Below are 57,671 nucleotides of genomic sequence, written 5' to 3'. Positions count from 1 at the left end.
TGGGTGAACGTCCCCGTCTACGTCGAAGGCGAAATCACGGACGAGGTCGTACCCATGCAGCGAGTCTCCATAACCCCCTATCTCGACAGCCAGGATGCCATCCGGGTCTCGGCCTCGCCGCTCAACGACTCTACCTACGACCCTGCGACCGGCACGTTCTACCTCTACTACCGTTACCAGCTCGCCACCGAAAGCGGGAATACCTGGCACGAAGTACGCGAGACGATGACCCGCTCCCAATACTAATCCTTATCGCAACGAACCATGAAAAGAAATATCATAGCATTCTGCATATTCTGCCTGTGTACGGGCTCCCTGGCCGCGTGCAACGACTTCGACAACCCGGCGATCCCCGACGACGAGGCGCCTGAAGTTACCCCGGCCCCCGTTCCGCCCGCCATCGACCCGTCGTGGAATTTGGTACAGATGCCCGACGAGGGAGGGCAGAATCCCCGCGTCTTCGTCTACAAGGACAAGAAATACGATGCCCTCTTCACCCGTACGCTGGGCTGGAACGGCGGCGACGGCGTGCTCACCACGGCACTGCCCGGCGGCCATGTCTTCTGGTCGTTCAACGACAGTTTCTACGGCGTGGTGGACGGCAAGACCCGCGCCCGGGGCAGTTGCAGCTTCCCGCGCAACAGCCTGATGATCCAGAAAGGGGCGACGATCGCCTCCGGACAGGAGAGCGACGACGACCTGGTATGGCTGGCCGACTACGTGCAGACGGACAACCCCTCGGGCGAACGCTACTACCAGGCCCGCACCCACATCCGTCATCCGAAAGCCTCCCTCTCCGATGCCGAGATCCAGAAAGGCGAAATCGACCAGGACTACTGCTACTGGGCCGGCGATGCCGTCGTATATGACGACCCCGCGCACGGAAAGATCCTGCAAATGCTCTGGACGGGCGTGGAACCCGGGTCGCTGAAAAACATCGACGGATGCCTGCGCGAGTACAGCCTCGAAGGCGAGCCGGGCGACGGGCAATACATGTCGGTGCTTTCGACCGACTACAATTTCAAATCCGACGGCCTGGGTTACGGCTCGACCATGTTCGAAGACACCGAAGGGGGACATATCTACCTCTATACGACCAAACAGGTGAACCTCGTTTCGCGCGTGCTGGTGGCCCGCACCGAGACGCTCGACCTGGGCAGCCCGTGGTCGTACTACATCCGCGACCTGAGCGGCGACTACCATTGGCAGAGCTCCGTGCCGAGCAACGAGGAGATGGAACGTTCCTACATCACGGCCGAATCGGGTTCGATGCCGTGGGTCTTCGAAAAAGACGGCGTCTACTACATGTGCATGGAGGCCTTCCCCTTCGGCCGCGACATCTACCTCTTCCGCAGCCAGACGCCTTACGGCCCCTTCACCGACCGGACGCTGCTCTTCACGCTGCCCGCGACGCTCGACAAGCTGGGCAGTCCCTACCACCAGCGCTGGTACATGATCAACCTCCACCCGGCGCTTTCGCGCCAGGGCGAGCTGGTATTCTCGACCAACAGCGATCCGGCCAACTTCTGGGACAATTTCAACCGCGTCGGCAGCGCCGATTTCTACCGGCCCTACTTCTTCCGCGTATATAACTGGGAACACGTTTACGACTCGGACGACGATTCCGGCACGGGAACGGAGGAATAGCGATCCGCGCGCACTCCGTTCCCCCGCCGGAGCGGAGTGCACACCCTCCCCCTTCCGAAAAAAACGCACGCCATGATGAAACGAATTTTCGCACTCTGCCTTTCGCTGCTCGCCGCCGGCGTCAGCGCACAGGAACGCATCCCGCTCGACAGCCGCAGCAGACATATCCGTTGGGAGGTACGGCCGTCGGAAGGCGACGCCCTGCCCTCCGTCCCGGCCATCGTGCCCGGCTGCGTCTTCGCGTCGTACGTTGCGGCCGGCGTGGAAGCAGACCCCAATTTCGGCGACAACGCCTACCGCACGGACAAGAGCCGCTACGACCGCAATTTCCGCTACACGGGGCTCTTCCCAACGCCCCCGGTCGGCGAAGGCCGCACCCTGTGGCTCCGCTTCGAAGGGGTGAACCGCAAGGGTACCGTCCGCCTCAACGGCCATCAGTTGGGGCACCTCGACGGCTTCATGCAGCCGGGGGACTACGACATCACCCGGCTCGTGGCACCCGATGGGGAGAACCGCCTCGAAGTCGAGGTCGAATGGGTAGGATACCCCGTGCCCAATTTCCGCAGCCCGACCTATATCTCCAGCGCCGGGTGGGACTGGATGCCCTATGCCCCCGGGTTGCTAAGCGGCATCACCGACGATGTCTACCTGTCTCTCTCGGGCGACGTACGCCTCGTCGAACCGTGGGTGCGCACGAAGGTTCCCGACCGCGAACATGCGAAGGTCGAACTCCTTACCGACGTGGAGAACCGCTCTGACAAGGCCTGCGAGGGCGTGCTGCGGGGCGAGATCCGTCCCGGAGGCATCGCCTTCTCGCACCCCGTCCGCCTCGAAGCGGGCGAGCGGCGGACGATCCGGCTCACGGAGCGCGAGGTTCCCGGCCTGGCCGTAGAGCATCCGCAGCTCTGGTGGCCCAACGGCATGGGCGACCCCGCGTTGTACACCTGCCGCCTGGTGTTCGAAACCGACGGGCGGCAATCGGACGCACGGACAGTAACGTTCGGCATCCGCGAATACGGCTACGAGTGGCACGACGGCATCTTCCGCCTGAAGATCAACGGCGAACCGGTCTATGTCAAGGGTGGCAACTGGGGCATGAGCGAATGGCTGCTCCGCTGCCGCGGCGAGGAGTACGACACCCGCGTCGCACTCCACCGGCACATGCATTTCAACATGATCCGCAACTGGATCGGCTCGACGACCGACGAAGAGTTCTACGATGCCTGCGACCGCCACGGCATCATGGTATGGGACGACTTCTGGCTCAACTCGCACCCCAACCTGCCGCACGACCTGGGGGCCTTCCAGCAGAACGCCGTGGAGAAGATCAAGCGACTGCGCAACCATCCTTCGATCGCCGTCTGGTGCGGCGACAACGAAGGCGTACCGCAGGCCCCGCTCGACGACTGGCTGCGCGGCGACGTCGCCCACTACGACGGCGGCGACCGCCTCTACCAGTCCATATCCAATGCGCAGGGACTTTCGGGAAGCGGGCCGTGGGCCAATTTCCACCCCGGCTGGTACTTCGCTGCCTACCCGATGCCCTACGGTTACAAAGGCCGCCCGGCATGGGGTTTCCGCACCGAAATCGGCACGGCGGTATTCACGACCCTCGAGAGTTTTCGCAAATTCATGCCCGAGGAGTCGTGGTGGCCCCGCAACGACATGTGGGACAAACATTTCTTCGGCAAGTCGGCGGCCAACGCCGCCCCGGACAAATATTTCGAGACCGTGGCCGAAAACTACGGCGAGGCAGACGGGATCGAGGATTTCTGCCGCAAGGCGCAGCTGCTCAACCTGGAGGTCAACAAAGCCATGTACGAGGGCTGGCAGCATCACATGTGGGACGACGCCACGGGCATCATGACCTGGATGAGCCAGCCGGCCTACCCGTCGCTCGTATGGCAGACCTACGACTATTACCTCGACCCGACGGGTGCCTACTGGGGCATACGCAAGGCGTGCGAACCGGTGCATATCCAGTGGAGCCATGCCGACAATTCGGTCAAGGCGGTCAATACGACGCGCGAACCGCTCGAAGCGACGGCCACAGCACGGGTCTACGACCTCGACGGGCGGCTCCTGCCGCAATTCACGCAGCAGCTCAGGGTCTCGCTCGCGGCCAATACGGCCCGCAGCCTGTTCGACCTGAATTTCTCGGAGGGCAACCTGGCCCGCAACCGGCCCGTGAAAGCATCCTCCTCATCGCCCGACGGCGCAGGTGCCGGGGCTCTCACCGACGGCAACGATTCGAGCCGCTGGGCGAGCGAGTACAGCGACGACCAGTGGATCGAGGTCGACCTGGGCGAGCGCCGCGCCTTCACCGAAGTCGTGCTCCGCTGGGAGGACGCCCACGCCGCAGCCTACAAACTGCAACTCTCGGACGACGGCCGCACGTGGCGCGACGTCTATGAAACGCAGGACGCGCAGGGCGGCGAACAGACGATCCCGCTGCCGTTGCAGCAGGCCCGCTACGTCAGAATGCTCGGACTCCGGCGTGCCACGCAATGGGGCTACTCGCTCTATGAAATGGAAGTCTACCGCCGCGACGCGAAAGCGCCGAAACTCTCGCCCGTGCATTTCATCCGGCTGGAGCTCACCGACCGCGACGGGCGCCTGCTCTCGGACAACTTCTACTGGCGTGCGACCCGCCGCGGCGACTACACGGCGCTCAACACGCTCGCCCCTGCCAAGCTGCAGGTACGTTCGCAGCTGACCGCCGCAGGCGGCCGCAAGGTCATCCGCACGACAGTCAGGAACGTCGGACGTTCGGTGGCCTTCGCCGTGCACGTGCAGCCCTACCGCCGATCCGACGGCGAGCGCATCCTGCCCTACGTGGCCGACGACAACTACTTCACGCTCCTGCAGGGCGAAAGCCGGCAGATAGACTTCGAATTCGATGCCGGCCTGCTTCCCGACGACCGCTACACGGTTCGGGCCGAGGCTTACAACCGCTGAAAACGACAGCGCAAAATTTCGAACCCATGAAAAGAACCCTGCTATACCTGCTCCTGCTGCCCGGGCTCCTTTCCGGCACCTGCCTCCTGGCGGCCGGTCCGGCCGGCAATGCCGGGCACGGCGCAAAGCCCTGCCTGCGGCGGCTGACCTGCGAAGGGCTGACCGATCCGCTCGCCATCGACACGGCGACACCCCGCTTCGGGTGGCAGCTCCGCTCCGGGCGCCAGGACGATGCCCAGCGCAGCTACCGGATCGAGGTTGCCTCGGACAGCCTGCGGCTGCTGGCCGGGGACGCCGACTTGTGGGACTCGGGCTGGGTACGGTCGAAGCGTTCGGTGGGAGTCGCCTACGAGGGGCTTCCGCTGACGGCCCGGACGCAATGCTGGTGGCGCGTCACCGCCCGCACCGAAAAGGGCAACCGGAAAGCCGTCTCCCCCGTCGCCCGCTTCGGCATCGGCCTGACCGACCCGGCATCCGTCTCGGGTGAATTCATCGGCTGCGCGGAATCGGGCGCCACGGCCGTGCTCCTGCGCCGGGCATTCACCCTCCCGGCATGCGGAGACGAAGCGTTGCTGCACGTCAATTCGCTGGGATACCACGAAATATGGGTCAACGGCCGCAAAGTCGGCGACGCCTGCCTCGCCCCCGCCCTCTCGCAGCTCGACAAACGCTCGCTGTGGGTGACCTACGATGTCCGTCCCTACCTGCTCGAAGGCGACAACGAGCTGGTGATCTGGCTCGGGCAGGGTTGGTACAAGCGCGGCACGTTCGGACGCTGGCAGCCCGACGAACCCTACACCGAACCGCTTGTGCGGGCACAACTGGACATAGGCACCGCAAACACCTGGCAGACCGTCTGCCGCACGGACACCGCATGGCGTGCCGCGCTGAGCGGCTACCGCGACACGGGGTCGTGGAACGCCCTCGACTTCGGAGGCGAAGAGATCGACGCCCGGCGCAACCCGCGCTCGATGTCCCCCTCCGACCTGGACGCGCTGGCATGGCAGCCGGTAATCACGGCCCGGAAGCCCGGGCACCGGGCGACGCCGCAAATGGTCGAGCCCGACCGCATCCAGGAGCGGCTGACCGCCCGCGTGCTGGACGAGGCGGCACCCGGCGTATGGCGGATCGACTTCGGCAAGGTCGTCACCGGCTGGCTGGAGGCTCATTTCTCGGGACTTCCGGACGGGGCGCGCGTCGAGATCGAATACAGCGACGAGACGGACGGCGACGGCAACCTCATCGACCAGCGGCAGCGCGACACCTACATCGCCCGCGGCGACGGCCGGGAGCGGTTCTGCAACAAGTTCAACCACCATGCTTTCCGTTACGCCGAGGTGCGCGGACTGGCGCAGAGGCCCCGCCGGGAGGATTTCCGGGCGCTCGCCATCCACACCGACTACCGGCCCGAAGCGACGTTCACTTCGTCGGATAGCGACCTGAACGCCATCCACGACATGATCGCGCACACGCTGCGCTGCCTGGCCTACAACGGGTACATGGTCGACTGCCCCCACCTCGAACGCGCCGGATACGGCGGCGACGGTAACTCTTCCACCGAGATCCTGCAAACCCTCTGCGGTGCGGCCCCGCTCTACCGCAACTGGGTGCAGGCATGGGACGACGCCATGCGCCCCGGGGGCAGCCTGCCGCACGTAGCCCCCAACGCCGGTGCGGGAGGCGGCGGCCCCTACTGGTGCGGGTTCATCGTCATGGCCCCCTGGCAAACGTGGCTCAACTACGGCGACCGGACGCTGGTCGACCGCCACTACCCTGCCATGCGGGAATGGATGGGCTATGTCGAACGGTACATGAAAGACGGCTTGCTGACCCGCTGGCCCGACACGCCTTACCGGGAGTGGTTCCTCGGCGACTGGCTCGCCCCGCACGGGGTCGACACAGGCAGCGAGGCTTCGGTGTCGCTGGTAAACAACTGCTTTGTCAGCGACTGCTACGCCAGGATGGCACAGATGGCCCGGCTCACGGGGCACGACGACGAGGCGGCCGCATTCGAAGCGCGGCGCGAGGCGCTCAACCGCACGATCCACGCCCGGTTCTACGACCCGGCGACGCAAACTTACGCCACCGGCTCGCAGCTCGACATGACCTACCCGATGCTGGTGGGCGCCACGCCCGATTCGCTCCGCGCCGGCGTGGAACAACGGCTTTTCCGATCGACGCACGACGTGATGAAGGATCATATCGGCGGCGGACTGGTCGGCGTACCGGTCATCACCCGCTGGGCGGTCAGATCGCACAACCCCGAATTCATCTACCGGATGCTCAAGCAGCGCGGCTACCCGGGCTACCTGCATATGATCGACCACGGTGCGACGGCCACCTGGGAGTATTGGAGCGGCGAACGCAGTCGCGTGCACAACTGCTACAACGGCATCGGCACGTGGTTCTACCAGGCCCTCGGCGGCCTGCGCACGGACAGCAGCCACCCCGGCTACGAGCATGTATTCATCGACCCCCAGATTCCCGAAGGGGTTGAGTGGTGCCGGATCGGCAAGGAAACCCCCTATGGCCGGATCGACCTGGGCTGGGAGATCGCGGACGGCGAACTCCGGATCGACGTCACCCTGCCCCCGGGCGTCACGGCCACGGCGATCACACCCGCCGGCGCCTGCCGGGGGCGGCTCGACGGCCGCAGGCTGGCCCCGCAATCGCCCGGGACGAAGATCGCAAGCGGCCGCCACCGGCTGGTCTTCGACCTCGCCCCGCAAAACGAAGGGCGATGACCGAAAAAAACACGTACGGACGAAAACCAGCCGACGATACGAAAAACCGCCACCGACCCATAAACGAACCCTAAAAACCGCTTTTGCCTATGACGCAATGAACAGACACCGGAATTCCCCCGTTGCACACCGGATCGGCCCGCCGACCCGAAACATCCGATTCAACCGAACAGCTAATAAACCCATCATTTTATGAAAAAATACGCAATCATCCTTACCGCCGCGCTCTTCGTGTGCGCATTCTCCGGATGCGACGAAGAGACAACCCTCCCCTACATCCCGGTCGAAAAGCCGGACGACAACACGCCGCCCGAAGGAGACGACCCCGACACCTACACCGTCGCCTACCGGCTCGACAAGGTGCTGCTGTGCGCGCCCGAGAATCCGAACGGCACCGACATCTACGGCAAACTGGACTATTTCCCTTCGCTGCGCATGACGCTCAACGTGTCGCCGCTCGCAACCACCGTCACGTTCGACAACGGCGACATCCCTTTCGTACCGTTCCCCGAAGCGCTGTCCGAAGGCCCCATCCAGTGTGTGCTGGACAGCAACGTCATCCCCAACGTGCTGCGGGTCAAAGGTTCGGACACGGTCATCGCCACCTTCGACGCGGACGGCTTTACGACCCAGTTCCAACTGGACAGCAAACTCCTGACATACAAATACAAATTCAAGAGCCTCTAAAATTCCCCGACCATGAAAAAACTCAACAAACATAAAATACTCTCCGCGGCGTGCATCGCCGCGCTGCCGCTGCTCGTAGTCGCCTGCCTCGAATTCGACGGCATCATCCAGCCGGGCCGGGCCCTGACCGACTCGGAAATCGAAGTGACGGCCCAGCTCCGGGTCTCGCCGGGCGAAGACGGCTCGGGAAAGGTCGTATTCGCCGTATTGGCCCCCAAGGCATGGAACCTCCGCGACAATGCCACGCTCTATTTGACCACCAAGGACTACAACGCGATCCAGCACCAGCCCGAAGTCGTGAACGAACAACTCACCCTGATGCCCGCAGAGGAGAAAGACCCCAAGAACGGTCTTTCGTGGGCGGACTCCTTCATGAGCGTCATCGGCCGCGGCGGCAACGACCCCCAAACGGCAATGGAGTGGGTCGTATGGCGTTCGTCGACCACCTTCATATTCGACGACAAGATCGAAGTGGACGGACAGGAGGTCGAGACCGCCGACGTACATGCCGACGTCAGGATCAAAATGAAGACCGGCGCCGTTCCCCTGACCTGCGAACTGGGTTACTCGTATTGCTACGACACGTTCGGCCTCAAACGCGACGAACAGCGTTTCGCCGAGGCATTCAAGCCCATCGAAACCTACAACCAGGTGTTTACCACCACGCCCTCGGTATTCCGCTACGGCGACGTCTTCGGCATCACCTTCTCGCACGGAGGCACGGCACTAAAAGACGCCGGGGAGGTATATCTCTGCGGCACGGCAATCCATGACGGCGGGCAGAAAGCCGAGGTCTCGGCCGCAGTCCCGCGCAACCGCATGGAACTGATCAGCTCCCGTTTCGAGAAATACCTCTACCCGAAGGATTTCTTCGGCCTTCCGTCCGACGCCGTGATCGAAGAACTCTACTTCTATTTCATCAATGCCGACGGCAGCATCGTCGTCAAGGACGATGAAAACGGCGGGCAGGAGTTCTTCGTCGAACAGTCCGACGAATAACCGCCCGCACCGGGATACCGCCCGAAGGGACGCGAAGCCTGTGCCGCACCTTGCGACACAGGCTTCGCCCGTTTCCGGCCCTGCAAAACGGCGGCGGAATCCCCCGTCCCCGCCCCCGAGGGCTGCCCTGCCGGGGCAAAAAAATCCCCGGGCGGCGATGCCACCCGGGGAAAATCATGCGGCACGAGCGGCCGCCCGTCGCAAATTACTTGCGGTAGACCTTCGTGTAACCGTAGATCGCCTCGTCACCGAGCTCCTCCTCGATGCGCAGCAGCTGGTTGTACTTGGCCATACGATCCGAACGCGATGCCGAACCGGTCTTGATCTGACCCGAGTTGGTTGCCACGGCGATGTCTGCGATCGTCGAATCCTCGGTCTCGCCCGAACGGTGCGACGTAACCGACGTGTAACCTGCACGGTGGGCCATCTCGATGGCGTCGAGCGTCTCGGTCAGCGTACCGATCTGGTTTACCTTGATCAGGATCGAGTTGGCGCAGCCGGTCTCGATACCCTTCTTCAGGAAATCTACGTTGGTCACGAACAGGTCGTCGCCCACGAGCTGGCATTTGTCGCCGATCTCGGCGGTCAGCAGCTGCCAGCCTTCCCAGTCGTTCTCCGACATACCGTCCTCGATCGAGTCGATGGGGTATTTCGCTACGAGCGACTTGAGGTACTCTACCTGCTCCTTCGAGCTGCGCTTGGCACCCTTCTCGCCTTCGAACTTGGTGTAGTCGTACACGCCGTCGGCGTAGAACTCCGACGAAGCGCAGTCTATGCCGATCGACACGTCACCGCCTTCGCATTTGCGGCCGGGCTTGTAACCGGCCATCTTGATTGCCTCGAGGATCGACTCGATAGCGTCCTCCGTACCGTTCAGCGCGGGAGCGAAACCGCCCTCGTCACCGACCGCCGTCGAAAGGTTGCGCTTGTGGAGCACCTTCTTCAGGTTGTGGAATACCTCGGCGCCCATGCGGATAGCCTCCTTGAACGTGGGGGCACCCACGGGACGGATCATGAACTCCTGGAATGCGATCGGGGCGTCCGAGTGCGAACCGCCGTTGATGATGTTCATCATCGGGACGGGCAGCGTCTTGGCGTTCGCGCCGCCGATATAGCGGTAGAGCGGCATGCCGAAATAGTCGGCAGCGGCACGTGCAACGGCCAGCGACACGCCGAGGATGGCGTTTGCGCCGAGCTTCGACTTGGTAGGCGTACCGTCGAGCGCGATCATGGCCTTGTCGATACCCACCTGGTCGGCAACGTTCATGCCGATGATGGCCGGGGCGATCACCTCGTTGACATTCTTGACGGCGTTCAGTACGCCCTTGCCCAGGTAACGGCCCTTGTCGCCGTCGCGGAGCTCGAGCGCTTCGTGCTCGCCCGTCGATGCGCCGCTCGGAACGGCTGCGCGTCCGAATGCACCCGAAACGGTGCGAACTTCGACCTCGATGGTCGGATTGCCTCGCGAGTCGAGGATTTCCCTTGCGTGAATCTCTACAATCTGCATAGTTGTAAACGTTTGAATTTATGGTTTGAAATAATGACTTCCTTTTTTGCACCGCAAAGGTACAAAATAATTGTGAATTGAGGTTTCCTAATTGTTATTTTTTTCACGAACGGTGCCTCGGGTTTCGGGGGAATCCCATAAATTATTATCTTTGCCCCCGAATGCACCCCATATACCCCTAAACAACTATCAATTAATGCGAAAAGTCCTCTCCTTCTCCTTGTTCCTGATGCTGGGACTCGTCATCTCCCAACTCCTCCCGGGGGCGCTCGGTGCAGGATACGCAAGCTTCAAAGCCTGCTCCGACACCCTGCTTTACGTCTGCCTGGGGTTCATCATGATCAACGTGGGGCGCGAATTCGAGATCGACAAATCCCGCTGGCGCTCCTACACGGCCGACTACTTCATCGCCATGGCCACCGCGGCGCTGCCCTGGATACTCATCGTACTCTACTATATTTTCGTCCTGCTGCCGCCCCCGCTGTGGGGCAGCGGCGAAGCCTGGAAGGAAAACCTGCTGCTGAGCCGTTTCGCAGCCCCGACCTCGGCCGGCATCCTCTTCACGATGCTCGCGGCGCTGAGCCTCAAAAAAAGCTGGATATACAAAAAGATACAGGTGCTGGCGATTTTCGACGACCTGGACACCATCCTGCTGATGATCCCCCTGCAAATCCTGATGATCGGCCTCAAATGGCAGATGTTCGCCATCATCGCCATCGTCGTCGTGCTGCTGGCCGCCGGCTGGCGCTGGCAGGCGCGGTGGAACGTACGGCAGGACTGGAAAACCATCCTCGGGCTGGCCGTCGTGGTCTGCGCCCTGACGCAGGCGGTCTACATCGCCACGGCGAAGCTCTACGGCCCCGAAAACAGCATCCATATCGAAGTGCTGCTCCCGGCTTTCGTCGTGGGCATGCTCATGAAACACAAGCACATCGACACACCTGCGGAGCAACGCGTCTCCACCGGCATATCGTTTCTCTTCATGCTGCTGGTAGGCCTCAGCATGCCGCTCGTCACGGGCGCCCCGGCCGACACCGCGGCCGCCGCTTCGGTCACGGGATCGCAGCCCATGATGCCGTGGGGCACCCTCCTCCTGCATGTCGTGGCGGTATCCGTGCTTTCGAACCTGGGCAAGCTTGTGCCGCTCTTCTTCTACCGCGACCGCAAGGTCAGCGAGCGCCTGGCGCTCTCGATCGGCATGTTCACCCGCGGCGAAGTGGGCGCAGGCGTAATCTTCATCGCCCTCGGATACAGCCTCGGCGGCCCGGCGCTCATCATCTCGGTGCTCACGCTGGTGCTGAACCTCATCCTCACGGGCGGCTTCGTGGTCTGGGTCAAGAAACTCGCCCTGCGCAGCTACACCCCCGAACCGGAAGCATAACACGCCCTCCGGGGAGGCTCCCGAAAATACTACGGACTAAAAACGACGACGACTTTGATCGAAATTACAGACACGGCCCTGCAGGCGGCTGCCGCCGAAGGGATGGACGCATTCCTCCGGGCCTTTACCGACAAATACCGCGAGGCTCTCGGCGGCGACCCCACGGCCGAGACGATCTCCCGGCTCAACGGCGAACAGCATTCGCTGCTTGCCTACCGGATCTTCCGCGACGAAGTGACCGAAGGCGGGTTCTGCCAGCTTATCCAGAACGGTTACGGGGCCTACATCTTCGGCAACCCGTTCGCCAGGGTAATGCGCCTGTGGGGCGCGGAACGGTTCTCGAAACTGGTATACGCCGCGAAAAAAATCTACGACGCCCACCGCGAAGACCTCGAAAGGGAGCGCACCGACGAGGAGTTCATGGCCATGTACGAGCAGTACGAAGCGTTCGACGAACTGGAGGAGGAGTTCGGCGAAATGGAAGAGGAGGTGACCGAAACGCTCGCCCGCTATGTCGACGCACACCTGGAACTGTTCGCCCGGCTCGGGGCACATTAAAAAACCGCTCGATATGTAAATATCACATATCGAGCGATTTCTGTCGGACGGTTGCCCGCACGAAAGATTCCACGCTTTAGTTTTTATCTTTTTCGGGCTGCCTGAAAATATCCAACGATTCGTCATAGACAGGGCTGTCGATCCCGAGGAACGACAGGACGCTGTGAAAGACATGGTACTGCCCGACCTTTTTCTCCGGATCTATTTCCAGCGCTTCATCCGATGTCCACACGATGAACGGGATCTCGATCTGTTCCTTCGGCGCGACAAGTATGGGCACGCCGTGCATATACAGATTCCCTTCGCCGAGGGACTCTCCGTGGTCGGATACGAAGATCACGCAACTGCGCCTTTGGGGAATCCCGCGAAGAATTTCTATTACGGAATGAATGAGATAATCCGTGTAGACGATGGTGTTGTCGTAGGCATTCATCAGCTCCTTCGGATCCGCTTTGGACATCTCCACCGTAGTGCATACGGGGCTGAACACCTCGAACTCCGGCGGGTATTTCTTATAGTACGTGGGGCCGTGGCTCGTGCTGGTATGGAGTACGACGAGCATCTTGTCCTTGCTCCCGGAGAGTATCTCTTCGCGGAGGCCTGCGAGCAGAATGCCGTCGTACCTGTCGTCGGCTTCCGGGTGCAATGATTTGATATCCTTTATCTTGTAGAATTTGTCGATGTGTACGGGAGGCTCTCCCCAATTGTTGCTGCGCCATACCACATCCACGCCGCTGCGGTTGAGATAGTTCGGAAGGATTTCGTAAAGTTTGTTGGACGGCTTATGGTCGAGAATGGCCTTCACGCCTGCCGTGGTATAGGTCGCAGCCGCATCTGCAATCAGTGCGGTCACACTGTCTTTCTCCAGAAGCGGATTGGTCGGCTTGCCGTATCCGTATAATGAGAAATTCTCCCTTCTGGCGGATTCTCCTATTATCAGCACGCATACATCCTTGCTGTCGGAAACGATCTTCGCGTCGGGCAGGGGAATCTCTTTCCGGTTCTGCTTCTTTACGGAATTATAGTAGCGTACGGAATTGACCGTATACGACCACGGCATGACCAGACTGCCGAGCTTGGGCGCGTTGCGGTCGATCCACGGCCAGTTTTGCATATTGATCAGCGCTATGGCCAAAGAAACCGCCAATGCGATGCCCGTGCGGGCGAAAAAACGCTTCCAGCTTCCGTAGTCGAACCGCCTTGCAAAAATGTAGATGCATGGAACCACCCCCAAGAAGAGGAGATACCATACGGCAGACCATGAGAAGAATCCGGAAGCCTCCGAATACCGGGTGTTGAATACGTTCCCCATCATCTTGTCCGTGATGAGCACCTGGTATGTATTTATGAAATAGAGGCTTATGGCATTGCCTATGAATGTGAAGGCAAGGATGCACTTTCCGACGAAGCGCCCGAGAAAGAGCACGAGGTAATAGACGAGAAAATTGAGCGCGAACATCAGCACGCCCAGCCCTCCGGTGATCAATACGCCATTGAAGCCCCCTTCGATGTTGCCGAGCACCAGCCGGAAGAACGGCCAGTGGAACGCCACGAGCGTAAACAGGCTGAGTACCGAAGATATGCGGGTGAGGTTGGTCTTTTCTTTCAGAGGCTTTACCATTTGATAACTGTTTTATAAAATGTAAGGATCACTCCCGCGCACAGGACAAGAAGCATAAAGTTGAAAAGGATTGTCAACGGGATGTTCACCGTATGCGACGGAACCGTATACGGGGTTTCCATTTCGGAAGCATCGTATCGTGCGAACGGATTGGTGTAGATCACCTCGCCGTCGGGGAAATAGGCGGTAATGCGTGCATAGGGGTCGTCGCCGGTCATGGTATAGCTGGCCTCGGACGAGTTTCGGGCCAGCGACAGGGTGGTGTGATCCTGCCCCGTCACCTTGATACTGTCCGCCTGGCGCGACAAGGCGATGTAGATCGTTTCGCCGTCGAGGCCGATCTTCTCTACCGACGGCAGTTCCCTGTTTTTGGCGTATTTCACCTCCCAGTCCCCATGTCCGTAGTCGGGAACGCGCATCGCATAATAGCACCCTCCGAGAAGCGTTTCCTTTATGTCTTCATACCTCGCCGACGGACAACATAGGAAATTGCACCTTACGGCGATACGGCTGGACTTATCGGGATAGTGCAGGTCGTCGTTGGCCAGCCCGAAACTGTAATGCCCGGCACTGAGGGCCCAGTCCCAATATTCGTTTTCGGTGCTCTTTCCGCTGTCGAGTTCCATGATCCTGTAACCGCCGAGTTTCTGCATGTGGCTTTTCGACGTGCCCGTCGTTCTCAGGGGATGGTTCATCTGGATGAAATCGGACTCTTCCCCGAGCATATCCAACTGGAATTGTTTTTGGGAAGCGAAAAGCGGAATCAAATGGTCGAAGCGGTTGACTTCATCGCATCCGAACACCAGTTTGTGATACTTGAACAGATTGATGCCGTGCTCATAGACATTGACCTGCAACAAGGAGTCGTACGGATGTACGGTCAGTTCATTGTGATTCGAGAATGTTACGATGTCATATCCGAATTTCCGGTAGGCTTCATCGGTTTGGGCGGGCCAATACTCGCATTCGTTCAGGATGCCCTTCACACGCGTATGCGTGTGGAAGTTGGCCCTTTTCCAACAAAATGCCGAGTCTTCCCCAGCCCGCTTGTAGGGATTGAAAATGTCAGGGCCGCTGAATGGTTTGGGTTCGCTGAAATCGTATATGGGGCTTACACTTGTCACAAAGACTGCCAAAAGAGCGATCAGTATGAGTGCAACGACGGTTTTGCCCAATGCGGCCAAGATCTTTCGCAGCAAGGAAATCAGGGTTCGTTCATTGGGACGCAAGGCTTTTTTCATAAATAATCAATGTTGAAAATAACTTCTGCAAAGGTAGTAAAAATGCAAAAAAAGAGAACATGTATCTGCCGATATTACCGAAATAAAGGGAAACGGATGAACAGCCATATTCTTGTTGGCGCCGGGAATCGGATGCCGCCTTTCATTATGCGGATAGAAGTGTGGCCGAACCGACGTATCGCCGCATGAGGCGCTATTGTCCAATCCTTTTGCAGACATCCACCCACTCCGCACACCGGGAATACCGCTCCAGCTCCGCGACCGTGAGTTCGATGGCGCTGTTGCTGCTCCCGCATGCCGGGAAAACGGTTCCGAACCTCCGGAGGGATTCGTCCAGATAGACCGCCACCCCGTCGTTCACCCCGAACGGGCAGACTCCGCCCACGGCATGGCCGATATGCTCCTCCACCTCCGGCGGGGTCAGCATCCGGGCCTTGGCATGGAATTTCGCCTTGTATTTCGCGTTGTCGATCTTACAGTCGCCGGCCGTCACGATCACGATATACCCCTCCCCGACGCCGAACGACAGGGATTTGGCGATCCGGCCGGGTTCGCACCCCAGTGCCTTCGCCGCCAGCTCGACCGTGGCGCTCGACACGCCGAACTCCAGCACCCTGTCCGCAGCGCCGTATTGTTCCAGATAAGCCCTGACCCGTTCTATTGCCATATGATTCTCCGATTTGCTGTTTTCGTATATCCGTCCGCCCCTGTCCTGCACCCGTCCCGTCAGCGCATCAGCACCGACGAGTCGCCGTAGCTCAGGAAACGGAAATCATGCGAGAGCGCATAGTCGTAAATGCGCCGCCAGTCTTCGCCCGCGAATGCCGAGACCAGCAGCAGCAGCGTCGACTTCGGCTGGTGGAAATTGGTGATGATGTTGCGCACGATGCGGAACTCGTACCCCAGCGGCGCGATCATGATTTGCGTCGCGGCCTTGATCCGGTCGAGCCCCCTCGCATCCATATAAGCGAGCAGCTCCTCCAGCGCATCGCGCCCCGTGTAATCCGCCGGAATGTCGTACAACTCCCACTGCCCCACGGGGCCCGGGCCGTCGATCGGAACCCCCGTGTGGATACGCCACGCCAGCGCCGGAAGCGATTCGAGCGTCCGCACCGAGGTCGTCCCCACGGCCGTGACCGCGCCCGGCTTGGCAAGCAGCGCCACGATGGTCGCACGCCGCACCTCGAAATGCTCGGTGTGCATCGGATGCTTCGCAGCGTCCTCGTCCTTCACGGGCAGGAACGTCCCCGCCCCGACGTGCAGCGTCACCTCCTCGAACCCGAAGCCGCGCGCCTTCATCCCCTCGATCAGCTCCGGGGTAAAGTGCAGCCCCGCCGTAGGCGCCGCCACCGACCCTTCGAATTTCGAATAGACGGTCTGGTAGCGCGTATAGTCGATCAGCTCGCTCTCGCGGTTCAGGTAGGGCGGGATCGGGATCCGGCCGAGGTACTCGAGCAGCTGTCCGAAGGTCATCGCCGCCGACCATTCGAAACGCACGGTGTGTTCGCGGCCGCGGTTCTCTGCAATCCATGCCCGCAGGTGCTCCGGACGGCCTTCATGCTCGAAATTGATCTCCACATAGCCCTCCTTCCATTTCTTGAGGTTGCCCACGATGCACGACCATTGGCAGGTTCCCGTGACGGCGAACGCCCGCTCGTAGTCGGCCGGGTCGTGGGGCTCGAGGCAGAAAACCTCGATCCGCGCCCCCGAAGGCTTGTGCATGATGATCCGCGCCCGGATCACCTTCGTGTTGTTGAATACCAGCAGCTGGCCGGCGGGCAGCACGTCGCCCATGTCGGCGAAATGCGCCTCCGAGATCTCCCCGCCACGGTACACGAGCAGCTTCGAAGAGCTCCGCTCCGCAAGCGGGAATTTGGCGATCCGCCCGTCGGGCAGGTCGTAGTCGAATCGGTTTATGTCGATATGTCGTTCAATCATGGGCACAAATGTACGTTTTTTTTAAATCGGACGGACACCTGCGCCCGAAAAACCGCCCTTGCAAAACGACAGGAACCGTACGAAAATACCGCACGGCCCCTGCCGAAACTTATCCAAACGCCCGGGCTATCCGTCCTGCCGGCCACCCGGGCAACGCCCCGAAGGCCGCACAGGTACGCCCCGAATGTCCCGGACACTGCGGCGGGCACCCGCCGCGATTATTCCACCACGATTTCGTCCACAAACAGGAATCCCTTGCTGCCGGCGCCCGGGTGCCAGGCCGGGATCGCAGCGGCATTCTGCGCGACCACCTTCAGGTAACGGGCCGACGTTTCGGGGAACTGCATCCGGTAACGCCCGATGCCGTCGGCATCCCCGGCTTTCGCTTCGGGCACCGTGACCGAGGCCACCTCGGTAAAATCCGTCCCGTTGTCCGAAACCCACACCGTAACCGACGAGGGCGGGAATATCCAGTCGCCCTTCTCGGCGAGCGTCTCCAGCTCCACCGACCGATAGGACTGCTCCCCGCCCATGTCGATGGTCACGTCGAGCGGCTCGTCCAGATACCCCAGCCAGGCACCGCTCGTAAAGACCGGGCGGCTGTGGTAACCGTCGACCAGCAGCGAAGCCCCTTCGAAGGTATAGCTGTCGTTGGGCTTGGTATTGAGCACCGCAGGGCGCCCCGTCGACTTGCTGAATGCGAACTCCCGCGAATAGGAAGCGTTCTCGCCGCCCTCGCGCAATGCCGTCGCCCTGAAGCGGGCGCTCTTGCCGATCTCGACCGGCCCCGTGTAACGCGGGCTGGCGGCCGTGGGTTCCGAGCCGTCGAGCGTATAGTGGATCGGAGCGTCGCCCTGCGTGGTGAGGGTCATCACCACGGCGCCCTTCTGCGGGTCTACGGCATACGATCCCTTGATCCCGAAGATATGTTTGGCGAATGCGTACCCCATCTGCGAATAAATCCTGTCCATGCGGAACCCGTCGCGGAAACGCACCCAGTCCTTCACCCCGGGCTGGCACCACTGCACCTCGCTCAGCGCCGCCAGACGGGGCAGGAGCATGTATTCCAGGTGGTCGTCAGAAGCGATGTACTCCGTCCAGAGGTTTGCCTGCACGCCGAGGATATGCGCCTGCTGCCCGGGTGTCAGATCGGCCATCGGGTCGAACGAATAGACTTTGTCGATGGTCACGCAGCCCCCGATCCCGAAGGGTTCGGCATCGGCGTCGGGCGACTGGTAGTAGTCGAAATAAAAATGCGAATTGGGGGTCATGATCACGTCGTGGCCGAGCTTCGCGGCCTTGATGCCGCCCGCGCTGCCGCGCCACGACATGACGATGGCGTCCGACGGCGCCTGTCCTTCGAGTATCTCGTCCCAGCCGATGATGCGCCGGCCGCGTTCGGCCAGGTATTTCCCGATGCGGTCGGTCACGTACCCCTGCAGGTAGTGTTCGGCCGTATAGCCGTCCTTGTCCCTGAGCCCCAACTGGCGGATACGCGCCTGGCAGCGGGGGCATTTCTCCCAGCGCACCTTCGGGCACTCGTCGCCGCCGATATGGATCAGCTCCGACGGGAACAGGCCGACCACCTCGTCCAACACGTCCTCCAGGAATTCGAAGGTCTTCTCCTGCCCGGGGCACAGCACGTCGTCGGCCACGCCCCAACGGCCCCACACCTCATACGGGCCGCCCGTACAGCCTAACTCGGGGTAAGCGGTCAGCGCCGAAAGCATATGGCCCGGCAGGTCTATCTCGGGGATCACCGTAATGGCGCGGTCGGCCGCATACGCCACGATGTCGCGGATCTCGTCCTGCGTATAATAACCGCCGTAGGGCGTATTGTCGTAGTTGTCCCACTCCTTGCGGATCATGGTTTTCTTGCGGATGCTGCCCACGGTCGTCAGCTCGGGGTACTTTTTGATCTCGATGCGCCACCCCTGGTCGTCGGTCAGGTGCCAGTGGAAGCGGTTGAGCTTGTGGATCGACATCACGTCGAGGTAGCGTTTCACCTCTTCGACCGAAAAGAAATGGCGCGCCACGTCGAGGTGCATGCCCCGGTAAGCGAAACGCGGGGCATCCTCGATGCTCACACACGGCAGCACCCACTCCTCGCCGGGCGCAGGCTCCGTCCCGTAAACCGCCGCGGGCAGCATCTGCCGCAGGCTCTGCACGGCGTAGAAAAAGCCGGGGAAACGCGACGCACGGACTTCGACGCCCTTCGGGGTGACATCGAGCCGGTACCCCTCTTCCGGCAGCGTTTGGTCGAGGACGAAGCGGATGCCCGAGGCGGGAAGCTCGTCGGCGACGGTCACGGGGTTCTCCCCGCCGGAGGTTTTCGCCAGCTGCGCGGCGAATTCCGCCACGGCGCGCTGCGTCCGCTCGTCGGCACGGCTGTCGCACACGACGCCTTCGCCCTTGACGGCGAACGTCCCGTGCCCGGGTTCGAGGTGGTTGGGATAAGGTACGATCGAGATTTTTGGATCGTGGGTGGCGCAGGCGGACAGACACACGCCTGCGGCAAAGGCCAGTAGCAATTTTTTCATAGAATAATCAGGGTTGTATCGTGACAAAAGTAGGAAAAAATCCGGATATGGCCCGCTGCGGAGGGAAATATAGCCGACAGAAACGGGCATCCACAGCGGATCGCCCTGTTTTTGCACAGGTTTTTCCCGGCGGAAGGCCCGATTACCGGGCATTTTTTATAACTTTGCGTCGCATAATTGCTCACAAAACTATGAAAACCGACTTTCTGGTTATCGGTTCCGGCGCAGCGGGCCTTTCGTTCGCGCTCAAGGCCGCGGCCCACGGGCATGTCACGATCGTCACGAAGGGCGAAATGAACGAGTGCAATACCAACTTTGCACAAGGCGGCATCTGCTCGGTGACCTACGCCCCGGACACATTCGAAAAACATATCCATGACACCTTGGTCTGCGGAGCCGGCAAATGCGACGAAAAGGCCGTCGGACTGGTCGTGCGCCGGGCCCCGGAGCTGATCCGCGACCTGATCGAATGGGGCACGCGCTTCGACAGGACTCCCGACGGACGTTTCGAGTTGAACCGCGAGGGCGGGCATACCGAACCCCGCATCCTCCACCACGAAGACCTCACGGGCGCCGAGATCGAACGGGCGCTGGTCGAGTCGGTTCGCCGGCACCCCGGCATCACGGTGCTGGAACACCATTTCGCCATCGACCTCTTGACGCAGCACCACCTGGGCGAATTCGTCACGCGCCATACGCGCGGGCTGGCCTGCTTCGGCGCCTATGTGCTCAACCTCGCTACCAACGAGATCGAGACCATGCTCGCCAAGTTCACCGTCGTCGCCACGGGCGGCTGCGGCAATATCTACTCCACGACCTCCAACCCGGTCGTCGCCACGGGCGACGGCATCGCCATGTGCCACCGCGCCAAGGCCATCACCGAGAACATGGAGTTCATCCAGTTCCACCCCACGACGCTCTACAACCCCGGCGAGAAACCCAACTTCCTCATTACGGAAGCCATGCGCGGTTTCGGTGCCATCCTGCGCCTGCCTTCCGGCGAGGAGTTCATGGACAAATACCACCCGATGAAATCGCTGGCGCCGCGCGACGTGGTGGCCCGCGCCATCTACCGCGAAATGACCAAGCGGGGCTCGGACTTCGTCTACCTCGACGTCACGCACAAAGACCCCGGAGCCATCCGCAGCCACTTCCCCAACATCTACGAAAAATGCCTTTCGATCGGCATCGACATCACCCGCGACTGGATTCCCGTGACGCCCGCGGCGCACTACTGCTGCGGCGGGGTGAAGGTCGACACCAACGGCGAGACCTCGATCAGGCACCTCTACGCGCTGGGCGAAACCTCCTGCACGGGGCTGCACGGAGCCAACCGCCTCGCTTCCAACTCGCTGATCGAAGCGGTGGTCTATGCCGACCAGGCCGCACGCCACGCTGCGTCGCTGCTCCCCAAGGTCGACATCCAGGAGGGCATCCCCGACTGGGACTTCGAAGGCACGCAGCACACCGAGGAGATGCTGATGATCATCCAGTCCAAGCGCGAGATGCAGACCATCCTGTCCAACTACGTGGGCATCGTCCGCTCGAACCTCTCGCTCAAACGCGCCATGCGCCGCCTCGAGATACTCTGGCAGGAGACCGAGGAGCTCTATAACAAGACCAAGCCCAACCGCGAATTGTGCGAGCTGCGCAACATGATCGCCGTAGCCTACCTGGTAATCAAACAGGGCCGCGAGATCAAGGAGTCGGTCGGCTGCCACTACAACGCCGACTACCCGAAAGAATAACAAAGGTTTAAAATTACCGAGATATTCCGGCCGCATGCGACAAGCCTCTCCCCCGGGAGGGATTTGGGGCGGGCCAGGCTTGCAAACACGGCCCGAAGCCGTGGCAACAGCAGTCGCCGGCACCGGCTGCGCCGGATCCCGGCAGAAACATTCGAACAAATACATGACATTACAGGAAGAAATCACACGCCGCCGCACCTTCGCGGTCATCGCCCACCCCGACGCGGGTAAAACCACCCTCACCGAGAAGCTGCTGCTCTTCGGCGGTGCCATCCACGTCGCCGGGGCGGTCAAAAGCAACAAGATCAAGAAAGGCGCCACGTCGGACTTCATGGAGATCGAGCGCCAGCGCGGCATCTCGGTCGCCACGGCCGTGATGGGCTTCGAATACAAGGGCACCAAGATCAACATCCTCGACACCCCGGGCCACGAGGACTTCGCCGAAGACACCTACCGCACGCTGACGGCCGTCGATTCGGTCATCATCGTCATCGACGGCGCCAAGGGCGTCGAGTCGCAAACCCGCAAACTGATGGAGGTGTGCCGTATGCGTTCGACGCCGGTGATCGTCTTCATCAACAAACTCGACCGCCCCTCCAAGGAGCCTTTCGACCTGCTGGACGAGGTGGAAAAGGAACTGCGCATCCGCGTGCGGCCGCTGGCCTTCCCCATTTCGAACGGCCCCACGTTCCGCGGGGTCTACAACCTCTACGAAAAGAACCTCTCGCTTTTCACGTCGGACGAAAAACTCACCGCCGACGCCCAGACCGCCGAGATTTCCGACCTCGCGTCGCCGGAGCTGGACAGCTACATCGGAGCGAAATTCGCCGAACAGCTGCGCTCGGACGTCGAGCTGGTCGAAGGCGTCTACGACGAGTTCGACCGCGAGGCCTACCTGCGCGGCGAGCTGGCCCCCGTGTTCTTCGGCTCGGCGGTCAACAACTTCGGCGTGCGCGAACTGCTCGAATGCTTCGTCCGCATCGCCCCCTCGCCGCGCCCGGCGCCCACCGCGACCCGCACCGTGGAGCCCGCCGAGCCGAAGATGACGGGCTTCGTGTTCAAGATCCACGCCAACATGGATCCCAACCACCGCGACCGCATCGCCTTCCTGAAAATCTGCTCCGGGACGTTCGAGCGCAACCATAACTACCTGCACGTGCGCAGCGGCAAGCAGCTCAAGTTCTCCTCGCCGACGGCCTTCATGGCCGAAAAGAAATCGGTCATCGACTTCGCCTACCCGGGCGACATCGTCGGCCTGCACGACACGGGCAACTTCAAGATCGGCGACACCTTCACCGAGGGCGAGAAGCTCAAATTCACGGGCATCCCGTCGTTCGCCCCCGAGCAGTTCCGCTACATCGAGAACGCCGACCCGCTGAAATTCAAGCAGCTCGCCAAGGGCGTCGACCAACTGATGGACGAAGGCGTGGCGCAGCTGTTCGTATCCTCGCTCAACGGCCGCAAGATCATCGGCACGGTCGGGGCGCTCCAGTTCGAAGTCATCCAGTACCGACTCGAACACGAATACAACGCCGCCTGCCGCTGGGAGCCGATCTCGATCTACAAAGCCTGCTGGATCGAGAGCGACAACGCCGCGCAGCTGGCCGATTTCAAGCGCCGCAAGCACACCAACATGGCCGTCGACAAGCACGGCCGCGACGTCTTCCTCGCCGACACGAGCTACGGGCTGGCGCTGGCGCAGGAGAATTTCAAGGACATCCGCTTCCACTTCACCTCGGAGTTCTGATCCGGGGGGGGCTGTCCGATCCGTAAAAATCCCGGCGGGAACCCATGTGGGATCCCGCCGGGATTCTCTCTTCCTGCCGGCAATACGCCTGCCCCGGCCGCGTCAACCGCGATGCCGCAGGCAGGTCGCAGGTACGGACGGCGCAGACAGGTCACAGGCATGGACGCCGCACGCACGGACATCGCACGGCCTGCCAGCCGGGCTACTCGAAAACGGGAGCTTCGGCACTCCGGGCGGGTACGTGCCCGCGCACCTCGGGCCACCCGTCATTCCATTCGATCCGGTCGAGAATCAGGTAACGCGGCCCGCCCACCTCGAGCCGGGTATGGTACAGCATCCAGTCCTGCCCCTTGTCGTCGGTAACGAATTCCGCATTGTGCCCCGGGGCGACAAACCCGTTGCCGTTGCCCACGACCAGTTCGTGGTGCACGCCGAGCATGTCGCGTCCCGCACGATCGACATAAGGCCCCATCAGCGACCGGCTGCGGCCGACGACCACATGGTAATCCTTCATGAAATCGCCCGTCGAGACGATCAGGTAATAGTATCCGTCCCGCTTGTGGATGTAGGTGCCCTCGTACTGGTCGCCGGCGATCTTACGCTTCCCGGCCCCGGGTTTGAGCGATAACCCGTCGTCCGCAAGTTCAATCGCCCAGATGCCCCGGAAACTTCCCCAGAACATGTACTTGTGTCCGTCCTCCTCGATGTAGAACTGGTCGATCGAAATATCGACCCCGATCTCGTCGCTGCCGATCAGTTTCCCGTGGTCGGTAAAGGGCCCGACAGGCGAGGGGCCCGACGCCACGCCGATGGCGTGCTTGTTGTTCTCCCCCGGCTGGGAATAATACAGCACATACCTGTCGCCGATCTTGTTGATGTCCGGCGCCCAGAGGTTGGCCCCGGCCTTGTCGGTTATCTGCGGATGGTTCTCCGCCGTAAAGACCTCGCCGACCTTCGTCCAGTTCACCAGGTCGGACGAGCGCAGGATGGGGATGTTGTTCTTTCCGCTCTCGGTCGCATAGAGGTAGAAATTCCCGTCCTCGGCGCGTATTACCGTGGGGTCGGCCACGAGGAATTCCCTGAAAACCGGGTTCTTGTAGCTCTTTGCCCCGGGGTTCCCGGGCAGGGGATCCCCGTCCCCGCTGCGGGCGGGTTCGGGCGTGCCGCAGGCACAGGCCACAGGCAGTAACACCGCCATGAAGGCGAGTGCGACGAAATAATTTTTCATAGCGTATCTCATTTACGAATTCAACGATATTTTACCGGAACCGGCAAACAAAGATACGAAAAATACACAGTCTTCGGCCGGGCGGAAGGGGATTTCCGTTTCCGCCCGGCCGGTGCGGCACGGCGGCAATAAAAAAAGCCTGCTGGAAACCAGCAGGCTTTCACCTATATATCCGCCCGTTACCGCATCGGCACCTCGATCACGAGCACCTGTGCGTCGGCCGAAGCCTCGATGCGGAACCCGTCGGTATCCCAGACCCCCATGCCGTCGCGGCGGCCGAGCACTTCGCCGTCCACCTCGACCAGCCCTTCGATCACGAAGACATAGGCCCCGTTCCCGGGCGTATGCATCCGGTATTCAACGTCATGCCCCTTGTCCAGGTCGAGCGTCGAGAACCAGGCATCCTGATGGAGCCAGCCCGTGTTTTCGCCACCGCGGCCTTCGGGGGCCACGATCGTCCTCAATTCGTTACGCTTTGCCGGCGCCAGCCGGATCTGGTTGTAACGCGGCGTATGGTTCTCCGCATCGGTCAACACCCATATCTGCAGGAATTTCACGGGCTCCGTGTCGCTGGCGTTCATTTCGCTGTGCGTAATGCCCGTCCCGGCCGACATGACTTGGATCTCGCCCGGGCGCAGCTCCTGCATGTTCCCCATGCTGTCGCCGTGCCGAAGCGCACCTTCGAGCGCAATCGACACGATCTCCATGTTATCGTGGGGATGCGTCCCGAATCCTTCGCCCGGGGCGACCGTATCGTCGTTGAGCACCCGCAGGGCGCCGAAATGGATTCGCCGGGGGTCGTAATATCCGGCAAAACTGAACGTATGGTAGGTATCGAGCCAACCATGGTTGGCGTGTCCGCGCGTCTGTGCGCGGTGAATCGTCTTATTCATAGCAATGATTTTTTATTATACAATCGGTTGGGCGTGAAGCAAACTCCGCGCCAGCCGCGCCTGCGCGCAGCACCTGACGGAATCCGCAGGCTACACCTTCAGAAAGACGTTCTTTCTGTAAAGGAAATAGAGAAACAGCCAGCAGACGGCCACATAGCCGGCACTGTCGACCACGGCGGCAAGCGCCTCCGGGCATTTCGACGCCACGCCCCCGAGGAAGAAATCGGATATGCGCCCGAAGCCCACGATACGCTGGGCCAGATAGATCGTGATCGAATTGAGTCCCACGACGCGGAAGAAGAGCGTCCAGCGGCGCCATCCCCTGACGTCGATCAGGTAGTAGAACAGGGCGAACATCGCCAGCGAATAGGCAGCCACGACACATACGAACGTGCTCGACCACAGCGATTTGTTCACAGGCACCACCCCGTTGAAAGCCAGCCCTGCGACCAGCAGCGCCACGGCCGCCGCAATCATCCACGACGCCTTGCGGCCGCCCGACAAGTCCTGCCGCCGCACGAATTCCCCCGTAAACATGCCCAGCATGGCCGTCACCACGGCGGGCACCGTACTCAGCAGCCCCTCGGGGTCGAATGTCTTGCCGTACAACTTACCCGGCAACAGCAGCCGGTCGACATACCCTGCCAGGCAACCCTCCCGGGTCAATGGCCCTGCGCCCGCGACGTCGGGTGCCGCCACCAGCGCCGACAACAGGCCGTAACCGACCAGTATGGCTGCAGCGATCGCAATGCGCGCCTTCACCCCGAAATTGAGGTACAGCACCGCGGCTATGCCCCATGCAAGGCCGATACGCCCCAGTACGCTGGCAATACGCAGGTTTTCGAAATCGAGCCTGAACAACCCGTTGTAAACCACCCCCAACAACACCAGCGTCAGCGCGCGGCGGACGATCTTTGCATAGATCGTCCCGGTCGGCAACCCCAGCGAACGCTGCTTGGAAAGCGAAAAGGGGAAGCTCACCCCGGCAATGAAGAGGAACAGCGGAAAGATCGTATCGTGGTGGGTGAAGCCGTCCCAGCTGGCATGCCCCATCTGGCTGGCAATGCTGTCGGTCACAGCGTTGGGCCACAAGCCGCACACGGCGACGACGAGCGAGGCGAACCCCATGATAAAGAGCATGTCGAACCCCCTCAGGGCATCGAGCGACTGCAATCGTTCGGACGGTTTCATAATTCGGGTGCTGTTCTTCCGGCCCGATCCTTGTCAGTGATCCTTCTTCGACCGGCCCTGTTATACTTTACACAAAGATAATAAGAATTTCTGATATATCCAAATATATCGGGGCCCGGCGGAGCGCATCCGGCCGGGCCCCTGCTTTTTCCACCGGCAACTACTCCAGCTCCAGATTGCTCACCCGGTCGGTCACCCCGAACGGGAAGTCGGGGTAGACGTACAGCCCGAAACGCGGCTCGGTCTGACCGTGCGTGTAACCCCAGATGCTGGCGTAATCCTCCGCGTCCTCGCCCATCTTCTCCAACTGGCGCAGATAGGCCGCCACCGACTTGTTCTCCACGATGTAGATCTCGCCCATACGGTCGATGATCGGGCTGTGGCGGCGCGTACGGTCGTGGTCGAAACGCAGGATACGCTTCCCCTCGGCCGTGATGCCCACCAGCCGGAAGGTCATGCTCTTGCCGATGGCCGGCAGGTTCAGCACACTGCGGTCGGTGGCCAGGAACGGCAGCCGGTGTTTCTTCATGAAGCGGCGGATGCGCCCGGCCGTGTCGCCCTCGCCGGTCAGCGCCGCATCCAGTTCCGCGGTCTGCTCAGCGGTCATCCGCCCGAAGAGCTTCTCTTCCTGCTGCTCCTGCATCGAGCGGCTGTTGGGCGTGAAGACGGTGTAGTTTTCGCCGAAGCCCTTCACCGAGAAGGTATAGTAACAGACCACGCCCAGCGAGTTGAGCACCTGCCTCAGCCGGGTGGTATGCCCGCGGCGCGATGCCGCGACGGTATATACCAGCTGGTTGGTGATGAGCCACCCGGCGGAAAGTATCTTCCGGATAGCCTCCCGCGCCTCGGGCGTCACCTCCAGCGGCGACTGGAAATGCGTCTGGATGACGAACTGCTTCACGCCGACGGCCGAGGCCTTCTCCCGGAACTCCTTCAGCACCTCCACCAGCTGGTCGTCGATGCGCATCGGCAGGTAAGCCGGCAGGCGCGACCCCAGCCGCACGCGCTGCAACTCGGCATATTTTTCACCGTCGGGACGCGCCTGGTTGGCCTTGCGCTTGCGGCAGGCCATGCGGTAGACCGCCTCGAGGATATTGCGCAGCGTCTTGTTCTGGCTCATCAGGGCGTCGCCGCCCGTGATGAGGATGTCGCGCAGCTGCGTGTCCTCCTCGAAATAAGCCATCAGGCGGCGCAGTTTGTGATCCCAGCTCTCCTTGGGGCGCAGGCTCTCGAACTCGAAATTGAGCCGTTCGCTCTGAAAGTCGTACATCCGCTGGCACGAGGCGCACAACCCGCCGCAGGCACGCCCCATCGTATCGGGGATCAGGATCGCCACTTCGGGATAACGGCGGTGGATATTGTGCCCGTCGGGCAGCAGCCACCCGGCCGCATTGGGTTTTCCGGCCTCGACAACGTCCTCCTTCTCCCAGGCGCGGATATTCCCGTAGGTCTCGACCAGCTGCGGCGAATAGAGGATATAGCTGCGGATCGCCTCGTCGTCGTACGCTTTGCCGGTGATGTCCAGCAGCGAGAGGTAATAGGGCGTGGCGAAGAACGGCATCCCCTTTTTGCGGGCCTTCGACAGCAGGTACATGGTCTCCGCCGAGAGCGAGTTGCCCAGAAACCGGTTCAACTCCGAAGGGCTCTTCACGGCCATCGCCAGGTGGAACCGGAAATCGCCCCACCAGACGCCTACCTGACGGTATTTATCCTCGTAGGTCATCCCCTCCTCGAAACGGAACCGCGAAGGGGTCGACTTGCGGTTCTCGATCTTCTGCACCAAGAGGTGGAGCATACGCTCCCTGTTCTGGGCGCGCACCTCCGCCACCTCGGGATCGAGCCCCGTTGGCCAGCGATCGCTGCGGATACGGACGCGCTGCGGCGTGAGCGGCTGCAACTCCAGCCCCTCAAGGCGCTTGAACTGGAAAAACAGGTCGATGAACAGGTCGCAACGCATCTCCGGGTTCTCCAGCCGCCCCGTGAGGAACTGCCACAGCAATTCCAGCGTCCGCACGGGCATCTGCTCACCGGTCGAAAGTTCGCTCACCTCCCGCCCGTCGTAGCCGATCAGCAGGCGGATCTGTTCCGCCGCCTCGCCCTGCGCCGCCGCATGCCGGGCGACGAACTCTTCGAGCCGGGCCCGGAACTCCCCGGCATCGCGGCTCGCATCGGCCTGGGCAACAAGTCCCGGCAGCTCCTGGCGGAAAAACAGCCCGAGCTGGTAAAGCGTGAATGAAAGCATTTTCCTTTGTTTCATAAGCACTATCGTTTATTTTTTCGTTATAATTTTCGGATGCGGGCGGCAATGTCCCCGGTACGGTCGTCAGCGTACGATAAAAAGGGCACGGCGCAATAAAATCACAGATACACCCGGAACCGCAGGCTCCCCTGCAAATTCCTCCGCATTCGGACGATATTCCCGGGAAAAGGGCATTCCTCCGGGCAAATATCAAAAACTGCCGCCCACAGGCGAGCCGGCAAGAATCGGCGGCCTCACAGCAAAAAAACGACGGCCGCCATACGGAATCCGTCACAAAGATAGTAAAAAAATTGACATTTCCCGTCTGCGGTCAGCCGGGGTTCCCGCACCGCCCGCATCTTCCGCCCTTGTATATAAGAACGTATTTTCCCCGCAGAATCGTATTCCCCCGCCCGCACAGCCCTACCCGTACGAACAGATACAAAAACAAGAAAGCCTCGACAATCATCAGATTATCAAGGCTTTTCGAAAAGTCGGGGTGACAAGATTCGAACTTGCGACCACGCGCCCCCCAGAGGAGAAATTTATTTTTTCCGATAAAAGTAATTAACTTTATTTTAGTATATTTACATCACGTACAGAGAATTGCGATTTTGCCTTATTGTCATCTATTGCGATTTTTCTTGTACCACTTTTGTACCACCATCTATTTTACATCGGAAAATGGCCTACTCTGTTCGCATCGTTTTACGGAAATACAAACCCAATTCAATGGGGTATCACATTCTCCAATTATGCGTCACTAAAAACAGCAGTCGCAAGCGCATCAGTCTGAAATTATACGTCGATCCGGCCTATTGGGACAATTCGGCCGAACGACTTACCATCGAACGGAATCTGAAAGGCGAAAAGCAGCGGGAGGCCAATAAGAAACGAATTCAGGACAATGCTTTTTTGGACAAAGTCAAAGCCCGCGCCCGCGAGATTATCGAGAAATTCGAGATAGACGGCATCGACTGGACACTGAACCAATTTGAGGAAACATTTTTGAACCCCTCCAAGCAGGGAAAATTCTGCGCATACCTCGAAAATCACATCCAAACATTAAGGGATACCGGACATACGGGCAACGCCAAATGCTATTTCGAAACGCTTCGACTGCTCAAATATTACGACGGCAAACTGAGTCAACGGCTGTTTTCCGACATCGACCTGCGTTACGTGCGCAATTTCGATACGTTCCTGCAAAAGCGGGGTTGCAAGGGCAATACCCGCAAATATTATTTCAAGGCATTGCGGGCTATATTGAATCAAGCGAAACGAGAAGGTGTCGGTTCGGAAGCGACCTATCCTTTCGTCAAAGGCGGCTTCGAGATTGCCAAGTTGGAAGAAGCGACCGAGAAACGCTACCTCCCGCCTCAAGACTTGCAAAAACTCAAAGATACGCCCGCACAGAATCCCCAAAACGAATACGCCCGGCAACTCTTTCTTTTTTCTTACTACTGCTACGGAATGTCGTTCGTCGATATGGCCTACCTTACGACCGATCATATTCAACGGCTGGCTGACGGGAATTATATCGTTTACAAACGCAACAAAATCAAGCACCAAAAGAACGCAACTGCCATCCGAATCCACATTACGCCGGAGATTCAGGGATTGATCGAACAGCTGAAATCTGCCTCGCCAACCGTCGAAAATTATTTGTTACCGATCATCACTTGTTCCGGCTATACGGGCGAGAAGCTATACAACCACATCCGAAGCCGTTACGCCAAATATCAGAAATATTTGAAATCGTTGGCCGAAGAACTCGGCATCGATTATCATTTGACCAGCTATGTAAGCCGTCATACAATGGCAATGACCTTGCAATACAATAAAATCCCGCGCGAAATCATTTCGCAGATGCTCGGTCATGCCGACCTTGAGACGACCAACACCTACCTCGACAGCTTCGACAACAAGGTAATCAACGAGGCGGCAAAAGTTTTGTAATAAGCCGACAATGGTTTAATATTTTTTGTATATTTGCGCTATGAGCGTAAAAAACGAGTCGAAAATAAACCAATTACTGCAAGAGGTTCCGGCTGGAGCCGTGTATCTGACCTCGTGGATGAAGCAAAATAACATACCGCATTCCACCCAACACAGATACGTCGAATCCGCTTGGCTGACCCCCATAGGCACGGGTGCAATGATCCGCACGGGCGATACGCCTACATTATACGGAGCCATGTACAGCCTCAATACACAGGCTGACAAACATCTGACAATCGGAGCCATGTCGGCATTGGAGATACACGGATATTCGCACTACCTCCCGATGGGCAGGCCAACCGTTTCGCTGTCTGCGCCACAAAAGGAGTATTTACCGCTTTGGTTCAGAAAATACGACTGGGGAGTTACGCTCCGGCTGTTTACCACCGAAATATTCAATTCCGACACCGGAATCACCACCACCCGACAAGGGGTTTTCGAGTTGCCGATCTCTACCCCAGAACGGGCATTTATGGAGTGTCTGCACCTCGCTCCGCAATATTACGACATTACCGACCTCTATTATGTGATGGAAATGCTGTCGATACTCCCGCCAAAGAATGTGCAACGACTGTTGGAGGAGTGCCGTTCCGTCAAAGTGAAGCGGCTGTTCCTCTTTATGGCCGAAAAGGCCCATCATGCGTGGTTCGGGGCCCTCAACCTCGACAAAATAGACCTCGGCAGTGGCAAGCGGGTAATCGCCAAAGGAGGCGTTTACGATAAGAAATACCAAATCACTATTCCGGCAGAACTGAAAAATGATTAATCAAGAGTACAAAGAGCGCGTGCGGCTGTTGCTCCGCATCATCCCGATTATTTCGACGGAAGAATGTTTTGCCGTTCACGGCGGCACGGCAATCAATCTGTTCGTGCAAAATCTGCCGCGATATTCGGTAGACATCGACCTGACCTATATTCCCGTCGAGCCGCGGGAAGCAAGCCTCGCCCATATCAAAGAACGGCTGAAAGCGATAAAGGCAAAGATCGAGGCTGCAATACCGGGCATTGCAATACGCGAAGTTCCCAACAAATTGATCTGCACCCATAACGGGCATTTCGTCAAAGTAGAGGTAAACGACGTGAAGCGCGGCATTATCGCACCGCCCATCGAATTGCCCTTATGCGACCTCGCCCAAGAAGATTTCGGCGTATTCTGCAGAGCCCGCATCGTTCCGCTGTCACAACTCTACGGTGGCAAGATCACGGCGGCACTCGACCGCCAGCACCCGCGCGACCTGTTCGATGTAAGTCTGATGCTCGATTATATCAAAGACTTTGACCAGATCAAGCGCGGTTTCATCTTCTGCCTGCTGGGAAGCGACCGCCCGATCTTGGAGTCCCTTAATCCTAATTTCAACGACCAGCGCGACGCCCTGACCAACCAATTTGAGGGCATGTCCTCAACGCCGTTCACCTACGAGCAGTACGAAGCGACCCGCCGCCGACTGGTCGAGTATATCAACGACCATCTGACACCGACCGACAAAGCATTTTTACTCGGATTCGAGGACGGGACGCCGGATTGGGACGCATCGGAATACCAAGATTTCCAGCATTATCCGTCGGTTCAATGGAAGCTACTCAATATTAGAAAGCTGAAAAGGAAAAATCCACAAAAGCATGAGGACGGCATAATCAAGTTGCAAAATTATTTTGGATTCTAATGTACGAAGACATAGTAGATTACGATGACTTTTCAGAAAGAGTAGGTTCTGAAAACGACATCCTTGACCTAATTTACAATGAAATTTGGAAGAGAACATATTGCCCTAAATGCGAAAGATTCAACACCCACAGCAGAAGCAAATACGCTTCAAAAAATATTCTTTGTCATCATTGCAGTATACAATGGTCTATCCTGCAAGAGACAATATTTTTCAAGACACGCATCGATTTAGTTAAATGGAGCTATGTCATCTATGCAATATCGTTTTACCCCCGAAAAGTATCTGTTAAATGGCTCATGACCGAATTGAAAATCAACTCCTATAACACAGTCTGGCATATGGCAAACAAAGTTAAAACTGTTGCCAACCATAGCCCAAAAGACAAATGTATTTTCAGAGAATTAGAAAAAATATTTCGTCGGCATAGATTTATATAACAGGATATAAAATTCATATAACAGGATAAATTATATAAACGACACAAAAACCGCATAAAAAAAGCAAAAAAACTTCAGCCAATAGTATCTTTTCCTACATTACATCTTATAATCAATACAATATGACTGGGAACACCAGTCATATTTTTTGTCTAATCCATAAAAAAACGATATAAAATCTTCAAAATAAAAATACACAAAATATTGACAATCAATATTTATAAGGAATATTTATAATAAAATCAAAATACTGTCAAAATATCCATTCGTATTAGGAGTGCATAACTTAATTTTTTAAGATTATGCATACTAATTCTTTCTCAAAATTCGGGGATGATTTCCCCATCGCGGGACTCTCGGTAAAGCAATTTATCGAACTCTGCGTGAGCCTCGGCTTCGGCAATCGCCCCAACTCTTATCCTAATAAGCCGGAATCACCTCCACCAGAAATTATGGGCATCAATGATGTGATTAAACTTACAGGCTATTCAAAGGCCACGATCTACAAGTTCACACATCAACGACTCATCCCATTTCATAGACCCGCCCACGGGGGACGGCGCTTGGTGTTCATCCGACAGGAAATCGAAGACTGGATGAAAGAGAATTCAATCCCCACCGTCGGGCAATACTGTAAAGAACAATTAAAAAAACTTAATAATTAAAAAATTTATGAAAACAGAATTTAACCCTTTGGAAGCACTGGCCGACATTTCTGAAGACGAACTGAATGAATTTATCGAACTACAGGAGGAAGCTCCCAAGAAGCGCCGGAGACAAAAACCCCGAGAATCCTTTGTGTGTTTCATCTCATTTTACGAATCTATTAAATTAATGCCGGAACGGCTCCATTTAAGAGCATTCAGAGTATTGATGGATTATGCATTCTATCAGAAGGAACCGCCTACAAAGACACCAACACGTATTATGCAATCTTTCGTCAGTTGGCGGAAGCAGGTGGATGTGAACTCGCAAAAATATGATAGAAAAGTCGAGAGTAATTGGGGCGGGAAAGATGATGACGAGAAAGCGGATAATGACGGGACTTAAAACATCCCGTCTTATTTCTCAGAGCAATAACCGGACTAGAAACATACAAGAAACAGGCAACAAGTCAATACGCAAAACACTGAATAACAAAATCATACCCACAACCATCGGATAAAATGATAATTTCAAACGCAATGAACCAAAACAATAAACTCACACTCTCAAGGACAAACACCGTTGTTAGGATTCCAGAAGACATTGTTGGGCCTCAAGTTTCGCTCTTTGCAAACGTAGTTAGCACAACCCCTGTCGCAACGGTCGATTTATGGACATTTTTATTAACGACCTCCTACCAAAATATAGTAGACGAATATCGAGGCACTAAAGATCCGGACATACGCGCCAAAATCAAGAAATTCGAGATACCGTGCGTAACCGTTGCCGGTGTATTCGACACACGCGCCAAAAAGAGGCTTCAACATCTTCATAGCGGCTATATCTGCATCGATATTGATGGGAAACAAAACCCCCGTGTAAAAGGGCGATGGAACTTGGTCAAAAATATGTTGAAAGAAAGAATCAGCAGTTTATGCTATGCTGGGCTATCTGTTGGAGGCGATGGATTATGCTGCATCTTTCGAATAGCTTATCCTGAACGCCATAAAGCTCACTTTTATGCTCTCGTGGACGAAATACAAGAACGGACGCCACTAATCGTCGATGAAAGTGGCAGCGATGTCGTAAGGCTGCGTGTGGCCAGCTATGACCCTCACCCCTATTTCAACCCTGATGCTCCTCCGTACTTGTATTACAAGCCGAACAAATACAGTGCGCCGCGCAGGGGGAAGAAGGCTCGAAACGCCGAAATGGATGTAGTCACAAAACAACGGGCATATTCACTGATAAAAATAATTCAGAAAAAACAGATTGATATCACTGTTGGACGTGCCGTTTGGAAATCCATCGGACAAGCTCTCGCCAGTGAATTTGGGCCCGAAGAAGGGTTACGACTTTTCCACTTGGTAAGTAAATGGCATCCCGATTACGATCATACTGAATGCGATGAAATGTTTGACTGGTGTATCAAAAATCACGATGATGTGGATATAGCTACTTTCTTTTATCATTGTCAAAGGTATAATATAACTTTCAAATAACCCCATCGTGCCGCGAGTGAAGCCGGAGCCCTTCAAGGCTCCAGCTTTTTTATTATATCTGCATCCCTGCGTAGATAATACCCGAAAGCATGTTTGGCGAAATTTGCACAACAAGGCCCCGATGGGTGTCGTCAATTACGAAATATTTTTTACCTTTGTCTTGTCGCGCAAGCGGCGTATATTGGTGAAAGTGTTTCGATTTAACCTCGAATAGGAATCTGGAAAATTCAATTTGCTGAGGGTAAACGACGGCACTCATCACTTGTATTGGTATGCGAGATTAATCCCCATACTATACAGGTGTGGGGTCTTGTGTCAGTTTATTTCAGCAAAGGTATTCCAGAACCTCTATTCGAATAAAACGGGCAGCTCCACACTTTCTTTTTGTAATCATGCCAAGTCGGGGCTGGGTGGCGCAAACACTTACCGTCATGGAGAAAATTACAGCCTACTCGATTCTCAAAGAATTAGGTAACGATGCGTTGTACAAGTACATTTACGAGAACATCGCCGAACCCACCTTTGACTCGCACCGGGTCACCAATCCTTTTCCGCAAGATTTCAAAGACTATTACGAACGTATGTTGATCGCACATGCGGACGAAGGCGACATCCGGAATCGTAATGTAATCATCGCAAACCGTATAGGCATCTATCTCGGTCACAACAGCAGGGATTTGCAGATTGAAAAGATCGGAGAAGTTACGTCTACAAACATGAACGGAGAAGAAACCCCGACTTCGCTTTGGAGAAAAACAACCATGTAACACTACCTTTACTATCTAATAATAAAACTATGGAAGAATTTTACTCACCTGTATGGCAGGAATACCTCGGTGGAGTGAGCGGCATTGTATTTACAATCATCATCATTCTTTTATTCGTTTTCACGTTTCGATACTTGCGTAAAAAGCCTATTTCGCCCACTGCTCCGTCCCAAGTTCCGCAGGCACCGGATGAATTGCCGACAGTCGAAACCTCACAACCAGAACCGCTATTGATTCATTGCCCGGCCTGCGGGACGGAAATATCCCGTTACGCCCCGTCGTGCCTAAAATGCGGGCATCCAATCTGCCCGACCACGAATCCGAGAACCACATCACCGACAGATCATAACCAGACGATCATCATTCAGCAGCCCGTTCGTCAATCTAACGGGACAGGAACCGCCGGATTCGTTTTATCTCTTATCGCCCTGATTCTATCATGGTTCCCGGGAGTAGGCTGGGTGGTTTGGTTTCTGGGATTCATACTGTCTTTCATCGGCATATTCAAAAGCCCGCGAGGCTTAGCGATTACGGGCTTTATCATTTCAATAATCGACCTGATTATTTTAGTTGCACTGGTCGGAACCCTTGCCGGTATAGCCTCAATTTTATTGTAATATATAAAAAAATTAACTATATGCAAAGAATCACAAACAATATTTCAGCAAATTTAACATCAACCCAAGCGACAGAAAAAGCAATGTATAACATGGGTAAATTAGGATTTATACTATCTCTTTTTTCAATTCTTGGAAGTGGTGTCATATCGCCAGCATCCCTTATTATTTCCTGCATTGGAGCAACTTATCGTCAAACGAAACTAACAACGGCAGGAATAATTATTTCATCAGTCATGTTGTTACTATTCTTAATCGGCTCTTGTTTTGTCTATTATTACCTCTCTCATGAAGAATATTAATAGCACCTTTAGTGTATGCCGCAGCGTTCTTACGTTCAACTTATAATCTTTTCCCATGAATACAACTATTAGCTCAGACAATAATGAACAGACTCAAATACAAAATAATCGCATTGGAACAGCCGGACTTGTATTAGTCCTTATGTCGTTCATATTATTTTCTTTCGAAGGGTACATCATAAATTCATTAAACGATAAGAGTCTGTTTTTCACACTTATTTTACCAGTCTTAATAGGGAATTTATGGTTATTGGGACTAATATTTTCTATTATAGGCCTCCGCATTAACCCCAAGGGCAGAGCAATAGCAGGATTAATCATCTCTCTATTGCCGATTCTATTTGCTGCAATAAGTACTATGAGTCCCCAAATATCAACACCTATCCATTTTGAAAACGAATTAAAAGAACGCAAAGCACAGGTCATCGAACGCATCAAGGATGTCCGCACCGCTCAGCGTGCGTTCAGAGCCGAATATCAGCGTTATGCCGAAGATTTCGACGAATTGGAGAGATTTCTTCATGCAAATCCAACCGAATTAAGATGCGACATCGAGCAACTCCGTTACATTCCCAATTCCGACAACGAGTTTATCTTGGAAACCGGATTTACCAAGACATCCTCTAATCGTACCGGCCCTTTCATAGAAGTTCGTGCCCCCTACAAACTCTTCCTCGATACGATTAAATACCGGCAGGAAATAATCAATCTAATTGATGAAGAAGTAAATGTTTTCGACCGTTATCCCGGCATCAAATTCGGCTCGACAGATGAAGCCGATAATGATATTGGTAATTGGGAATAAAATTAATTTCTCGTATATAATTCCGGTCGAGGATAAAGCACATAGTTATAAGTTGTTATCCACATCCTTTCTGAGTCTTTATCCCGACCGTTCTTAGTTGTCCCGACCTGCCGCAACCCGGCAGGTCGCTTTGTTAAATCCCGACAGAAGATACTGCGATGCGATTACGGCTCATGTAGCCGGAAACTCGATAAAATTCATTAACCGCCTGTTTCAAGCCTGTGTATAGGGCTTAAATAAGCAAGCCGCAACGGCGATCTACCAGTACATATCGGCAGAAACGACCTGCGTATTCACAGCCGGAATGTATTACCCAAAAACAAAATCACATGAAAAACAAAGAAGAAATCAGACACTATCTTAACATCCAATTCAGCCCATCGGAAGACGATATGGTGCAAATCGTCCGGAACGATTTCGACCGTATTTTGAATAGCGCGGCATCTTGTGCCCTAATTACGGTCGAGGGTGCAATGCCCGTCTTGGCAGAACAACTCCGCACCGAATTGGAAGCCCTGCACATCGAAGCCGACCTCGACGTGGTTGTAAAAGTAAGCTATCATCCCGCATCGGAGATTAGTTTCGACGACCTATGCAGCCTTTTAACCGTCATCCACGAATTTGCCCCGCAGGTTAATATCGTCTGGGGCTGCGGCACGGATGCAAAACTGGCGGAAACCGACTATTCAATACTGTTGCTGATCGGGACATCGGCAGAGTAAATTTGCAAAACCTGCCAATATGTTTTGGCAGGTCGCTTTGTTAAATTCCGATAGAAGATACTGCAACGCGGTTACAGTCCATATAGCCATGCCCCCGATAAAATTCATTATCCGCCTGTTCGGAGCGACTGTATAGGCCCAAACACAGCAACTACCCAACAACCAAATACTTAACGACTGAGACTAAAATTTTCGGATGGCGACCATTTATGTACCACTTGTGTACCACCGCCACTTTTCTGGCTATACATCACAAAAGAAAAATCCTTGATATTCGATTAAATATCAAGGATTTTCCATCAGTCGGGGTGACAAGATTCGAACTTGCGACCACGCGCCCCCCAGACGCGTACTCTAACCGGGCTGAGCTACACCCCGTAGCGTTTCGGAGTGCAAATATAGTGTATTTTTCACAAATCGTCACATTTCTGCGGGATTTTTTTCTAATTTTGTCCTCAATGAAACGATTCGCACTTCTCATAGCGGTATTCTTCGGGTTCCTGGCCAGCGGCTGCGGAGGCTCCGCAACGCGCTCTGCCGCAGATTTCACAATCGAGGTCTACACACCCGAATATGCTTCGGGATTCGACATCCGCGGCTCGGACAAGGACGCCGCGACCCTGGTCACCGTCCGCAACCCGTGGCAGGGAGCCGGCAACGTCGAGCAGCACCTGCTCATCCTGCGCGAGGGGGCCAAAGCCCCGGCGGGCCTCGACGCCCAGGTCGTGAAAGCCCCCGTGCGGCACGTCGTCTGCATGTCTTCGAGCCATGTGGCCATGTTCGACGCCCTGGGCGAGGTGCGGCGCATCTCCGGTGTTTCGGGCATCGATTACATCAGCAACACCTACGTCAACGAACACCGCTACTGCGGCGAAGTGCGCGACGTGGGATACGACACCAACCTCAACTTCGAACTGCTGGCCTCCATGCGGCCCGACCTCGTCCTGCTCTACGGCGTGACGGGCGAAAACACCGTCGTCACGGGCAAACTCCGCGAACTGGGCATTCCTTATATATATATTGGGGACTATATGGAAGAGTCGCCTCTGGGCAAGGCCGAATGGCTGATGGTGGCCGCCGAGCTGTGCAACGTCCGCGACAAGGGTGCCGAGACTTTCCGCGGGATCGCCGCACGCTACAACGCGCTCAAGGCCCGAATCGCGGGGGCAGCCGGCGGTTCCCGCCCCAAAGTGATGCTCAACACGCCCTACCGCGACACCTGGTTCATGCCCTCGTCGCGGAGTTTCATGGTGCGCCTGATCGAAGACGCCGGCGGCGAATACGTCTACACGAAAAACAACTCGGACACCTCGGTCGCCGTCGACCTCGAAGAGGCCTACCTGCTGGCCTCGGCCGCCGACACGTGGATCAACGTCGGCCCGTGCAATACCCTGGCCGAACTCACGGCCCAGAACCCCAAGTTCGCGGACGTCCCCGCCGTTCGCAACCGGCAGGTCTTCAACAACAACCGCCGCCAGACCCCTGCCGGAGGCTCCGATTTCTGGGAGTCGGGCGTCATACGCCCCGACCTGGTGCTGCACGACCTGTGCGCCGTCTTCAATCCCCAAGCCGCCGACACCGCGGAACTCTACTACTATAAACGGCTCGAATAATGAAACGGCTCGCAATGCTCCTGTCGGCTCTGCTCTGCCTGCAAACGGCGGCATCGGGCGCGGAACCGTGGTTCCGCTACTTCTCGGACGGGCGCGCCGTCATCAAACGGGGTTCGCTCTACGGCTTCGCCGACCGCAACGGCACCGAAGCCATCCCCTGCCGGTATACCAAGGCCTATCCTTTCCACGACGGCATCGCCATGGTGCGGCAGGGCTATGAAGTCTTCGCCATCGACACCCTGAAGAAATCCCCCAGGTGGACGCCCGGCACGGCCAACGGCGTCCCCGTCGACGTACGTTACGAAACCTCCTTCAAATTCCAGTACCGCTAAATGGCAGTCGGCAGAACCACATTTCTTTTCACGGCGCTTGCGCTGCTGACCGTGGTGCTCTTCACGGCCGACCTCCTGGTCGGCTCGGTCGCCGTGGCGCCCGCCGACATCTGGGCGGCACTCACGGGCGGCGACTGCGACCCCGCCATACGGGACATCATCCTGCGGATACGGCTGCTCAAAGCCGTCACGGCACTTCTGGCCGGCGCGGCGCTCGCCGCCAGCGGCCTGCAGATGCAGACCCTTTTCCGCAACCCGCTGGCCGGGCCCTATGTGCTGGGCATCAGCTCGGGCGCCGGGCTGGGCGTAGCGCTGTTCCTGCTGGGGGCTCCCCTGCTGGGCGTCTCGGCGCACTCGTTCGTGCAGTCGCTCGGCATCGCCGGCGCGGCATGGCTCGGCGCGGCACTCGTGCTGCTGGTCGTGATGGCGGTCAGCCGCCGCATCAAGGACATCATGGTCATCCTCATCCTGGGCATGATGTTCGGCTCGGGCATCAGTTCCGTAGTCGAGATACTCCAATACCTGTCGAGCGAGGCGGCGCTCAAATCGTTCGTCATCTGGACGATGGGGTCGCTGGGCGACGTCACGGGCGGCAACCTCGCCCTGATGCTCCCGGTCATCGCCGCGGGGCTCGTGCTCAGCGTCGCCGCCATCAAGCCGCTCAACCTGCTGCTGCTGGGCGAAAACTATGCCCGCACGATGGGGCTCAACGTGCAACGCACCCGTACGCTGCTGTTCCTCTCCACCGTACTGCTGGCCGGTACCGTCACCGCCTTCTGCGGCCCCGTGGGCTTCATCGGGCTGGCCGTCCCGCACCTGGCACGCATGCTCTTCGCCAGCGCCGACCACCGCATCCTCATGCCGGGGTCGATGCTCGCGGGCGCCGCCCTGCTGCTGGTCTGCGACCTCATTTCGAAAACCCTGGCGCTGCCGATCAACACCGTCACGGCCCTGATGGGCATCCCGGTGGTCATCATCGTCGTCGTCCGCAACCGCAACCTCTTCTAAAATGGCAGCCGACATCCTCCATACCCCCCGACCGCACGCCGGCCCCGCACCCGGGGCACCGGGCATCTCGCTGCACGGCCTCACCCTCGCCTACGGCCGCCGCGTCCTGCTGCGCGACGCCGACGCCGTGCTCCCGCAAGGGTCGATCACGGCGCTCATAGGCCGCAACGGGACGGGCAAAAGCACCCTGCTGCGGGCGATCGCCGGGCTGGGCACGGCCGCCGGCGAGATCCGGCTCTGCGGCAAGCCCCTCGCCGCGCTCACCACGCTGCAACGCGCCTCCATCGTCAGCTTCGTCACCACCGACAAGATACGCATCGCCAACCTGGCCTGCGAGGATGTCGTCGCCCTGGGCCGCGCGCCCTACACCAACTGGATCGGGCACATGCAGCAGGCCGACCGCGACATCGTGTCACGCTCGCTCTCGCTGGTGGGCATGTCGTCGTTCGCCCGCAAGACCATGGATCGCATGTCCGACGGCGAATGCCAGCGCATCCTGATCGCACGCGCTCTGGCGCAGGACACCCCCGTGATCCTGCTCGACGAGCCCACGGCCTTCCTCGACCTTCCCAACCGCTACGAACTGGCGTCGCTGCTGCGCCGCCTGGCACACGAAGAGGGCAAATGCATCTTCTTCTCGACGCACGACCTCGACGTGGCGCTCGGGCTCTGCGACGCCACAGCGCTCATCGACACCCCCGCACTGCACTGCATGTCGGCGGCCGACATGGCGGCGAGCGGCCATATCGAACGGCTTTTCGCCGGCGCGGGCATCTCGTTCGACCCTGCGACGCTGACCATCCGGCTCGCAAAAAAATAGAATATCCAATATTTTTCCGCCAATTTTTTGTTAAACTCACTTTTTTATTTACCTTTGCACCGCTAAAGTCACCCTTTCGGGGGTATGCGATAGTGGTATTGGCCCATTCGTCTATCGGTTAGGACGCAAGATTTTCATTCTTGAAAGAGGAGTTCGACTCTCCTATGGGCTACGAACGAGGAGGGCTGCGGAGCGGCACGGAACCGGGGGGGGGCTCCCGACCGGCAACCGGGACAGCAAAAACGGCAGGCCTCTACGGGTGAATACTTTTCAAGGAGCGGGCTTCAGGCCTATCCGCACACAGCCACGGCTGGAACCGATTTAGCAACTGAAAAAGTAAAAAATAAAAAACACAGAATTATGGCAAACCATAAGTCATCGAAAAAACGCATTCGCCAGACCGCGGCCAAGCGTGCCCACAACCGTCTGTACCACAAGACAGCACGTAATGCCGTGAAAGCACTGCGCAACACCTCGGAGAAGAGTGCCGCCGAAGCCCTGCTCCCCAAGGTAACCACCATGCTGGACAAGCTCGCCAAGCACAATATCGTGCACAAGAACAAGGCCGCAAACCTGAAGAGCGCCCTCCAGCTGCACGTGAACGCACTTTAATCCGGCCGGATGCAAAGCCAGAAGCTGCCCCTGTGGCAGCTTTTTTTATTCCCCTGCGCCAAGCAACGGTATCTGCCACCGTCCCGCCAGCCCGGGCACAGCGCACACATACGTTCCGGCATACACGGCACACTCCGCTCCCGTCACACGGCGCCCGTCCCCGGGAACAGCACCCACGCCGGCCCGCACGGCACGGCAGACGGACAATCCTCCCGGCACCCCCGCACAAGACTCAAGGCACGCCCCACGCCGCACACCGCTCACCGCTCACCGCTTACCGCTTACCGCTTACCGCTTACCGCACGTTCCACACCGCACCTGGCTCCCGAATACGCCTTGTACGACAAAGCCGTCCGCATCGCTGCGGACGGCTTCCGTTTTTCCCCGCCGGGCATCCCCGCGCGGCCCTACCTTTCCCGGGAGTCCTGATCCTCCGGCGGCCTCACTCCCGCCCGGAAAACCCGGATCCGTCCCCGGAATCACTCCTTTTCGGGAAAGCCCTGCGCCTTGAGGCGGATATCCGCGCCGTCGGGCGTCACCAGGTATACCCCCGTCGACTCGGGCGTTATGTGGCCGATGACATCGACGCACCCCATGCGCATCACCTGCTCCTGCAAGGCCAGCGGCACCGTGAACAGCAATTCGTGATCTTCACCGCCGTTGAGCGCCGCCACGACCGGGTCGGCATTCAGTTCCTCCGCCAAGGCATAGGTCTGCCTTGCGATAGGAATCCGGTCGAGGTATATGCGGGCCCCGCATTTCGACGCCTTGCAAATCTGCATCAGGTCGCTGGAAAGCCCGTCCGAAAGGTCGATCATCGACGTCGGTACGATGCCCTCCTCGGCCAATGCCTCCACAATGTCCTTGCGCAGGCGCGGCTTGAGATACTTCTCCAGCAGGTATTCGTACCCTGCGAACTTCGGTTCCGGGTCTTTCACGTCTGCGAGCACCCGCTTCTCGCGCTCCAGCAGCCGCAGCCCCATATACGCCGCACCGAGGTTGCCCGAAATACAGATCAGGTCGTTCTGCTGTGCGCCGCCGCGCGACACGACCTTCTCCTTCGGGGCATGTCCCAGCGCCGTGAGGCCCAGCACCAGTCCGGTCATCGAAGCCTTCGTATCGCCCCCCACGAGGTCGATCCCCTGCTCCCTGCACGCGAAGGCAATCCCCTCGTACAGATCCTGCAACGCCTCCACCGACATTTTGGACGACACGCCGAGCGACACCATCAGCTGCGAAGGCAGTGCGTTCATCGCCAGTATATCGCTCGCGGCCACCGTCACGGCCTTGTATCCCAGGTGCCTGAGGGGAAAATAGGTCAGGTCGAAGTCTATGCCCTCCAGCAGTGCGTCCGTCGAACAGAGCACCGCCTCGCCGGACGGCGGCATGACGACCGCCGCATCGTCGCCCGCAGCGCGGAGCGTCGAAGCGTCCGCCGGGTCGAACCCTCTGGTCAACAGGTCTATCAGGCCGAATTCACCCAGCTCGGCGATTTCGGTGCGTCGTTTCTTTTCCATATTATAAATTTTTTTACAAAATTACGGATTCTTTACTCTTTCCCAAAAATTTAGCGTATTTTTGTCCGGTAAATCCCAAATTCGGCTTCTACATATGATAAACATCGTCTTATTCGGTGCGCCGGGCTGCGGCAAAGGCACGCAGGCACAACGGCTCAAAGCACACTACGGCATCGAGCATGTCTCGACGGGCGAGGTTATCCGCGACGAGATCCGCCGCGGCACGGAACTCGGACGCAGCATGGAATCTTACATCGAGGCTGGCAAACTGGCCCCCGACGAAATCGTCATCGGCATGGTCGCCAACTATGTCGCCCAGCACAAACATGCCAAGGGCTGTATCTTCGACGGCTTCCCCCGCACCACGGTACAGGCCGAGGAGTTCGACAAGCTCCTCGCCCGGCACGGGCTGAAGGTCGACATCATGGTCGACATCCACGTCCCCGAAGAGGAGCTCGTCCAGCGCATCCTGCTCCGCGGCAAGGATTCGGGACGCGCCGACGACGCCTCCGAGGAGGTGATCCGCGGCCGCCTCGACGTCTACCGCCAGCAGACCGCCGTCGTCTCGGACTACTACGCCGCCCGGGGCAAATACGCCTCGGTCAACGGCACGGGTTCGATGGAGGAGGTCTTCTCGCGCATCACCGACGTGATCGACCAGTTGCAATAGGCCGCCGCCGGCCGACCGCCGAAACCCGGGGCAAATCCTGTTCCGGGCTCCATTTCCATCCCCTTTTCCGCAGCAGGGCGAGGGCCGGCACCGCCCGTTTCCGGCTCCGGAGGCAGACACGCCCCGGCACTTTCCCCGCCTTTGCGGCCGCTGTCCGTACACCCGGGACTGACCCCGGCGGCGGAATCGGCTCAAAGATACGGCGATAAAACCGAAAAAAAGGTGCGCGGCTTTGCTATTTTACAAATAATCCGTATATTTGCAACCCCATTGAGGGACAATTAACTAATTTTAATACGTATTATGAACAATTACGAAACCGTTTTCATTGTCACGCCGGTTCTGTCCGATGCACAGGTGCAGGAGGTCGCTGACAAATTCCAGGGTGTCATCACCGAGAACGGCGGTCAGATTGTGAACAAGGAGTCGTGGGGCCTTCGCAAGCTCGCCTACCCTATTCAGAAGAAGACCACCGGTTTTTACTTCCTGGTCGAGTTCACGGGCGAAGGCTCGCTCATAGGCACGCTCGAAACGCAGTACCGCCGCGACGAGCGCATCATCCGTTTCCTTACTTTCAAGCAGGACAAGTTCGCCGTGGAATACTCGGAGAAGCGTCGTGCAAAACTTTCTAACAAACAGGAGGAGTAAACCATGGCACAGGAGAACAAAGCACAGTCTGAAATCCGCTACCTCAACCCGGTATCGGTCGACGTCAAGAAAAAGAAATACTGCCGTTTCAAGAAGCTCGGCATCAAATACGTGGATTACAAGGACGGGGAGTTCCTCAAGAAATTCCTCAACGAGCAGGGTAAGATCCTTCCCCGCCGCCTGACGGGTACTTCGCAGAAGTTCCAGAAGAAGGTGGCCCAGGCCGTGAAGCGTGCGCGTCACCTCGCCATCCTGCCCTTCGTAACCGATTGCATGAAATAATTAAAGGAGGAAGAGACAATGGAAGTTATTCTGATCAAAGATATGGAAAACCTGGGCTACGCCAACGACATCGTGACCGTAAAGCCCGGTTATGCGAACAACTACCTGATTCCCCAGGGTTACGCAAAGGCTGCCACCGCATCCGCCAAGAAGGTGCTCGCCGAGAACCTCCGCCAGCGCGCCCACAAGGACGCCAAGATCCTTGCCGACGCACAGGCACTCGCCGAGACCATCGCCAACCTGCCGCTCACGCTGGCCGTGAAGGCCGAGGAGGGCAAGCTCTTCGGTACGGTTACCGCCACCGACCTGGCCGAGGCCCTGGCTGCCAAAGGCATCGAACTCGACCGCAAGCTGATCGCCGTAGAGGGCATCAAGACCGTCGGCGAATACGAAGCAACCGCCAAACTCCACAAGGAGGTCAAGGCAGTCATCAAATTCTCGGTTACCGCCGCAGAATAATGCGCAAACCGGGGGGGGGGCAGGTTCGCGACTGCACCCCATCCAATGAAAAAAGGAGAACCTTTGGTTCTCCTTTTTTGTTTCCCTACAAGAACCGCCCGGCATCGTCATTCCGTCTTTCCAAAACCTAACCCGACCCAAACCTCAACACAGCATCTGCCCCATTGTTACACAACTTTATGAAACCGCGAATAAAACACTTTATCATGGAATTATACCAACATTCTGGCAAGTTGCAACCTGCAACTACGCCATGCGTTCAGTAAATATTCCTGCCAAAATAATAAACATTCGCGCCAGTAAGCCAGATTTACACCCCGGCGTACATTTTACAGAGATTTTTTTGCTAATTATGTATTCCAAACAGTTTCCATAAATCTTGTCAAAATGGGTAAAAATACAACCAGAATCTTACTGACACTGGCCATCTTGTGCGGCATTTCAGCCTTGCAGGCCCAGGTTCCAGCAGTTCCGCCGCGCACCGAGCTTGACAGTCCGTTCGGAAAGGCCGATACGAAGAAATTTCTTACCCCGCCCAAAGTCTACCACCCGGAGACATGGTTCCATTATATAGGTGGCAATGTCTCCAAAGAGGGCATTACAGCCGACCTCGAAGCTATTGCCGCCGCCGGAATAACAGGCATCCAACTTTTCCACGGTCAGTTCGGCGGCCCGTGGCCCGGCGTCGAGCCCCAAATCGCCTGTCTGAGCGAATCGTGGGACGACGCAGTCCACCACACGGCTAAGGAATGCCAGCGGCTCGGACTGCGGTTCACGATGCTGGTCTGCCCAGGCTGGGCACTGGCAGGTGGCCCTTGGATCGAACCCGCCAATGCCATGCGCCACCTGACGTGGAGCCGCACCGACATTACGGGCGGGAAACCCGTCGTCTGGAAACTGCCTCGGCCGCAACCGAGCGAAGAGGAGTGGAGGGACTACCGCGATGTGGCTGTCCTCGCATTCCCCACGCCGCAGGACGACACTGGCTCACCCCTTATGCCCGCCTCCGTACGCAGCAACCGCAACGACCTCCCATGGAAAGAACTCATCACTGGCACCCTTGGAGCAGTCGTCCACCTAGCCCCGGCACGCGAGGGGCAACCTAACTGGGTTGAAGTTACTTTCCCCGAAGCTACAAAGTTGCGCACGATTGAATTTTCGAGCATCAATGGGTTCAATACCATCATGTGCTACGAACCAGGCATTTCGGTGAATATCGAAGCCGTTATGCCTGATGGTTCTACCCGTAAAATACGCTCCCTGCAAATCCCCCAAAGTAACTGGCAGGATGAATCTCCCATCAGCCTAGCCTGCTCCGACATCGATGGGGTCAACACCTACCGCATCTCCATCAATAATCGTCACACCATGGGGATCGGACGCCTACGCCTTTCTTCCGCTGCGGTCAAAGACAATTGGGAGGCCGAAGCAGGCTGGACTCTGCGCAGCCTAATCAGAGGACAGCATCCCGAGCAGGCGAAAGAAGCCTTTATAGACCCCGCCCGAATCATTGACCTCTCGGATGCCATGGATACAAAAGGCAATCTATCGTGGAATGCACCAGAGGGTAACTGGACGATACTTCGCATCGGACACGTGAATACGGGTATGAAAAACGGGCCAGCACCAGCCGAAGGTACCGGCTGGGAGTGCGACAAATTCTCCAGTGAAGGTGCCGACGCCCAATTCGCAGGCTATATTGGGAGACTCATCGGCCCAAACGGCCCCTTATATGGAGGTATGCTCGACGGCATGCTCATGGATAGTTGGGAGTGCAAAACCCAAACATGGACGGCCAACATGGAACAGGAGTTCGAGCAATTGGCAGGCTACCCTCTCCGACAATGGCTCCCGGCAATCTTCGGGTATGTTGTGAAGGATCACGAAACCACGACACGCTTTCTACGGGACTGGCGCGCAACTATTAGCAGCCTGGCCACCGAAAAATTCTTTGGCGGAATGGCGCATAACGCTCACGCCAATGGGCTTACGTTGGCTTTCGAGACCGCCTTTGGTGATATCCTTCCGGGCGATATTCTCGAATACTATAAATATGCAGATGTCCCCATGTGTGAATTCTGGCGCCATCCGTCGGACACGTTCGTCGGCTCAATCAATTTCAAACCTATTAAACCTACTGCATCGGCCGCCCGCCTCTATGGCAAACCACGCGTAGCTGCAGAGTCATTCACATCATTCCAGCTGACGTGGGACGAACACCTGAGCCGTATGCGCGAAGTTGCCAACCAGAATGCCATAGAGGGCGTGACCCACAATGTGCTACATACCTACACGCACAACCCACGCACCGACTTCCTTCCGCCGGGCACCTCATTCGGCTCCAATATCGGCACACCGTTCCTGCGCGGGCAGACATGGTGGAAGCACATGCCTGAATTCACCACCTACCTAGCTCGCTGCAGCTACCTGCTGGAGCGCGGAAAACCTGTCTCTGACGTACTGTGGTACTTGGGCGACGAATTCGACCACAAACCCGACCAACGTTTTCCTTTCCCAGAAGGCTTCAAATACGACTACTGTAACCACGACATCCTACTCAACCGACTCTCCGTACGTGACGGAATGATCGTGACACCAGAGGGCATCACATACCGACTGCTTTGGCTACCTGACATCCCGCGACTGATGCCCGAGACACTCGAAAAACTTTACGATCTGGTTCGGCAGGGTGCCGTCATCGTCGGGAACGCCCCTACAGGCCTAGCAACCCTGAACGAATCAGGCAATGCACAGAAACGCTTTGACAAAGCTGTAAAGAATATCTGGGGCAAAGCCTCACCCGGTATCCGCAAGGTCGGTAAAGGAACGGTTATCTCCGGTACTCCGCTTAGCGAAGCACTGGAAACACTCGGACTGCAACCCGACGTAACAGGCATGGGTGCACGATGGTTACACCGCCACATCGAAGGAGCTGACTGGTATTATATCTGTGCACCGACGGGCACCGGATTCTCGGGTACGCTCGATTTTCGCAACACCGGACAGGCCGAAATCTGGGATCCAGTAACCGGCAGTGTCACCCCAGCCGTCGCTATCCACAATGGGGAGCGCACAGAAGTAACGCTTAGGCTGCCACAAGCAGGCTCTTGCTTTGTGGTCTTCCGCAAGGACTCCGACATAACAGTCCCCTCGGCGACAACCTGCAAACCGACACAATCACTTCTGCTCAACACTCCTTGGACGATAAATTTCCCCGAAGGGTGGGGTATACCCGAAACACTGGTAGTGAATGAGTTAAAGCCTTGGAAAGAGCTCGCTGCAAACGATGAGGGTAAGGCATTCTCTGGCACAGCTACTTACACGACCACATTCGACATTGGCACGAAACAGGCGGGCTGCAAATACCACCTCGACCTAGGACGCGTAGACATGATCGCAGCAGTGTCCGTCAACGGCCGGAAATTACGCACCTTGTGGACAGCCCCCTATGAGTTGGACATTACGGAAGCCGTCAACGAGGGCTGCAACGAACTGAAGGTGGAGGTTACAGGCACCTGGTACAACCGCTTGGTGTATGACGCCGGGCAATCGGAGGAAAGGCGCCTGACGTGGACGATCAGTGGGCCTCCGGCGAATGCGACGTTACAGGAAACCGGGCTAATGGGGCCCGTCATGCTTTCGATCTGCGAATAGGCTGCTTGGAAACACTGTAACGGCAAAGCCGTCCCCTCTAGGCCTTCCTGCACTCCCGGATATTCCGCAAAGCCGCCACTGCGATCACATACCCCTTTCATCCGCTTCATAAAGAGCGTCCTTGATCACAGGACGCTCTTTATCCTGTTACGGAAAGAGGCCCCTTGGAATCCACAGAACCGATTTTGAAACAACTGAAATATTTATTATTTTAGTTCTGACATTTGCGCACCCCTCTTAAAATCTACCTCATACGATGAAAAAGGTTTACACAACACTTCGATTTATCATTTTTGCACTGCCATCACTTGTATCATTCAGTCTTTCCCATGCCTATACTTTACGCCAGATATTCGACAAGGACAAATTATCAAATAGTTGTGTGGTCAGCCTTTGCCAGGATAGGAGTGGATTATTATGGATCGGAACGATAGACGGGATCAATTCCTACAATGGACGAGAGGTGCGTCCATTCCTTTACGACCGGGACAAGAAAGAACTTTCGGGAAGTGTGGTGGAACAGCTCATCGAAACCCAAGATGGCCAACTGTGGGCTGCTACGCTCTATGGACTTGACCGATACGACAAATACCGGAACCGATTGATTACCTATAAGAATTTCAGTAAAAACCTCTGCTTGGACAAGGATTCCCGGAATACGTTATTCGTCATACCGACGGATCACCGGCTGTTCTATTTCCTTTCCGAGGACGATGTGTGCCACGAAATGAAAGATGTCGGGTTGGCAGCCGACTCAATCGTAAACATGGTCATCACACCAAACGATGAAATGACACTCTTTCATAAAAACGGTGACATCGCAGGATACCGCATTTCGTACGAGAAAAACGTTCCACGCGTGAATCTCTCCTATCGCTACAAACACACGGCCGAGATCGAAATCTGCAAAACCGATGGTGACGACATTTTCTTCGTTGATGCTAACCTCACCCTCTTCCAATTCGATTACCGCAGCAAAAATGCTGAGCAGATCACCTCGCTGACACAGTTTGCAAAACATGGCTCCGTGCAAGCCGTCGTCCGGTTTGCCGGTGATTATTTCATCGGGTTCAAAACGGGGGGCATTTGGACGCTCAACATTTCTTCCGGGGTAGAACGCTGGGAAGAAATCCCAATAAACTGCGGAGTCTGCACCCTTATGAAAGACAGGTATCAGGATATCATCTGGATCGCGTCCGACGGCAAGGGAGTCTACGCTTATTCCGACGACGAATACTCGATCTCATCCACTTTCTCATCCGACATCAGCAAATTGCTAGGCCGTCCCGTGCGGTGCATGCAACTGGAAAAAGGCGACCTGTGGATCGGGTACAAAGGCGATGGGATCGTCAAGATAGACGATTATACACCCCTCACCGATCTGCGCCATGCGCACTTCACGCACTTCACGGCTTCTGACAGCCGCCTCACCGACAACCGAGTATTTGCCTTCGAACCGGGCGACAATGACATCCTTTGGATTGGCCATCATGAAGGGCTGAACTATTACTCCTATCGCACCCGCACTATCAAACGTCTCCCGTTCATGTGCAACGGGGAACCAATCCGGTTCGTGCATGACATCTACCAACAAGATAACTACCTGTGGATCGCCAGCGTCATCATGGGGGTCTACAAGGCGAAAATCAGTTGGCGCGACGGCTTACCAACACTCACAGTCGTGAAGCACTTCGTCCTGGACGGCGGTGACATCTACTCCAACCTCTGCTTTTCGCTCTATCCGGATGGAGACTACCTCTTCGTCGCAAACCGGGGAAAAGGAGTCATGAAGATAGACACGCGTGACGACTCATACTCGATGCTACGCTTCGACTCCAGAATACCCAACGAAACCGTGAACGACATCTTCTGCATTTCCAAAGATGACGACGGGAACTACCTGTTCGGCACCGGATTAGGACTGGTCATCTATCATCCCGACGGAGAGTACGAACTGCTAAACCGCACCAACGGGTTCCCCGAGAACATGATCCGAGGCATTATAAAGACAGGTAAAAACCGCTTCTGGCTGGCAACCAACCACGGGCTTATCAATTTCGACTCTCGCACCCGCCTCGCCTTCACGTTCGGAGTACAGTCCGGACTGAATATTTCGGAGTTCAGCGACGCAGCCCAATACCGTACCGAAGATGGCGAATACGTCATGTTCGGAGGTGTAAACGGATTCATAACCATCCGAGAAAACGCCAAGAGCAAACCAAGCATCCACATGCCCGACATCCAGTTTGACAGGCTCTCAGTCCTCGGCGTGGACTATGCCCCCGAAGAGTTTTTTGGTGGGGGGGGGAATTTCGCACTTCGGGATTGCTGGAGCTGAACCACGACCAGAATGTTTTCTCGATCTCGTTCAGGGCGATCGACTATCTTAACGGCAATAACCAGCAATATTACTATAAATTAGAAGGAGGCAACGACCAGTGGATCAACAACGGGAGTTCGAATACGGTTTCGTTCGCCAACATCAGTCCCGGTACCTATACACTGCTAGTCAAATACTACAATTGTGCCACAAACCGCGAGAGCCGCACGGCAACTCTACAGATAAGGATCAGACCGCCATGGTATTTCTCGAACGGAGCCAAAAGCCTATATTTCATCTTCATTCTGAGCTGTATCGGACTTTTCATTCACTATTTGATGAAGCGAAGCCAGCGACATCACGATGCAATCATGCAGCAACTGGAACAGCAGCACAAGGAGGAAGTCTACGAATCTAAACTCAATTTCTTCACCAATATCGCGCATGAATTCTGTACGCCGCTCTCACTGATATATGCCCCCGTCAATCGGATACTCAGGATAAAGCATCTCGACCAGCCGACCCTACGCTACGCTGGACTGATAAAAAACAATGCCGAACGCCTGAACTCACTCATTACGGATTTGCTCGAATTCCGGCGGGTAGAAACGGGACACAAGACGCCAAAAATCACCGCTGTCGACATCTCTGGAATTGCCCAAAGCATCCTCGAAGCATTCTCGGAAATGGCAGTAGGCCTTAATATCAGGCTCGAAGCAAATATTCCAGCAAAGGTATGCCGGAACTCGGACAGCAGTTTCATCGTCACGATCCTGAACAACTCCCTGGCCGTCGCCATAAAATATACCGAACACGGCGGCATCGTAAAACTCTGCATCGACACGACGAACGAACTGCTGAACATCACAATCTCCTATACCGGCAGGAAAATCAGCGAAGGCAACCTGCCCCACTTGCCGGATCGCTACCGCATGCTCGACAACCTCGAGCATAATCCTGACGCGGAGTTGAATTCGAGAGATCAGCTCGCACTTGCCATATCGTATAGCCTGATTCATATCCTCGGAGGGGATGTGCAGATAGACACTTCCGACAAATGGACACATTTCCGTGTTACCCTGCCTGCATCGGAGGCGACAGCAAATTCCACCCCCGCCAATCATAGTGAGAAGGAACAACTCATACCAAAAGCCGATACACAGGCAACTCCCATCCGTCTTCCGAGCACTCCCTTCGACGACTCAAAGCTCACCATGGTGGTCATCGACAATGAACACGAGCTCCTGTGGTTCATGACCGATCTTTTTTCCGACAAATTCAACGTCATATGCTTCGATTGTATCCCAGAAACCGACTCGGTATTCTGCGATAACATTCCAGACATTATCCTATGCAACTACATGATGTCAAATTTCAACACACTGGATTTCACTAGGCGCATCAAGTCGAATCCTGATCGGTCGCACATCCCATTGATCATGATTTCCGCTAAACACGAGATCGAAGATCAGATAGCAGCCCTCAATGCAGGCGCCGAACTATACGTCACCATGCCCTTCAACGTCGATTTTCTCCGCACTTCGGTCGAAAAGCTACTCAAACGTAAAGAAGCACTCAAAGCGTATTTCGCCTCCAAGATCAGTGCCTTCGAACTTGTGGACGGCAAGCTGATCCACAAGTCACACCGTAAACTGTACAAAGAAATCGTCGACATTATCAACAAGAATATCGAAAACGACAAACTGTCGGCTGAATTCATTGCCACCCAGATGAACATGGGCGTGCGCAAACTCTACCGACAGGTCGAAGAGATCAAGGGTATCGGCATCAGCAGCCTGATCCGCGAATGCCGGCTTGTGGTGGCGTGCGATCTATTGATCAAATCGCGGCTCACGATCGACGAGGTCGTCTTTAAATCCGGCTTCTCCAACCGGGTCAGTTTCTACAAGGCATTCGCAAAAAAGTACAACTGCACTCCCAAGGAATACCGCGACCGGAACAGCATTGGATGACATACTACAACACTCCCTGCATGAAAAAAGTCTCGTTCGATATAAAGCTCTTCATGTGGCAGCCTTCCGAACATGCCTCATTTCACGGAAATAACATCAACACAGATTCCAAGCACGACTTCACCTTGTAAACAATTGTGTCAAAGTAGTAAACATCAGTGCATTCTCCGACCCTTTTTACCGACAGTAATAATTATTGAATTTTACTCTGCATATATTTGACAAAGCAATTCCTTGGCTCTGAAACAGAATTCTGCCCCTTCCCAACCGACTACCGAAAATCTTAAACCTATATGATGAAAAAAATTCTTCCCGTTGTATTATTACTGTTCATATGTATAGACGCCTTTTCACAGGATAGAGTTCGGGCCTATTTAGTCTCGAACGCCCATTTTGATTCCCAGTGGAACTGGGATGTGCAGCGTTCGATCCGTGAGTACATTCCAAAGACGCTGGATCAGAACCTGTTCCTCTTGGGCACCTACCCGGATTATGTATTCAATTTCGAAGGGGGCATCAAGTACCAGTGGATGAAGGAGTACTACCCCCACCAGTACGAGTTGATCAAGCGTTACATCCGCGAGGGGCGCTGGCATGTCACGGGCAGCACGTGGGACGCGACGGATCCGAACATCCCTTCTGCGGAGTCCTTCACGCGCAATATCCTGTACGGGCAGCACTTCTACCGCCGGGAATTCGGGGTCGAAGGCACGGACATCTTCCTTCCGGACTGCTTCGGTTTCGGGTGGACGCTTCCGACGATCGCGGCCCACAGCGGTCTTATCGGTTTCTCGACTCAGAAACTCATGTGGCGGCACCGCCCGTTCCACGGTACGAGCAAGATTCCGTTCGAGATCGGCTTGTGGCAGGGCGTCGACGGCTCCCGTATCATGGCCGTGATGGACGCGCACAACTATACGACCAAGTGGCGTTACGAAGACCTCAGCCACAGCAAGTACCTGCAGGACATCGCCCAGAGCAACCCTCTGAATGCCGTTTACCATTACTATGGTACGGGGGACACGGGCGGCGCCCCGACCATCGAGTCGGTTCGGGCTTTGGAACTGGGACTGCAGGGCGACGGGCCGGTGGAGATCATCAGCGCCACGAGCGACCGCCTTTACAAGGACTATCTTCCCTATTCCTCCCACCCGGAGCTTCCGGTGTGGAACGGGGAGTTGCTGATGGACGTGCATGCCACGGGTTGCTATACCTCGCAGGCCGCGATGAAGCTCTACAACCGCCGTAACGAGCAGCTTGCGGACGCTGCCGAGCGCAGCGCCGTTGCCGCCGACTGGCTCGGGGCCGTGCCCTACCCGCGCGAGGTTCTCACCGAGGCCTGGAAACGCTTTATCTGGCACCAGTTTCACGACGACCTTACGGGTACGAGCCTCCCCCGTGCCTACGAGTTCTCGTGGAACGACGAGCTGATCTCGCTCAAACAGTTCGGGGACGTACTCACGACCTCGGTTGGCGCGGTTTCGCGGGGTCTGGATACCGATGTCAAAGGGCTCCCCGTGGTGCTCTACAACGCTGCGGGGTTCGAGGTCTCGGACGTGGTGGAGGTTACGCTTCCGCTCGAAGGCAGCAAGTTCACGGTCTACGACGACAAGGGCGTCCGGGTTCCCTCGCAGGTGCTGGGCACGCAGCAGGGGCAGACGCGGCTGCTGGTCGAGGCCACCGTCCCGGCTGCGGGGTATGCCGTCTACGACATCCGCAAGGGCGGGCAGCCGAAGGCCCCGGCGATAAAGGCCGGCGCATGGGGGCTGGAGAACAGCGTCTATAAACTTACGCTGGACGCCAACGGCGACATCTCGTCGATCGTCGACAAGCGTCATGGCCGCGAACTGGTGGCCGCCGGCAAGTCCATCCGCCTTGCGTTCTTCCCGCAGAACGAGTCTTACAGCTGGCCGGCCTGGGAGATCCTCAAGAAGACCGTGGACGCATCGCCGCAGGCCATCACGGGCGAGGTGAAGGTCACCGTGGCCGAAGAGGGGCCCCTGCGCGCCTCGGTATGCGTGGAACGCACGCTGGGGGATTCCCGCTTCCGGCAGTGGATCACGCTGCGCGAAGGCGCCCAGGCCGACAGGATCGACCTTGTGAACGACATCGACTGGCAGTCGTCCAATGCGCTGCTGAAGGCCGAGTTCCCGCTTTCGGTCTCGAACCCCGAGGCGGTCTATGACCTTGGCGTGGGCTCCGTGGCGCGGGGCAACAACACCGCGACCGCCTACGAGGTCTATGCGCAGCAGTGGGCCGACCTCACCGACGCGGACGGCAGCTACGGGGTCTCGGTGCTCAACGACAGCAAGTACGGCTGGGACAAACCCGCGGACAACACGCTGCGCCTTACGCTGCTGCATACGCCTGCGACCAAGGGCGGCTACGCCTACCAGAACAAGCAGGACTTCGGACACCATACGTTCACCTACTCGATCGTAGGGCACGCGGGCGATTACCGCGCGGGAGGTGCCGTGCGCAAGGCCGAGGTGCTCAACCAGCCGCTTCGGGCATTCGTCGCGCCTCGCCATGGCGGGGTGCTGGGCCGCAGCTTCTCGCTGGCCTCCTCGCAGAACCCCAATGTGGCGCTGCGGGCGCTCAAACAGGCCGAGGATTCGGACGAATATGTGGTTCGTTTCTACGAGACCTCGGGTCTCGGGTCGCAGCAGGCCGTGGTGGGCTTCGCGGCGCAGATCGTCGACGCCCGGGAGCTCAACGGCGTGGAGGATGTCGTGGGCGACGCGGAGTTCTGCGGCCGCGAGCTGCGCTTCGAGGTCGGGCCCTTCGGCATGAAGACTTTCCGCGTGAAACTCGCCAAGCCCGTCCGGGCGCTCACGCCCGCCGCGGAGGCGGCGGTGGAGCTGCCTTACAACGTCAAAACGGCCTCTTACAACCCGTTCCGCTCGGACGCCAACTTCGACGGCAAGGGCTGCTCCTACGCCGCCGAGCTGCTGCCGTCCCGCATCGTGTACGGGGGTGTCGGCTTCGAGATGGGGGATCCCGCCGCGGAGAACGGCGTCAAATGCCGCCGCGACACCATCGACCTGCCCCGCGGGCGCTATGGCAAGCTCTACCTGCTGGCCGCCTCGACCATGAACGACACGCAGGCCGTATTCACCGTCGACGGAAAGGAGCACACGGCACTGGTACCCTATTATGGCGGCTTCATCGGACAGTGGGGCCATACGGGGCATACCGAGCCCTACCTCAAGGATGCGCAGGTGGCCTTCGTGGGCACGCACAAGCATGATATGATCCGCAACGAGGACAGGCCCTACGAATTCACCTACATGTTCCGCATCGGCCTCGACATCCCCGAGGGGGCACGGCAGCTGGTACTGCCCGACGACCCGCGCATCGTGGTGTTCGCGGCGACGGTGGCCGAAGACCCCGCCGGAGGTATCGGTGCGGCCTGCGACCTGCTGCGCGTG

At 57.2% G+C, this 57,671-nt stretch carries 45 protein-coding genes, 2 tRNA genes and 1 pseudogene (2 of these 48 only partly in view); 36 read left to right on the top strand and 12 right to left on the bottom strand.

What is annotated here, in order from left to right:
• The 6 genes from NQ559_RS09115 to NQ559_RS09090 all read left to right on the top strand — a co-directional run.
• Positions 1-246: the final stretch of a BT_3987 domain-containing protein gene (locus NQ559_RS09115; protein WP_018694625.1), read on the top strand. It extends 744 nt beyond the left edge of the window; the window shows 246 of its 990 coding nt (coding positions 745-990); its start codon lies beyond the left edge, outside the window; the stop codon is at positions 244-246.
• 18 nt (positions 247-264) lie between these two features.
• Entirely contained in the window at positions 265-1,647 is a 1,383-nt protein-coding gene (locus tag NQ559_RS09110) for a DUF5005 domain-containing protein (RefSeq protein ID WP_018694624.1), read from the top strand.
• Between the two features lie 72 nt (positions 1,648-1,719).
• Complete coding sequence (locus NQ559_RS09105) at positions 1,720-4,605, top strand: discoidin domain-containing protein (RefSeq protein ID WP_018694623.1); 2,886 nt, start codon at positions 1,720-1,722, stop codon at positions 4,603-4,605.
• A 26-nt stretch (positions 4,606-4,631) separates the two neighbouring features.
• The gene (locus NQ559_RS09100) at positions 4,632-7,349 is read left to right on the top strand and encodes an alpha-L-rhamnosidase (RefSeq protein ID WP_018694622.1); all 2,718 of its coding nucleotides are present in this window, start codon (positions 4,632-4,634) and stop codon (positions 7,347-7,349) included.
• A gap of 192 nt (positions 7,350-7,541) precedes the next feature.
• Positions 7,542-8,036, top strand: a complete 495-nt coding sequence (locus NQ559_RS09095) for a hypothetical protein (protein WP_018694621.1) — start codon at positions 7,542-7,544, stop codon at positions 8,034-8,036.
• A gap of 12 nt (positions 8,037-8,048) precedes the next feature.
• Positions 8,049-9,035 carry a DUF4961 domain-containing protein gene (locus tag NQ559_RS09090; RefSeq protein ID WP_018694620.1) on the top strand — a complete coding sequence of 329 codons (987 nt, stop codon included), beginning with the start codon at positions 8,049-8,051 and terminating at the stop codon, positions 9,033-9,035.
• A gap of 205 nt (positions 9,036-9,240) precedes the next feature.
• On the opposite strand, the gene eno is transcribed toward NQ559_RS09090, so the two are convergent.
• On the bottom strand, positions 9,241-10,542 hold the full coding sequence (gene eno / locus NQ559_RS09085; RefSeq protein WP_018694619.1) for a phosphopyruvate hydratase: 1,302 nt from the start codon (positions 10,540-10,542) through the stop codon (positions 9,241-9,243).
• A 196-nt stretch (positions 10,543-10,738) separates the two neighbouring features.
• Between eno and NQ559_RS09080 the strand changes: the two genes are divergently transcribed.
• Both NQ559_RS09080 and NQ559_RS09075 read left to right on the top strand, forming a co-directional pair.
• Positions 10,739-11,923, top strand: coding sequence for a cation:proton antiporter (locus NQ559_RS09080; protein ID WP_026318152.1), 1,185 nt, complete (start codon positions 10,739-10,741; stop codon positions 11,921-11,923).
• Between the two features lie 54 nt (positions 11,924-11,977).
• Positions 11,978-12,481 carry a DMP19 family protein gene (locus tag NQ559_RS09075; RefSeq protein WP_018694617.1) on the top strand — a complete coding sequence of 168 codons (504 nt, stop codon included), beginning with the start codon at positions 11,978-11,980 and terminating at the stop codon, positions 12,479-12,481.
• A gap of 76 nt (positions 12,482-12,557) precedes the next feature.
• Here the strand turns inward: NQ559_RS09075 and eptA are convergent, their stop codons facing one another.
• From eptA to NQ559_RS09050, 5 genes are all read right to left on the bottom strand, one after another.
• Positions 12,558-14,102 (bottom strand): phosphoethanolamine--lipid A transferase EptA, encoded by a 1,545-nt coding sequence (gene eptA / locus NQ559_RS09070; RefSeq protein ID WP_018694616.1) that lies wholly within the window; start codon positions 14,100-14,102, stop codon positions 12,558-12,560.
• On the bottom strand, positions 14,096-15,343 hold the full coding sequence (locus tag NQ559_RS09065) for a hypothetical protein (RefSeq protein ID WP_154653977.1): 1,248 nt from the start codon (positions 15,341-15,343) through the stop codon (positions 14,096-14,098). Before NQ559_RS09065 ends, eptA begins: the two co-directional genes overlap by 7 nt.
• Before the next feature lie 193 nt (positions 15,344-15,536).
• Positions 15,537-16,010: a YbaK/EbsC family protein gene (locus NQ559_RS09060; protein WP_018694614.1), complete on the bottom strand. Its 474-nt coding sequence runs from the start codon at positions 16,008-16,010 to the stop codon at positions 15,537-15,539.
• A gap of 59 nt (positions 16,011-16,069) precedes the next feature.
• Positions 16,070-17,281 carry an S-adenosylmethionine:tRNA ribosyltransferase-isomerase gene (locus NQ559_RS09055; protein ID WP_018694613.1) on the bottom strand — a complete coding sequence of 404 codons (1,212 nt, stop codon included), beginning with the start codon at positions 17,279-17,281 and terminating at the stop codon, positions 16,070-16,072.
• A 218-nt stretch (positions 17,282-17,499) separates the two neighbouring features.
• Positions 17,500-19,821 carry a glycoside hydrolase family 20 protein gene (locus tag NQ559_RS09050; RefSeq protein WP_026318149.1) on the bottom strand — a complete coding sequence of 774 codons (2,322 nt, stop codon included), beginning with the start codon at positions 19,819-19,821 and terminating at the stop codon, positions 17,500-17,502.
• Positions 19,822-20,012: 191 nt separating this feature from the next.
• Between NQ559_RS09050 and nadB the strand changes: the two genes are divergently transcribed.
• Both nadB and NQ559_RS09040 read left to right on the top strand, forming a co-directional pair.
• Positions 20,013-21,569 (top strand): L-aspartate oxidase, encoded by a 1,557-nt coding sequence (gene nadB, locus NQ559_RS09045; protein ID WP_018694611.1) that lies wholly within the window; start codon positions 20,013-20,015, stop codon positions 21,567-21,569.
• A gap of 163 nt (positions 21,570-21,732) precedes the next feature.
• The gene (locus tag NQ559_RS09040) at positions 21,733-23,316 is read left to right on the top strand and encodes a peptide chain release factor 3 (RefSeq protein ID WP_022332025.1); all 1,584 of its coding nucleotides are present in this window, start codon (positions 21,733-21,735) and stop codon (positions 23,314-23,316) included.
• A gap of 202 nt (positions 23,317-23,518) precedes the next feature.
• Here NQ559_RS09040 and NQ559_RS09035 read toward each other — a convergent pair whose 3' ends face one another.
• The 4 genes from NQ559_RS09035 to NQ559_RS09020 form a co-directional block, all read right to left on the bottom strand.
• Positions 23,519-24,544: a family 43 glycosylhydrolase gene (locus tag NQ559_RS09035; protein WP_018694609.1), complete on the bottom strand. Its 1,026-nt coding sequence runs from the start codon at positions 24,542-24,544 to the stop codon at positions 23,519-23,521.
• Positions 24,545-24,723: 179 nt separating this feature from the next.
• Positions 24,724-25,437, bottom strand: a complete 714-nt coding sequence (locus tag NQ559_RS09030; RefSeq protein WP_018694608.1) for a pirin family protein — start codon at positions 25,435-25,437, stop codon at positions 24,724-24,726.
• Positions 25,438-25,527: 90 nt separating this feature from the next.
• Complete coding sequence (locus tag NQ559_RS09025; protein WP_018694607.1) at positions 25,528-26,628, bottom strand: acyltransferase family protein; 1,101 nt, start codon at positions 26,626-26,628, stop codon at positions 25,528-25,530.
• Positions 26,629-26,788: 160 nt separating this feature from the next.
• The gene (locus tag NQ559_RS09020) at positions 26,789-28,885 is read right to left on the bottom strand and encodes a KamA family radical SAM protein (RefSeq protein WP_018694606.1); all 2,097 of its coding nucleotides are present in this window, start codon (positions 28,883-28,885) and stop codon (positions 26,789-26,791) included.
• Positions 28,886-29,551: 666 nt separating this feature from the next.
• On the opposite strand from NQ559_RS09020, the gene NQ559_RS09015 reads away from it, so the two are divergent.
• From NQ559_RS09015 to NQ559_RS08965, 11 genes are all read left to right on the top strand, one after another.
• Entirely contained in the window at positions 29,552-30,826 is a 1,275-nt protein-coding gene (locus NQ559_RS09015) for a site-specific integrase (RefSeq protein ID WP_026318148.1), read from the top strand.
• Between the two features lie 40 nt (positions 30,827-30,866).
• Positions 30,867-31,634 (top strand): type IV toxin-antitoxin system AbiEi family antitoxin, encoded by a 768-nt coding sequence (locus NQ559_RS09010; protein ID WP_022332320.1) that lies wholly within the window; start codon positions 30,867-30,869, stop codon positions 31,632-31,634.
• Positions 31,627-32,532: a nucleotidyl transferase AbiEii/AbiGii toxin family protein gene (locus tag NQ559_RS09005; protein WP_026318147.1), complete on the top strand. Its 906-nt coding sequence runs from the start codon at positions 31,627-31,629 to the stop codon at positions 32,530-32,532. The genes NQ559_RS09010 and NQ559_RS09005 overlap by 8 nt, the downstream gene beginning before the upstream one ends.
• 742 nt (positions 32,533-33,274) lie before the next feature.
• The gene (locus NQ559_RS09000) at positions 33,275-33,637 is read left to right on the top strand and encodes a helix-turn-helix transcriptional regulator (protein ID WP_018694601.1); all 363 of its coding nucleotides are present in this window, start codon (positions 33,275-33,277) and stop codon (positions 33,635-33,637) included.
• 7 nt (positions 33,638-33,644) lie between these two features.
• Positions 33,645-34,022: a DUF6291 domain-containing protein gene (locus tag NQ559_RS08995; RefSeq protein WP_018694600.1), complete on the top strand. Its 378-nt coding sequence runs from the start codon at positions 33,645-33,647 to the stop codon at positions 34,020-34,022.
• A 134-nt stretch (positions 34,023-34,156) separates the two neighbouring features.
• Complete coding sequence (locus tag NQ559_RS08990) at positions 34,157-35,119, top strand: BT4734/BF3469 family protein (protein WP_169342426.1); 963 nt, start codon at positions 34,157-34,159, stop codon at positions 35,117-35,119.
• A gap of 431 nt (positions 35,120-35,550) precedes the next feature.
• The gene (locus NQ559_RS08985; protein ID WP_026318145.1) at positions 35,551-35,886 is read left to right on the top strand and encodes a hypothetical protein; all 336 of its coding nucleotides are present in this window, start codon (positions 35,551-35,553) and stop codon (positions 35,884-35,886) included.
• Positions 35,887-35,915: 29 nt separating this feature from the next.
• Positions 35,916-36,503, top strand: coding sequence for a hypothetical protein (locus NQ559_RS16025; RefSeq protein WP_309295492.1), 588 nt, complete (start codon positions 35,916-35,918; stop codon positions 36,501-36,503).
• A 20-nt stretch (positions 36,504-36,523) separates the two neighbouring features.
• Positions 36,524-36,805 carry a hypothetical protein gene (locus NQ559_RS08975; RefSeq protein ID WP_147619860.1) on the top strand — a complete coding sequence of 94 codons (282 nt, stop codon included), beginning with the start codon at positions 36,524-36,526 and terminating at the stop codon, positions 36,803-36,805.
• A 55-nt stretch (positions 36,806-36,860) separates the two neighbouring features.
• Positions 36,861-37,610 (top strand): hypothetical protein, encoded by a 750-nt coding sequence (locus NQ559_RS08970; RefSeq protein WP_051087668.1) that lies wholly within the window; start codon positions 36,861-36,863, stop codon positions 37,608-37,610.
• Between the two features lie 329 nt (positions 37,611-37,939).
• On the top strand, positions 37,940-38,332 hold the full coding sequence (locus NQ559_RS08965) for a hypothetical protein (RefSeq protein ID WP_018694595.1): 393 nt from the start codon (positions 37,940-37,942) through the stop codon (positions 38,330-38,332).
• A 303-nt stretch (positions 38,333-38,635) separates the two neighbouring features.
• Here NQ559_RS08965 and NQ559_RS08960 read toward each other — a convergent pair.
• Positions 38,636-38,710 (bottom strand) — tRNA-Pro (locus NQ559_RS08960).
• A 71-nt stretch (positions 38,711-38,781) separates the two neighbouring features.
• Here NQ559_RS08960 and NQ559_RS08955 point away from each other — a divergent pair.
• The 6 genes from NQ559_RS08955 (at position 38,782) to rpsT (ending at position 42,717) form a co-directional block, all read left to right on the top strand.
• Positions 38,782-39,945 carry an ABC transporter substrate-binding protein gene (locus NQ559_RS08955; protein ID WP_026318143.1) on the top strand — a complete coding sequence of 388 codons (1,164 nt, stop codon included), beginning with the start codon at positions 38,782-38,784 and terminating at the stop codon, positions 39,943-39,945.
• Positions 39,945-40,277 carry a WG repeat-containing protein gene (locus NQ559_RS08950; protein WP_018694593.1) on the top strand — a complete coding sequence of 111 codons (333 nt, stop codon included), beginning with the start codon at positions 39,945-39,947 and terminating at the stop codon, positions 40,275-40,277. Before NQ559_RS08955 ends, NQ559_RS08950 begins: the two co-directional genes overlap by 1 nt.
• A complete protein-coding gene (locus tag NQ559_RS08945) occupies positions 40,278-41,285 on the top strand; it encodes an iron chelate uptake ABC transporter family permease subunit (protein ID WP_018694592.1) in 1,008 nt (335 codons plus the stop codon). It abuts the gene before it with no gap.
• Between the two features lies 1 nt (position 41,286).
• On the top strand, positions 41,287-42,105 hold the full coding sequence (locus NQ559_RS08940) for an ABC transporter ATP-binding protein (RefSeq protein WP_018694591.1): 819 nt from the start codon (positions 41,287-41,289) through the stop codon (positions 42,103-42,105).
• A gap of 100 nt (positions 42,106-42,205) precedes the next feature.
• Positions 42,206-42,277, top strand: a tRNA-Glu gene (locus tag NQ559_RS08935).
• A gap of 188 nt (positions 42,278-42,465) precedes the next feature.
• Positions 42,466-42,717, top strand: coding sequence for a 30S ribosomal protein S20 (rpsT, locus tag NQ559_RS08930; protein ID WP_018694590.1), 252 nt, complete (start codon positions 42,466-42,468; stop codon positions 42,715-42,717).
• Positions 42,718-43,196: 479 nt separating this feature from the next.
• Here rpsT and thiL read toward each other — a convergent pair whose 3' ends face one another.
• Positions 43,197-44,234 carry a thiamine-phosphate kinase gene (thiL, locus tag NQ559_RS08925; protein WP_018694589.1) on the bottom strand — a complete coding sequence of 346 codons (1,038 nt, stop codon included), beginning with the start codon at positions 44,232-44,234 and terminating at the stop codon, positions 43,197-43,199.
• 94 nt (positions 44,235-44,328) lie between these two features.
• Here thiL and NQ559_RS08920 point away from each other — a divergent pair, with 94 nt between their 5' ends.
• From NQ559_RS08920 to NQ559_RS08885, 9 genes and pseudogenes are all read left to right on the top strand, one after another.
• Complete coding sequence (locus NQ559_RS08920) at positions 44,329-44,904, top strand: adenylate kinase (RefSeq protein ID WP_018694588.1); 576 nt, start codon at positions 44,329-44,331, stop codon at positions 44,902-44,904.
• A gap of 303 nt (positions 44,905-45,207) precedes the next feature.
• Positions 45,208-45,552 carry a 30S ribosomal protein S6 gene (gene rpsF, locus NQ559_RS08915; protein ID WP_018694587.1) on the top strand — a complete coding sequence of 115 codons (345 nt, stop codon included), beginning with the start codon at positions 45,208-45,210 and terminating at the stop codon, positions 45,550-45,552.
• Between the two features lie 3 nt (positions 45,553-45,555).
• Positions 45,556-45,834 carry a 30S ribosomal protein S18 gene (gene rpsR, locus NQ559_RS08910; protein ID WP_018694586.1) on the top strand — a complete coding sequence of 93 codons (279 nt, stop codon included), beginning with the start codon at positions 45,556-45,558 and terminating at the stop codon, positions 45,832-45,834.
• Positions 45,835-45,852: 18 nt separating this feature from the next.
• Positions 45,853-46,293, top strand: coding sequence for a 50S ribosomal protein L9 (rplI, locus tag NQ559_RS08905; RefSeq protein ID WP_018694585.1), 441 nt, complete (start codon positions 45,853-45,855; stop codon positions 46,291-46,293).
• Between the two features lie 387 nt (positions 46,294-46,680).
• The gene (locus NQ559_RS08900; RefSeq protein ID WP_018694584.1) at positions 46,681-49,947 is read left to right on the top strand and encodes a glycosyl hydrolase; all 3,267 of its coding nucleotides are present in this window, start codon (positions 46,681-46,683) and stop codon (positions 49,945-49,947) included.
• Positions 49,948-50,203: 256 nt separating this feature from the next.
• Positions 50,204-50,374 (top strand): annotated as a pseudogene (locus NQ559_RS16090) (two-component regulator propeller domain-containing protein); the annotation flags it as partial.
• A 36-nt stretch (positions 50,375-50,410) separates the two neighbouring features.
• Complete coding sequence (locus NQ559_RS08895) at positions 50,411-52,285, top strand: ligand-binding sensor domain-containing protein (protein ID WP_244061893.1); 1,875 nt, start codon at positions 50,411-50,413, stop codon at positions 52,283-52,285.
• A complete protein-coding gene (locus tag NQ559_RS08890; RefSeq protein ID WP_051087666.1) occupies positions 52,273-54,240 on the top strand; it encodes a helix-turn-helix domain-containing protein in 1,968 nt (655 codons plus the stop codon). The genes NQ559_RS08895 and NQ559_RS08890 overlap by 13 nt, the downstream gene beginning before the upstream one ends.
• A gap of 293 nt (positions 54,241-54,533) precedes the next feature.
• Positions 54,534-57,671, top strand: partial view of a beta-sandwich domain-containing protein gene (locus NQ559_RS08885; RefSeq protein ID WP_026318141.1) — the 5' portion only. 456 nt of this gene lie beyond the right edge of the window; 3,138 of the gene's 3,594 nt are visible here — the first part of the coding sequence; the start codon lies at positions 54,534-54,536; its stop codon lies beyond the right edge, outside the window.

This window comes from Alistipes onderdonkii (assembly GCF_025145285.1).
GTDB lineage: Bacteria > Bacteroidota > Bacteroidia > Bacteroidales > Rikenellaceae > Alistipes > Alistipes onderdonkii.
Note: the sequence above shows the minus strand (reverse complement) of the source record. Positions and strands in the feature narration are given on the sequence as shown.

What these genes read in the sequence shown, in the direction of transcription:
- NQ559_RS09110 (WP_018694624.1), top strand. Translation starts at nt 265, where the DNA reads ATGAAAAGAAATATCATAGCATTCTGCATATTCTGCCTGTGTACGGGC.
- NQ559_RS09105 (WP_018694623.1), top strand. Translation starts at nt 1,720, where the DNA reads ATGATGAAACGAATTTTCGCACTCTGCCTTTCGCTGCTCGCCGCCGGC.
- NQ559_RS09100 (WP_018694622.1), top strand. Translation starts at nt 4,632, where the DNA reads ATGAAAAGAACCCTGCTATACCTGCTCCTGCTGCCCGGGCTCCTTTCC.
- NQ559_RS09095 (WP_018694621.1), top strand. Translation starts at nt 7,542, where the DNA reads ATGAAAAAATACGCAATCATCCTTACCGCCGCGCTCTTCGTGTGCGCA.
- NQ559_RS09090 (WP_018694620.1), top strand. Translation starts at nt 8,049, where the DNA reads ATGAAAAAACTCAACAAACATAAAATACTCTCCGCGGCGTGCATCGCC.
- eno (WP_018694619.1), bottom strand. Translation starts at nt 10,542, where the DNA reads ATGCAGATTGTAGAGATTCACGCAAGGGAAATCCTCGACTCGCGAGGC.
- NQ559_RS09080 (WP_026318152.1), top strand. Translation starts at nt 10,739, where the DNA reads ATGCGAAAAGTCCTCTCCTTCTCCTTGTTCCTGATGCTGGGACTCGTC.
- eptA (WP_018694616.1), bottom strand. Translation starts at nt 14,102, where the DNA reads ATGGTAAAGCCTCTGAAAGAAAAGACCAACCTCACCCGCATATCTTCG.
- NQ559_RS09065 (WP_154653977.1), bottom strand. Translation starts at nt 15,343, where the DNA reads ATGAAAAAAGCCTTGCGTCCCAATGAACGAACCCTGATTTCCTTGCTG.
- NQ559_RS09060 (WP_018694614.1), bottom strand. Translation starts at nt 16,010, where the DNA reads ATGGCAATAGAACGGGTCAGGGCTTATCTGGAACAATACGGCGCTGCG.
- NQ559_RS09055 (WP_018694613.1), bottom strand. Translation starts at nt 17,281, where the DNA reads ATGATTGAACGACATATCGACATAAACCGATTCGACTACGACCTGCCC.
- NQ559_RS09050 (WP_026318149.1), bottom strand. Translation starts at nt 19,821, where the DNA reads ATGAAAAAATTGCTACTGGCCTTTGCCGCAGGCGTGTGTCTGTCCGCC.
- nadB (WP_018694611.1), top strand. Translation starts at nt 20,013, where the DNA reads ATGAAAACCGACTTTCTGGTTATCGGTTCCGGCGCAGCGGGCCTTTCG.
- NQ559_RS09040 (WP_022332025.1), top strand. Translation starts at nt 21,733, where the DNA reads ATGACATTACAGGAAGAAATCACACGCCGCCGCACCTTCGCGGTCATC.
- NQ559_RS09035 (WP_018694609.1), bottom strand. Translation starts at nt 24,544, where the DNA reads ATGAAAAATTATTTCGTCGCACTCGCCTTCATGGCGGTGTTACTGCCT.
- NQ559_RS09030 (WP_018694608.1), bottom strand. Translation starts at nt 25,437, where the DNA reads ATGAATAAGACGATTCACCGCGCACAGACGCGCGGACACGCCAACCAT.
- NQ559_RS09025 (WP_018694607.1), bottom strand. Translation starts at nt 26,628, where the DNA reads ATGAAACCGTCCGAACGATTGCAGTCGCTCGATGCCCTGAGGGGGTTC.
- NQ559_RS09020 (WP_018694606.1), bottom strand. Translation starts at nt 28,885, where the DNA reads ATGAAACAAAGGAAAATGCTTTCATTCACGCTTTACCAGCTCGGGCTG.
- NQ559_RS09015 (WP_026318148.1), top strand. Translation starts at nt 29,552, where the DNA reads ATGGCCTACTCTGTTCGCATCGTTTTACGGAAATACAAACCCAATTCA.
- NQ559_RS09010 (WP_022332320.1), top strand. Translation starts at nt 30,867, where the DNA reads ATGAGCGTAAAAAACGAGTCGAAAATAAACCAATTACTGCAAGAGGTT.
- NQ559_RS09005 (WP_026318147.1), top strand. Translation starts at nt 31,627, where the DNA reads ATGATTAATCAAGAGTACAAAGAGCGCGTGCGGCTGTTGCTCCGCATC.
- NQ559_RS09000 (WP_018694601.1), top strand. Translation starts at nt 33,275, where the DNA reads ATGCATACTAATTCTTTCTCAAAATTCGGGGATGATTTCCCCATCGCG.
- NQ559_RS08995 (WP_018694600.1), top strand. Translation starts at nt 33,645, where the DNA reads ATGAAAACAGAATTTAACCCTTTGGAAGCACTGGCCGACATTTCTGAA.
- NQ559_RS08990 (WP_169342426.1), top strand. Translation starts at nt 34,157, where the DNA reads ATGAACCAAAACAATAAACTCACACTCTCAAGGACAAACACCGTTGTT.
- NQ559_RS08985 (WP_026318145.1), top strand. Translation starts at nt 35,551, where the DNA reads ATGGAGAAAATTACAGCCTACTCGATTCTCAAAGAATTAGGTAACGAT.
- NQ559_RS16025 (WP_309295492.1), top strand. Translation starts at nt 35,916, where the DNA reads ATGGAAGAATTTTACTCACCTGTATGGCAGGAATACCTCGGTGGAGTG.
- NQ559_RS08975 (WP_147619860.1), top strand. Translation starts at nt 36,524, where the DNA reads ATGCAAAGAATCACAAACAATATTTCAGCAAATTTAACATCAACCCAA.
- NQ559_RS08970 (WP_051087668.1), top strand. Translation starts at nt 36,861, where the DNA reads ATGAATACAACTATTAGCTCAGACAATAATGAACAGACTCAAATACAA.
- NQ559_RS08965 (WP_018694595.1), top strand. Translation starts at nt 37,940, where the DNA reads ATGAAAAACAAAGAAGAAATCAGACACTATCTTAACATCCAATTCAGC.
- NQ559_RS08950 (WP_018694593.1), top strand. Translation starts at nt 39,945, where the DNA reads ATGAAACGGCTCGCAATGCTCCTGTCGGCTCTGCTCTGCCTGCAAACG.
- NQ559_RS08945 (WP_018694592.1), top strand. Translation starts at nt 40,278, where the DNA reads ATGGCAGTCGGCAGAACCACATTTCTTTTCACGGCGCTTGCGCTGCTG.
- NQ559_RS08940 (WP_018694591.1), top strand. Translation starts at nt 41,287, where the DNA reads ATGGCAGCCGACATCCTCCATACCCCCCGACCGCACGCCGGCCCCGCA.
- rpsT (WP_018694590.1), top strand. Translation starts at nt 42,466, where the DNA reads ATGGCAAACCATAAGTCATCGAAAAAACGCATTCGCCAGACCGCGGCC.
- thiL (WP_018694589.1), bottom strand. Translation starts at nt 44,234, where the DNA reads ATGGAAAAGAAACGACGCACCGAAATCGCCGAGCTGGGTGAATTCGGC.
- NQ559_RS08920 (WP_018694588.1), top strand. Translation starts at nt 44,329, where the DNA reads ATGATAAACATCGTCTTATTCGGTGCGCCGGGCTGCGGCAAAGGCACG.
- rpsF (WP_018694587.1), top strand. Translation starts at nt 45,208, where the DNA reads ATGAACAATTACGAAACCGTTTTCATTGTCACGCCGGTTCTGTCCGAT.
- rpsR (WP_018694586.1), top strand. Translation starts at nt 45,556, where the DNA reads ATGGCACAGGAGAACAAAGCACAGTCTGAAATCCGCTACCTCAACCCG.
- rplI (WP_018694585.1), top strand. Translation starts at nt 45,853, where the DNA reads ATGGAAGTTATTCTGATCAAAGATATGGAAAACCTGGGCTACGCCAAC.
- NQ559_RS08900 (WP_018694584.1), top strand. Translation starts at nt 46,681, where the DNA reads ATGGGTAAAAATACAACCAGAATCTTACTGACACTGGCCATCTTGTGC.